This is a genomic window from Acidovorax sp. FG48 (genome assembly GCF_057809085.1).
On the sequence record NZ_JBMDJH010000005.1, the window covers coordinates 114,992 to 170,003 of the forward strand.

A 55,012-nucleotide genomic window follows, 5' to 3' on the forward strand; every position below is an offset into this window, starting at 1 on the left:
CCTGTTGGCTACCCAGCCGCAATCATCCAGTTGCGCTGCGGTAGGCTTGACTAAGTGAGGCAGGTCCGGGTCGCGTACCTGGAGAGTGTTTAAGACCTGCGCCAATGCCGTTGACGCCTTTTTGAGATCCTCTGGGACCGGCACAGTCAGATCCCGTTCAATATGGCCTACGTCTGCCGTCCACAAACCGTGTGGCAAGTGGCGGCGCTGGGTGATCCGAAAACGCTGGCTACCACGGCATAGCACAGTGATCAGTCCAGGCTGTGGCGTTTCCAGTTGCTCGATGACGGCGAGGGTGCCGATGTCGTTGAAGCGTTCCTCCGGTGCGCCAGCTTGGCGTACCTCCTGTCCCTGGGTGAGAGAGACGACGCCAAATGGTGCGCCTGCCTGGTGGCACTTGCGCACCATGTCAAGGTAGCGCACCTCAAACACCCGCAGCGCCAGCACCCCGTCCGGGAACAGGACGGAGCCCAGGGGGAAAAGCGGCAGGGACGACAAGGTGAGGGGTGGGGTCATGGGCGCGCGGGTGCCTTGGCCCGCTATCATCCCATGACACTGTCGGCTTTTGCTGCGCACCACTGCTTTTGTCTCATCCATGCTCTATCAGATCGCCTCTTTCCTGCTTGATGTTATTGGCGGCTTGCTGACCGGGGCCTGCCTCTTGCGGCTGTACATGCAGTGGCAGCGGGTGTCGTTTTCCAACCCCGTTGGTGGGTTGGTGTTTGCATTGACCGATTGGCTGATCATGCCGCTGCGCCGGGTGATACCACCGGTGGGGCGTTGGGATGTGTCCAGCCTGGTGGCAGCGATGCTCTTGCAACTGGTGCAGTACGCGTTGTTGACGTTGCTGTTGGGGGCTGGTTCGGCGTGGGCATGGTTGCCCTGGCTTGCCTTGTTCGGTCTGCTGCGCGTGGCGGTCTCGGGGCTGATCGGCCTGCTGATCGTCTATGCGGTCCTGTCCTGGATACAAGGCGGTCGTTCGCCGCTGGCCGATGTGATTGCACGGCTGTGCGAGCCCGTGTTGCGACCATTTCGCCGGGTGATTCCGCTGATGGGCGGCTTTGATCTGTCACCCTTGGTGGCGCTGGTGGTGCTGCAGGTCGCGATGATCGTTTTGGGCCATTTGCAGGCCAGTGTGATGCGTTGAGGCACCAAAACGGCCCGATGCGCGAGGCGCATATGCCTTAATTGCTATTGAAAATATAGCGTTGATGGTGGGAGATAGGCCCGGCCCAGTCCCTTCCTAGGGACTGGGTGTTATTCACATCACCGCGTCGGCGGGCAGTCGTTGCAGCATGGCCAGGCTGCTGGCGACGGTGTTGCGCAGCTCGCGGCGGTCGCAGATGAAGTCCACGGCGCCCTTGGTCTGCAGGAATTCGGCACGCTGAAAGCCCTCGGGCAGGGTGACGCGCACGGTGGATTCGATCACGCGCGGGCCGGCAAAGCCGATCAGCGCCTTGGGCTCGGCGATCACGATGTCGCCCACGAAGGCAAAGCCAGCGCTCACGCCGCCCATGGTCGGGTCGGTCAGCACGCTGATGTAGGGCAGGCCCTTCTTGGCCAAGCGGGTGAGGGCCGCGTTGGTCTTGGCCATCTGCATCAGTGACAGCAGGCCTTCCTGCATGCGCGCGCCGCCGGTGGCGGTGAAGCAGATGAAGGGCACCTTCTGCTCAATGGCGGTTTCCACGCCGCGCACAAAGCGCTCGCCCACCACGGACCCCATGGAGCCGCCCATGAAGTCGAACTCGAAGCAGGCGGCCACCACGTTGATGCTCTTGACCGCGCCGCCCATGACGATGAGGGCGTCGGTCTCGCCGGTGTTCTCCAGCGCTTCCTTCAGGCGCTCGGGGTACTTGCGGCTGTCCTTGAACTTGAGGGCGTCCACAGGTAGCACTTCCTGGCCGATTTCGTAGCGGCCTTCGGCGTCCAGAAAGGCGTCCAGGCGGGCGCGTGCGCCAATGCGGTGGTGGTGGCTGCAATGGGGGCAGACATTCTGGTTGTGTTCCAGATCCGCCTTGTAGAGCACCGTTTCGCAGCTCGGGCACTTGATCCAGAGGCCTTCGGGCACCTGGCGGCGCTCGGTGGGGTCGGTTTGCTGGATTTTGGCGGGCAGAAGTTTTTCGAGCCAGGACATGGTGTTCTCCTCTTCAGTGGCGCGACCTGCTGCAAAGCCCGTAGGCGTTTGCGGGTCAGGTCGGGTGTGAATCTGTCGGCGCACCCCACAGGATGCGCCGGGCTGCATTATGCGACTAGGCGTCCAGGGCCTTGCGGATGCCGCGCAGGAAGTCGATGGTCAGGGGCACCACCTTGGCGTGCTCCTGGTCTTCAATCAACTGGATGATGCGGCTACCGATGACCACGGCATCGGCCACCTTTCCGATAGCCTGGGCGGTGGCCGCGTCGCGGATGCCGAAGCCCACACCCACCGGAATGGTCACATGCTGGCGGATACGGGGCAGCATCTGCTCCACGGCGGCCGTGTCCAGCGCGCCGGAGCCGGTCACGCCCTTGAGCGACACGTAGTACACATAGCCGCTGGCTACGCGCGCCACTTGCGCCATGCGTTCGTCCGTGCTGGTGGGAGCCAGCAGGAAGATCAGGTCCATGCCGTGCGCGCGCAGGCTGGCGGCGAAGGCTTCGCATTCTTCGGGTGGATAGTCCACGATGAGCACGCCATCCACACGCGCTGCCGCAGAGTCGCGCACAAACGCGCCGTCACCGTGCTTCTGGTCGTAGCGTTCCACGGGGTTCGCATAGCCCATCAGCACCACGGGCGTGGTGCTGTTGCGCTTGCGGAACTCACGCACATGGTCGAGCACCTGCACCATGCCAATGCCCAGGCTGAGGGCCTTTTCGCCCGCCTTCTGGATCACTGGGCCATCGGCCATGGGGTCGGAGAAAGGCACTCCCAGCTCAATCACGTCGGCACCTGCCTCGACCATGCCGTGCATGAGTGCGGGGGTGATGTCAGCGAACGGGAAGCCGGCGGTCACATAAGGAATCAGCGCCTTGCGGCCCTGCGCTTGCAGGGCAGAGAAGGTGGATGCGATACGGCTCATTTATTTCACCACCTTGATGGGTTGCTCGCCGCCCTTGACGGACTGCCCCTGGCAGCTGGGTCGGCAGTAAAAGTCGGCACCGCTCAGGTCGGCCACGGTGCCGATGTCCTTGTCGCCCCGGCCTGAGAGGTTGACCAGTATCGACTGGTCTGGGCGCATGGTTTTGGCCAGCTTCATGGCATACGCCACGGCGTGGCTGGATTCGAGCGCGGGGATGATGCCTTCGGTGCGGCACAGGTAGTGGAAGGCGTCCAGCGCTTCCTTATCGGTGATACCGACGTACTCCGCGCGGCCAATCTCCTGCAACCAGGCGTGCTCGGGGCCCACGCCGGGGTAGTCCAGGCCCGCGCTGATGCTGTGGGTTTCGGTGATCTGGCCGTTGTCATCCTGCAAGATGAAGGTGCGGTTGCCGTGCAGCACGCCCGCGCTGCCATTTTGCAGCGATGCGGAGTGCTTGCCCGACTCCAGGCCTTCACCCGCAGCTTCCACGCCAATCAGGCGCGTTTTCTCGAACGGGATATAGGGGTGGAAGATGCCCATGGCATTGCTGCCGCCGCCCACGCAGGCGATGACGGCATCGGGTTGCTGGCCCAGCACCTTTTGCTCGGCCAGCATGGCGGGCATCTGCTCAATGCATTCCTTGCCAATCACGCTCTGGAAGTCGCGCACCATCATGGGGTAGGGGTGTGGGCCCGCCACGGTGCCGATGATGTAGAAGGTGTTGTCCACATTCGCTACCCAGTCGCGCATGGCGTCGTTCAGTGCGTCTTTCAGGGTCTTGCTGCCGGACTCCACGGGCACCACGGTGGCGCCCAGCAGCTTCATGCGGTACACGTTGGGGCTTTGGCGCTTCACGTCTTCGGCACCCATGTACACCACGCATTCCAGGCCGTAGCGGGCGCAGATGGTGGCCGTGGCCACGCCGTGCTGGCCCGCGCCGGTTTCTGCAATCACACGGGGCTTGCCCATGCGCTTGGCCAGCATGGCCTGGCCGATCACGTTGTTGATCTTGTGGGCGCCAGTGTGGTTCAGGTCTTCGCGCTTGAGGTAGATCTGCGCGCCGCCCATTTCACGGCTGGTGCGCGCCGCATGGTAGATCGGAGAGGGACGGCCAACGAAGTGCTTGAGTTCATACTGGAACTCGGCCAGAAACTCCGGGTCGTTCTGGTAGCGGGCGTAAGCCTCGCGCAGTTCCTGGATGGCGTGGGTCAGCGTTTCGCTGACGAAGCTGCCGCCGTAGGGGCCGAAATGGCCGGAAGCATCAGGTTGCTGATAGGAATTCATGGGGGTTCTTTGCAAGTTGTGCATCGGCCGCACGCACGGCGGCAACGAAGCGTTGGATCTTCACGGCGTCCTTGATGCCTTTGATGGGTTTGCCATCGGGGCCATCGGCTTCAACGCCGGAGCTGACATCAACCGCCAGCGAGAGACCCCGCGGGCGGACTTGCAAAATGCCATCGGTCACGTTTGCAGGCGTGAGTCCACCAGACAAAACGAGGTGAGAGCTGACGCTTGGTGGAAGGAGTGACCAATTGAATGCCTTGCCGCCGCCGCCAAAACCTTCGACGTGGGCGTCGAGCAGGATTGCTTGGGCGTGAGAGTAATCGTGCGCGTATTTTACGAGGTCAAACTGCGCCGCTCCATCGCCGAGGGGAATTCGGGCGGCTCGCAGATAGGGGCGGGCCCCCTGGTGGGTGGCGTCCAGGCAGTCCTGCGGCGTCTCATCACCATGAAATTGCACCGTAGCGCCAGCAATCATTGCACTGGCTGCTATCACGTTAGGAGTGGATTCGTTCACAAACAGCAGCACGGGCGTGACAAACGGCGGCAGGCGCCGGGCCAACTGCGCGGCCCGCTGGAGGGTGACCGACCGTGGGCTGGGGGCGTAGAGCACAAAACCCACCGCATCGGTGCCCGCAGCCACAGCTGCATCCACATCTTCCTCGCGGGTCAACCCGCAAATCTTGATGCGGGTGCGTACGTTGGCAGACGCCTGGAAAGGGGCGTGGAAGCGTTGACTGGCGGCGGGGGCCGTTGTGGTCGGTGGGGTGGCCTGGTTCATGGAAGCCAATCATACGCAGCCGTGCGCTGGGGTAGCCCCCAGGCGGCGTCGTAGACGGGCCCTTGAAAGTACAACCCGTCTGGCGAGAATGTCGGCGCAGCCACCTTGCGGGACCGGGCTGCCAGCACCTCGGCCATCCATTCGGGGGGCTGCGTGCCTTGGCCCACGGCAATCAGGCAGCCCATGATGTTACGGATCATGTGGTGCAGAAAGGCGTTGGCTTCAAATTCAAAACGCCAGTAACAGGGGCTCCAGCCCAGCTCAGGGTGCGGTACGCTCGCGCCCCGTCGCACGATGTCGATGCGATGCAAGGTTTTGACGGGGGTCTTGGCCTGGCAGGCGGACGCCCGGAACGAGGTGAAGTCATGCTCGCCGATCAGGTAGTCGGCTGCCTGCCGCATGGCGCCATGGTCCAGCGGGTGAAACACCCAGCCCACCCGACCGGCATCTACGCTGGGCCGTACCGGCGACTGCAGCAACACGTAGGCATACCGCCGTGCCACCGCACTGGCGCGTGCGTGAAATTGGTCAGGCACTGCCTGTGCCCATTGCACCGCAATGTCAGGCGGCAGGAAGGTGTTGGTGCCCCGCACCCAAGATGCGGCAGGGCGGTTGAGGGGAGTATCAAAGTGCACCACCTGCATCAGCCCGTGCACGCCGGCATCCGTGCGGCCTGCGCAGAGCGTGCTGACCGAATGTGTAGCAAAGCGGCCCAGGGCCGCTTCGAGTTTGTCCTGTACGGTGTTGCCAGAAAGCTGGCTTTGCCAGCCGTTGTAGGCCTGGCCGTTGTAGCTGACGCCCAGCGCCACCCGGGTCATGGGGGGGCCTGGGGAAGTGCTGGGTGCTAGATCAGCGGATGGGCCGGCCGGCATTAGCCCAGTTCAGCCAGCATGCGCTGCGCACGGGTCTTGAGGGCACCGCTGGACTCTGCCACCACTTCTTCAATCAGCGTGCGTGCACCATCCGTGTCACCAATGGCGTTGAACTCCTCGGCCAGCGCCAGCTTGGTGGCCAGAGGGTCGTCTTGTGCTGCGGCCGATCCGTCGTCGGCAAATTCTGGCGCTGGGGCGGCAGGTGCTTTGGCGGCAGGCGCTACCATGGGTTTGGAGGGGGCGTTCAGGTCCAGAGACAGGTCGCCCAGGTCAAACTCCATCGGGCCAGAATCCTGGGGCTCGCCGCTCAGAGGCATAGGGCCCGACGGAGCCATGCTCAGGTCGTCACCGCTGGGGAAGTCCAGATTGGCCACGGGCGGGGGCGCCATCATGGGGCTGGGTGCGGTTTCCTGGCTGTTCCACGAGGCGCTGGGTTCTTCGGGGATGCTGGGCAAGTCCAGTTCGGGGCGCAGCGTCTGTGGTTCGCTGGCTTCGCTGCGATTATTGGCTACCGTCGCGGCCGCGGCGGCCGCTGCAAACCCACCGGCTGCTGCTGGCGGCGCATCTGTCAGCGCGTCATCGGGCAGGTCCAGATCCAGGTCGAGGTCCAGGTCCGGTGGCAGGGCAGCGGCAGGGCTGCCTGCGCCCGTGAAGGTGCTGGGGAAGCCGCCCGGTGGCACCGAGGGCGATTCATCTTCGGCCATGCCGGGGCGGCCTCCGGGTTGGTACAGGCGGTTTTCGGGCTCCAGGTCACGTCCGAGTTCGGCAATGCGGTTCCAGTCGGGCCCTTCGCCCTGGGTCAGCTTGAACACTTCGCCCGCGACAGCCTCCAGGGCTTTGCGGTCCTGGCGCTTGGCGTAGATTTCGCCCAGTTTGACGTGCACCGAGACGCGGCCGGGGTTGTGGCGCACGGCCTCTTTCAGGATTTCTTCGGCCTGGAGATCGCGTCCATAGGCCAGATACACATCGGCTTCTGCCACGGGGTCTACGTCACCGCCTGCATCCAGCTGGCTGGGCGAGTAGGCCATGGACGAGCCCGTGGTCATGTCGCTGTTGGCGGTGTCTACGCGCTGGCCGCCGCTGGCGCCAAAGAACGAGTCGGGCTGAATGCGGCTTTCGAGGAAGGAGCTGTCCACCCCGCCATTCTGGCGACGGCGCTGGACCAGCCGGTAGGCGCCAAACCCGAGCAGACCCGCGACCAGGATGCCGCCGCCGATGGGCAGCAGCGGGTCGTCCATGAGGGTGGACAAGAAGCCAGGCTCTTCCACCGGCACGGGGGCAGGCTTGGGAGTAGGCGCTGGCTTGGGGGCAGGTGCGGGGGCGGATGCCTCTGCGGCGGGAGCCGACGCAGCCGCTTCTGCTGCCACTGCGGTGTCTGCCGGCGTGCTGGCTGCCGCCTCGGGGGCAGAAGCGGGGGCTGCAGGTGCAGCGGGCGCGGTCGGTGTGGCCGGCGCAGCCGGGGTCTGCACTGCCACTCCTGCTGGCGCGCTGGCGGCACCTGCGGCGGCCGGCGCGGCACTGCTGCCGGCGGCTGCGGACGCCGCGCTCAGCTTGTTCAGATCGGTAATGTTCTTGGACAACTCCGCCATCCGCGTGGCGGCTTCGCTGGCCTGTTTGTCCTTGGCGACTTGCTCTTCGGCTGCCTTTTGGCCCTTCACGGAGCCTTTGGATAGAGTGAGCTTGTCAGGTGCTGCTGTCGTGGGCTTTTTGTCTTCGACGCGCGTCTGGACGCTGCCGGAGGCAGAGCGCTGGGCCGCTGCCACTTCGGTCGAAGGGGCTGCCCCCGCCAGCTTGCGGCGGAAGTCATTGAAGTCCCGGGCCTGGGCCGCCAGAATCTGTCGTGCTTCGGGGGCTGGGGTGGATTGTGCTGCGGCCTGGTCAGGCATCTGCAGCACGGCGCCAGCCCTCAGGCGGTTGACGTTGCCCTGGATGAATGCATCGGGGTTGGCGCGCATCATGGCGACCAGCATCTGGTCGAGCGACACGCCGGCAGGCTTGTACGCGTTGGCAAGGCGGCCTGCGGTATCCCCTGCTTGCACCGTCACACCGTCTGCCGGTGCGGGGCGGGGCGCAGCCGCGCGCGGCGTGGCCGGAGCTGCCGCCGGCTCGCTGGCGCGGGCCGTTGCTGCTGGGCGGGTTGCTGGCACCTGGGGCGCAGCAGGTGCAGAAATCTGGGGTGCTGCTGTGACCGCAGGCGCTGCGCGGCGCATGCTGGGCGGGTCGAACAGCATGGTGTAGCTGCGAACGATACGGCCCGATCCCCAGTTGGCATCCAGCACCAAGTCCAGGAAGGGCTCATTCACAGGCCGGTCGCTGGACAAGCGCAACACGGCGGTGCCGTCAGCGCGGCGCTGCAGCTGGATCTGCAGGTTGTTCATGGTCTGCGTGTATTCCATGCCCTGGGCACGGAAGACTTCTGGCGCAGCTGTTGTGGCACGCAGCGAGTCGGCTTCTGCGGGGGTGATTTGTGGCAGGTCGATTTCAGCGCGCAGGGGTTCGCCCAGGGCAGACTGCACGGTGATGCGGCCCAGTGCCAGCGCAGACGCGTCGCTGGTGTAGAAGCCAGCGCAAGCCACGGCCGCGGCCGCCAGGACAGAAAATTTCCAACGATGCATGTTTGCCAACAACTGATGAGGATTTTGTGCGGCTCGGACGAGCGGTGCTTTTTTTGTCATGGTCTGGTCCCGCCCCGGCGCGTGAAAATATGTAAAAAGCACCATAGCATCAATGTTTTGCACTGACAAGCTGAGGTGGCTCCGAAGCTTTGAGAGGGGTCCCGGCGCCCCAAATTGGGGCGTGCAGTTGTTGCCAATTGCCAACGCCGCGTAACCGAGTGTGTCGATGGTCCTGGCGCAAAAAAGCGCGCGCAATGGGGGTTGCGCGCGCTTTACACAGGGGGTTATCAGGCGTTGAGCAAGATGCGCAGCATGCGGCGCAGGGGCTCTGCGGCACCCCACAGCAACTGGTCGCCAATGGTGAAGGCACCCACATACTCAGGGCCCATGGCCAGCTTGCGGATGCGGCCCACGGGGATGGTCATGGTGCCGGTCACGGCCACGGGGGTCAGGTCCTTGATGGTTGCTTCGCGGGTATTGGGAACCACCTTCACCCACTCGTTGTCGACGGCGATCATGGCTTCGAGGTCGGCCACGGGCATATCCTTCTTGAGCTTGAAGGTCAGCGCCTGGCTGTGGCAACGCATGGCACCCACGCGCACGCAGAAGCCGTCCACGGGAATGGCTGCAGAGCCAAAGCCCTCGCCCAGGCCCAAAATCTTGTTGGTCTCGGCCATGCCCTTCCATTCTTCCTTGGACTGGCCGTTGCCCAGGTCCTTGTCGATCCAGGGGATCAGCGAGCCGCCCAGGGGCACGCCGAAGTTGGCGGTTTCTGCGCCGGTCAGTGCGCGCTGCTTGGCGATGACCTTGCGGTCGATTTCCAGGATGGCGCTCTTCGGGTCGTCGAGCAGTGCCTTCACTTCGGCGTTGAGCGTGCCATATTGCGTGAGCAGTTCGCGCATGTGCTGCGCGCCGCCGCCCGACGCGGCCTGGTAGGTCTGGGTGCTCATCCACTCGACCAGACCCGCCTTGTACAGGGCGCCCACGCCCATCAGCATGCAGCTCACGGTGCAGTTGCCGCCCACCCAGTTCTTGCCACCGTTGACCAGCGCGTCCTTGATGACGGGCATGTTCACGGGGTCGAGGATGATGACCGCGTCCTTTTCCATGCGCAGGGTGGAGGCGGCGTCGATCCAGTGGCCGTTCCAGCCCGCAGCGCGCAGCTTGGGGAAGACTTCGGTGGTGTAGTCGCCGCCTTGTGCGGTGATGATGATGTCGCAGCGCTTCAGGGCGTCGATGTTGAAGGCGTCTTGCAGGGTGGTTTCGTTCTTGGCCTGCGCAGGGGCCTTGCCACCGGCGTTGGAGGTGGAGAAGAACAATGGCTCAATCAGGTCGAAGTCTTTTTCCTCGACCATGCGGTCCATCAACACCGAGCCGACCATGCCGCGCCAGCCGACCAAACCTACCAACTTGCTCATTTCAACGCCCCTTTCAGATTAAGAAACAGTGCCAGACCAGACTGTTTGCCCCGGCTCGTCTGGCCGGGAGAGGGCGCACGACGGTACCGGAGCTGGATCAGCCCTTAATAATGGTCGTGGTTTTGGTGGTGATTGCGCGCACAGCCACGCCTGCCAGGGCGGCAGTAGCGGTGTTCAGGGCGAACGGGCGGGCGGCAAACATGGGCGTGATTGTAATGGATCGCGGCTTGCACGGGGCTTGCAGCGTTGCGCGAACGCCATGAAGCGTTGTGCAACGCCACCTAGAGGGCTGGGTGGATCTGCGAGCCGGTGCCTGCCCATGAAAAAGGCGACCACTGAGGGTCGCCTGTGATGGATGCCGCTTGCCGCCGCTACGAGCAGCTCGCGTGGCTGTCGCGGTTTACGCTTGCAGTGCCTTCACCACGGCGTCGCCCATCTGTGCTGTGCCGACCTTGGTCGTGCCTTCGCTGTAGATGTCGGGCGTGCGCAGGCCTTGGGCCAGCACTTTTTGCACGGCCGCTTCGATGCTCTGGGCGGCGGCTTCCTGGTTCAGGCTGAAGCGCAGCATCATCGCAGCCGACAGGATGGTGGCCAGCGGGTTGGCCACGCCCTTGCCAGCGATGTCGGGGGCGCTGCCGTGGCTGGGCTCGTACAGGCCCTGGTTGCTGCTGTTCAGGCTGGCCGAGGGCAGCATGCCGATGGAGCCAGTCAACATGGACGCTTCGTCGCTCAAGATGTCGCCGAACATGTTGCCGGTCACCACCACGTCAAACGCCTTGGGGGCCTTGACCAGTTGCATGGCCGCGTTGTCCACGTACATGTGCTGCAGTTCCACGTCGGGATACTGCTGGCCCACTTCGGTCATCACGTCTTTCCAGAACTGGAAGGTTTCCAGCACGTTGGCCTTGTCCACGCTGGTGACCTTCTTGTTGCGCTTGCGGGCAGCCTGGAAGGCGACATGGGCGATGCGCTCGATCTCGGGGCGCGAGTAGCGCATGGTGTCGAACGCTTCTTCGGCGCCGGGGAAGTGCCCGTCCACCGCCGTGCGGCGGCCGCGCGGCTGGCCAAAGTAGATGTCACCGGTCAGTTCACGGATGATGAGAATGTCCAGGCCCGCGATCAGCTCGGGCTTGAGGCTCGATGCGCCCACCAGCTGCTCGTAGCAGATGGCGGGACGGAAGTTCGCAAACAGACCCAGGTTCTTGCGCAGGCCCAGGATGGCTTGCTCGGGACGCAGGGGGCGGTCGAGCTTGTCGTATTTCCAGTCGCCCACGGCGCCAAACAGGATGGCGTCTGCCTCCTTGGCGAGCTTGAGGGTGGACTCGGGCAGCGGGTGGCCGTGGGCCTCGTAGGCGGCGCCGCCGACCAGGGCCGATTCCATCTCGAACTTCAGGTCGAGTGCGTTGAGGACCTTAACGGCCTCGGCCACGATTTCGGTACCGATGCCGTCACCCGGCAGAACTGCGATTTTCATTGGTTTTGCTTTGTTTTTGATAGCTGTCAGCGCATATGGATGTAGCGCTTGCGGCCAATTGGGCTGAATATTTGGGTTACGACACCATGGTGTGTGCCAGCCAGGGCTTGGTAGCCAGGCGCTGGGCTTCAAAGGCCTTGATCTTGTCCGACTGGCGCAGGGTCAGGCCGATGTCGTCAAAACCGTTGAGCAGGCAGTACTTGCGGAAGGCCTGCACCTCGAACGGGATCTCCTCGCCCTGGGGGCGCACGATGACCTGGCGCTCCAGGTCGATGGTGAGCTGGTAGCCGGGGAAGGCCGCCACTTCGTCGAACAGCTGGGCGACGGTGGCCTCAGGCAGCACGATGGGCAGCAGGCCGTTTTTGAAGCAGTTGTTGAAGAAGATATCGGCAAAGCTGGGCGCGATCACGGCGCGAAAGCCGAACTGGTCCAGCGCCCAGGGCGCGTGTTCGCGGCTGGAGCCGCAGCCAAAGTTCTTGCGCGCGATCAGGATGCTCGCGCCTTTGTAACGTGGCTGGTTCAGCACAAAGTCGGGGTTGGGCTTGCGCTGGCTTTCGGGGATGCCCGGCTCGCCCTTGTCCAGGTAGCGCCATTCGTCAAACAGGTTGGGGCCAAAGCCCGTCTTCTTGATCGACTTGAGGAACTGCTTGGGGATGATGGCGTCGGTATCGACGTTCTCGCGGTCCATGGGAGCCACGAGGCCTTTGTGAAGGGTGAATTTCTGCATGTCAGGGGGCCTTATTTGGCTGCGCGCTCGATGGCCGATCCGGCCTTGCCGATGTCCTGGCCCACACCCTTGACGGTATTGCAACCGGCCAGCAGGAACGTGAGGGTCAAAGCGATGAGGGTAGCGGTGGTTTTCATGGCAAAGCTCCTTCAGGCAAATTGGCGGATGTCTACGAAATGCCCATGCACGGCAGCCGCAGCGGCCATGGCGGGGCTCACGAGATGGGTGCGGCCCCCAGCGCCCTGGCGGCCTTCAAAGTTGCGGTTGCTGGTTGATGCACAACGCTCGCCGGGCTCCAGGCGGTCGGCGTTCATGGCCAGGCACATGCTGCAGCCGGGCTCGCGCCACTCAAAGCCTGCGGCCTTGAAGATCTGGTCCAGGCCCTCGCGCTCGGCCTGCTCTTTGACGAGGCCGGAGCCGGGCACCACCATGGCCAGCTTCACATTGCTGGCCACCTTGCGGCCCAGGTTCTTCACCACGGCGGCGGCTTCGCGCATGTCTTCGATGCGGCTGTTGGTGCAGCTGCCGATGAACACCTTGTCGATGGTGATGTCGTTGATCGGCTTGCCCGGCGTGAGGCCCATGTAGGTCAAGGCGCGCTCGATGGCGCCACGCTTGTTGGCGTCTTTCTCCTTGTCGGGGTCCGGCACGCGGGCGTCCACGCCCAGCACCATCTCGGGGCTGGTGCCCCAGGTGACCTGCGGCACGATCTCCGCCGCGTCGAGCTTGACCACGGTGTCGAACTTCGCGTCGGGGTCGGAATGCAGCGTCTTCCAGTACGCCACAGCCTGGTCCCACTCCACGCCCGTGGGAGAGAGCGGGCGGCCCTTGACGTATTCAATGGTCTTGTCATCCACCGCCACCAAGCCGGCGCGGGCACCGGCCTCGATGGCCATGTTGCACACGGTCATGCGGCCTTCCATGCTCATGGCGCGGAAGACAGAGCCTGCAAATTCAATGGTGTAGCCCGTGCCACCGGCGGTGCCGATCTTGCCGATGATGGCCAGCACCACGTCCTTGGGCGTCACGCCCTTAGCCAACGTACCGTCCACCTGCACCAGCATGTTCTTGGCCTTCTTGGCCAGCAGGGTCTGGGTAGCCATCACGTGCTCGACTTCGGAGGTGCCGATGCCGTGCGCCAGTGCGCCAAACGCGCCGTGTGTGCTGGTGTGACTGTCGCCGCAGACCACGGTCATGCCGGGCAGGGTGGCGCCGTTTTCGGGGCCGATCACGTGCACGATGCCTTGGCGCTTGTGCATGAAGGGGAAGAACGCAGCCGGCGTGATCTGCGCGATGTTGTCGTTCAGCGTGGTGATCTGTTCCTTGCTGATCGGGTCGGTGATGCCGTCGTAGCCGTTTTCCCAGCCGGTGGTGGGCGTGTTGTGGTCGGCGGTGGCCACGATGGAGCTCATGCGCCAGACCTTGCGGCCCGCCTCGCGCAGGCCTTCAAACGCCTGGGGGCTGGTGACTTCGTGCACCAGATGGCGGTCGATATAGAGGATGGAGGTGCCGTCCTCTTCGGTGTGGACAACATGCTCGTCCCAGATCTTGTCGTACAGGGTGCGTCCCATGGCGTGGCTTTCTTTCTGCTTTCGGGCTTCAGGTGGGGGATTGGATTTTAGTGTCGGGGGCGGGTTGCGCCGAGTCCGGCTCCGGGCGCGGCGACAGGTGTTCCACCAGCAAACGCGCCGTGACAGGCAGGGCGTCAAAGTCGCGGGCCACCACACGCAGTTCGCGGTGCGCCCAGGCATCGGTCAGCGGGATGGCCTGCAGGTTGCCCACGCCGCGCATCAGTGCAAACGCCCGGTCGGGCAGCAGGCCCACGCCCAGGCCGTTGTCGATCATGCGGCACATGGCATCGAGCCCCGTGACCTGGATGCGCTGGCGCAGAGGGCGCCCGGCCGCGGCAGCAGCAGCGCGCATGGCCAGGCTGATGCTGCTGTTGGCGTGCAGGCCCACGATGTCCCAGTCCAGGACTTCTTCAAAATTGATAGCATCCAGCGCAGACAATTCATGCGCTCGGGGCACAACCAGCACCAGATTGTCAGCGCGGTAGGGGCGGGATTGCAGCGCCAGGGCGCCCCCGCCGTTCGCCATGCCGACGTTGCAGATGCCCAGGTCGGCGGCGCCTTCTTGCACCGCGTGCAGCACGTCGCTGGAGAGGTGCTCCTGCAGATCGATTTTGATCTGGCTGTGCTCGCGCGCAAAGGCGCCCAGGTCTTCGGGCAGAAACTGGAAGATCGCCGAAATGTTGGCGTGCATGCGCACATGGCCGCGCACGCCGTCGGCGTATTCACTCAGTTCGCCCTGCATGCGCTCCAGGCCGAACAGCACGGTGCGCGCATGGTGCAGCAGGCTCTCGCCAGCGGGCGTAAGCGTTACGCCCCGGCTGTGGCGGTAGAGCAGGGCCGTGTCCACGGCCGTTTCCAGGTCCGAGAGACGCTTGCTCACGGCCGACGCCGCGATGAACTCGCGCTCGGCCGCGCGGCCGATGCTGCCAAGCTCGCACACCGCCACAAACAATTGCAGCGAGGTCAGGTCAATACGGCGCGCAAAACTGCGCTCGGAGCTTTTCATGGGGGTTTTGACTTCTCAAAAAGAGAAGGTTTCTTATTTTCTCCCCATTATTGGCGGTTTGCCATCGCGATATGCGATGGCTGAGATGCTCTTCTGCGCGAGAACTGCTTTGCTGGAATGCAGAATGAAACCGGGCTCAGGCCGCGCAGGTGCTGCCGTGTTCTGGCACCGAGGCCCGCCAGCGCAACTCGTGCTCAATACGTTGGCGCAGCCGGTCGGCGGCGTCCATTTCGCCATGCACCACATACACCTGGTCGGGCGCGTGACCCATGCTGCGCAGCCAGGCGATGAGCTGGTTGCCGTCCGCATGGGCCGATGCAGAAGACAGCTTGACCACTTCGGCCCGAACGGCCACGTCCTGGCCGTGGATGCGGATGTTTTTCTCGCCCTCGGCCAAGCGGGCGCCGCGCGTGCCCGGCGCCTGGTGCCCGGTCAGGATGATCATGTTGCGGTGGTCGCCCGCGTGCAGCGCCAGGTGGTGCAGCACGCGGCCCCCGGTGGCCATGCCGCTGGCCGACAGGATGACCATGGGGCCATGCAGCCGGGCCAGGCCTTTGGACTGTTCCGTCGTCTGGACCATGGTGGCGCCATGTTCCAGCGCCTGCACTTCGCGCCCGCTCAGGCGGTGTTCCTGCATGTGGTGCTGGAACAGCCCCGTGGTGCTCACAGCCATGGGGCTGTCCAGGAACACCTTGAGCGATGCGGGTACCACGCCCTGCGCCTTCAGCAACCCGATGGCGTGCAGCACGACCTGTGCACGGCCCACGGCGAACACAGGCACCACGGCGATGCCCCCGCGCGCAGCCAGCCGCTGCAGGGCGGGGCCCAGTTCGTCGAGCAGACCCTCAGGCGGGTGCTCGCGGTCGCCGTAGGTGGATTCGATGAGCACCGTGTCCGCTTGGGGCGGCGCGTCCGGTGGGTTCATCAGCAAGTCGTCTGGCCGGCCCAGGTCACCGGAGAACAGGATGCGCCTGCCTCCCACCTCCAGCAGCACGCTGGCCGCCCCCAGGATGTGGCCCGCAGGCGAAAAGGTCACGCGCCAGCCGGGCAAGGGCTCGAAGGCTTTGTGGAACGGATGGATCTGGAACTGCTTGAGGCAGTGCAGTGCATCCAGCCGCGTATACAGGGGCAGGGCTGGGCTGTGGCTGCTTAGCTGGTGGCGGTTGAGGAAGGCGGCGTCTTCTTCCTGCAGGTGTCCGCTGTCGGGCAGCAGGATGGTGCACAGGTCGCGCGTGCCCGGCGTGCAATGGATGGCGCGGGTGTAGCCGTCGCGCGCCAGCATGGGCAGGTAGCCGCTGTGGTCCAGGTGGGCGTGGGTCAGCACCACGGCGTCGATCTGGTGCGGCGTGACGGGCAGGGGCTGCCAGTTGCGCAGGCGCAGCTGCTTGTAGCCCTGGAACAGACCGCAATCGACCAGCAGGCTTTTGCCGTTGTAGCGCACCAGGTATTTGGAGCCGGTGACGGTGCCGGAGCCGCCCAGGAAGGTGATGTTGACGTTCATGTGTCCAGGCTCCTGACTGATCATCGATGGTGCCCATCCTACTGATCGGATCGCGCCCGTGGACATTGCCAGGGAGTTTCTTGCCTTGCATCAAGAAAAAACCGCCTGCAGCCTTGGGGCTGCAGGCGGTTTGGGGCGAGGAAACCCGTGCGTGAGGGGTCAGCTGAAGAAGTTCTTCAAGCGGTCCGTCCAGCTCTCGCCACTGGGAGAATGGCGCGCGCCGCCCTTCTTGAGGGAGTCTTCCAGCTCGCGCAGCAGTTTGCGCTGGTGCTCGGTGAGCTTCACGGGCGTCTCGACCGCGATGTGGCAGTACAGGTCGCCGGGGTAGCTGGCGCGCACACCCTTGATGCCCTTGCCGCGCAGGCGGAACTGCTTGCCGGCCTGGGTGCCTTCGGGGATGTCGATGGCTGCCTTGCCCGCCAGCGTGGGCACTTCGATCTCGCCGCCGAGGGCGGCCGTGATGAAGCTCACGGGCACCTGGCAGTGCAGGTCGTCACCGTCGCGCTCGAAGATGTCGTGTTTCTTCAGGCGGATCTCGATGTACAGGTCGCCCGGTGGGCCGCCGTTGGTGCCCGGTTCGCCGTTGCCCGTGCTGCGGATGCGCATGCCGTCGTCGATGCCCGCAGGGATCTTCACTTCCAGCGTCTTTTGCTTCTTGAGCTTGCCCTGGCCGTGGCAGGTGGTGCAGGGCTCAGGAATGATCTTGCCCGTGCCGCGGCAGTGGGGGCAGGTCTGCTGCACGCTGAAGAAGCCCTGGCGCATCTGCACCGTGCCTGCGCCCTGGCAGGTTCCGCAGGTCTTGGCGCTGGTGCCAGGCTTGGCGCCGCTGCCATGGCAGGTGTCGCAGGTGTCCCACGAGGGGATGCGGATCTGCGCATCCTTGCCGCGCGCGGCTTCTTCCAGCGTGATCTCCATGGCATAGCTGAGGTCGGAGCCTCGGTACACCTGGCGCCCGCCGGCGCCCCGGCCACGGCCTTGCTGGCCGAACATGTCGCCAAAGATGTCGCCAAACGCCTCGGCAAAACCGCCAAACCCTTCGGTACCTGCACCGCCGGGGCCGCGCATGTTTGGGTCCACGCCGGCGTGGCCGTACTGGTCGTAGGCGGCCCGCTTTTGCGGGTCGGAGAGCATTTCGTAAGCCTCTTTGGCTTCCTTGAATTTCTCTTCGGCAGGCTTGGCGGCATCACCCTGGTTGCGGTCAGGGTGGTGCTTCATCGCCAGCTTGCGATAGGCCTTCTTGATTTCTTCGTCCGAGGCGTTTTTCGGAACGCCCAGGATTTCATAAAAGTCTCGTTTGGACATAGTGATTCAGAACCCAGTTGGAACAGGAACGCCGCGCAGCCCCTCAGAGCAATGCGCGGCGGCTCGGGTCAACGGGGGCTCGTTCAGCCCTTCTTGACTTCCTTCACCTCGGCATCGACGACGTTATCGTCATCGGTGGGCTTGTTGGCTGCACCGGCCGAGGCGCCTGCGGCGTCTGCACCACCGGCCGCCTGGGCGGCTTGCGCTGCCTGCGATTCGGCGTACATCTTCTCGCCCAGCTTCTGGCTGGCGGCCATCAGCGCGGTCGTCTTTTCGTCGATGGCAGCCTTGTCTTCACCCTTCAGGGCTTCTTCCAGGGCCTTCACGGCGGCGGTGATGGCGTCCTTTTCGCCGGCTTCGAGCTTGTCGCCATGCTCGGCGAGGCTCTTGTTCACGCTGTGTACGGCAGCTTCACCCTGGTTGCGGGCCTGCACCAGCTCCAGCTTCTTCTTGTCGTCGGCGGCGTTCAGCTCGGCGTCCTTCACCATCTTCTGGATTTCTTCTTCCGACAGGCCCGAGTTGGCCTTGATGGTGATCTTGTTTTCCTTGCCGGTGCCCTTGTCCTTGGCGCCCACGTGCAAGATGCCGTTGGCGTCGATGTCGAACGACACTTCGATCTGTGGAACACCACGGGCTGCTGGTGGAATGCCTTCCAGATTGAATTCGCCCAGCAGCTTGTTGCCCGAAGCCATTTCGCGTTCGCCCTGGTAGACCTTGATGGTCACGGCAGGCTGGTTGTCATCGGCCGTCGAGAAGGTCTGCGCGAACTTCGTCGGGATGGTCGTGTTCTTGGTGATCATCTTGGTCATCACACCGCCCAGGGTTTCGATACCCAGGGACAGGGGAGTCACGTCCAGCAGCAGCACGTCCTTGCGGTCGCCCGACAGCACCTGGCCCTGAATGGCGGCGCCCACGGCCACGGCTTCGTCAGGGTTCACGTCCTTGCGGGGGTCCTTGCCGAAGAACTCCTTGACCTTCTCCTGCACCTTGGGCATGCGGGTCATGCCGCCGACCAGGATCACGTCATGGATGTCGGACACGGACACGCCAGCATCCTTGATGGCCATGCGGCAGGGAGCGATGGTGCGCTCGATCAGCTCTTCCACCAGGGCTTCCAGCTTGGCGCGGGTCAGCTTGATGTTCAGGTGCTTGGGGCCCGAAGCGTCGGCCGTGATGTAGGGCAGGTTGATGTCGGTGGAGGCGGAGTTGGACAGCTCGATCTTGGCCTTTTCAGCGGCTTCCTTCAGGCGTTGCAGGGCCAGGACGTCCTTGGACAGGTCCACGCCTTGCTCTTTCTTGAACTCGCTGATGATGTAGTCAATGATGCGCTGGTCGAAGTCTTCGCCGCCCAGGAAGGTGTCGCCGTTGGTCGACAGCACTTCGAACTGCTTTTCGCCGTCCACGTCGGCGATTTCGATGATGGACACGTCGAACGTGCCGCCACCCAGGTCATACACGGCGATCTTGCGGTCGCCCTTTTCCTGCTTGTCCAGGCCGAAGGCCAGGGCCGCAGCCGTGGGTTCGTTGATGATGCGCTTGACGTCCAGGCCTGCGATGCGGCCAGCGTCCTTGGTGGCCTGGCGCTGCGCGTCGTTGAAGTACGCGGGCACGGTGATCACGGCCTCGGTCACGGGCTCGCCCAGGTAGTCCTCGGCGGTCTTCTTCATCTTGCGCAGAATGTCGGCCGACACTTGCTGGGCCGACAGCTTCTTGCCGCGCACTTCCACCCAGGCGTCACCGTTGTCGGCGGCCACGATGGAGTAGGGCATCAGGTCGATGTCCTTTTGCACTTCCTTTTCGGTGAACTTGCGGCCGATCAGGCGCTTGATCGCGAACAGCGTGTTCTTGGGGTTGGTCACGGCCTGGCGCTTGGCGGATGCGCCGACGAGGATCTCGCCGTCTTCCTGGTAAGCCACGATGGACGGCGTGGTGCGCGCGCCTTCGCTGTTTTCGATCACGCGGGTGGTGTTGCCCTCCATGATGGAGACGCAGCTGTTGGTGGTGCCCAGGTCAATGCCGATGATTTTTCCCATGATTTTTCTCCGAATGCTTGAATGGTTTAGATGGCTAGTAACTTGTGGATAACTTGGTGGGGTTCAAGTCTTCCGGGGCGATTTTTTGCGGCTTTTATTTGGGGGCCGCCACGGTGACCAGGGCGGGGCGCAGCACGCGCTCGGCGATCACATAGCCCTTTTGCAGCACGGCGACCACCGTGTTGGCTTCTTGTTCAGCGGGTACCACGCTGATGGCCTGGTGCTGGTGGGGGTCGAACTTGGCGCCTGCAGCGGGGTTGATGGCCACCACCTTGTTGCGCTCGAGGGCCGAGGTCAGCTGGCGCAGCGTAGCGTCGGCGCCCTCGCGCAGCTGCTGGGGGGTGGCTTCCTTGATGGCCAGGGCGGCATCCAGGCTGTCGGCCACGGGCAACAGGCTCTCGGCAAAACTCTCGATGCCGAACTTGCGGGCCTTGGACACTTCCTCTTCAGCGCGGCGGCGGGCGTTCTCCGCCTCCGCCTTGGCACGCAGGAACTGGTCGGCCAGATCGGCGCTCTTGGCCTTCAGCTCGGCCAGCTCGCCCTGCAGGCGAGCCAGCTCATCGGAGGCGTGGGCAGCCATGGCAGCTTCGACTTCTTCGGGGGCGGGGGCGCTCTGGGCGGGGTTGGTTTGGCTGTGGTCTGACATGTCAGTAAGTGAAGAGGTAAAAAAGCGGTACGCGCGGCATCTGGGGGCTCGCCGGGCAATATCAAGGTCTGCGCCAGGGATTTGTCGTTGTGACGGCCCGGACTGGCGCAAGTGGTTGTAAGGCATGTCGGCCCAACCGCCGTTTTTGCAAGGGCCGGATCTCCCAGGGCTGAACAAATGGGACGTGGGCGATGCGGTGGCGGAGGTGCTGAGTGTACAAGCGCGAGCGGTCGGGTTACAATCGCAGGCTTTCCCTTGCCACACCACTTCTAGACGCGGTGGGTGGTCTCACCCAAAAGGAGTCTGCATGCGTCATTACGAAATCATTTTGTTGATCCATCCGGATCAAAGCGAACAAGTGCCAGCCATGCTGGAGCGCTACAAGGGCATGATCACCGCTGGCGGTGGCAAGGTGCACCGCGTGGAAGACTGGGGCCGTCGTCAACTGGCGTACCTGATCAACAAGCTGGCCAAGGCCCACTACCTGTGCGTGAACATTGAAGCCGACCAGGCTGTGATGGCTGAACTGGAGCACGCCTTCAAGTTCAACGACGCCGTGCTGCGCCACCTGACCGTGCAAAAGAAGAAGGCTGAAACCGGTCCTTCCTCCATGATGAAGACCGTGGAGCGCGAAGAAGCCCGCAAGGCCAGCCAAGCTGAATACGCAGCGGCCGGCGAGCGCTGATCCTCTTCTCTCTTTGGAGTGGAGAACCGCGTCGTCTTGACCGCCTGTATCGCAGAGGCTGAACCCCTGCGCTACACGCCTGCCGGATTGCCTGCCATCTCGCTGCGCCTCGAACACGAGTCCCAGCAAACCGAGGCAGGCCACCCCCGCGAAGTCAAGGCCGCCATGAAGGCCACCGCGTTTGGAGCGATGGCCGAGCGACTGGCAAGGCAAAACATCGGAAGTCTCTGGACTTTCTCTGGATTTCTGGCCACGCCGCGCAACGGCAAGACCGCAGTGCTGCACATCCAGGATATTCAACAAAATTAATTTTCAAGGGGTCCGCAATGGCCACGTTCAAGAAGTTCAACAAAGACAAGCGCCCAAAGCGCAACACACAGTCCCTGCTGTTCAAGCGCAAGCGCTTCTGCCGCTTCACGGTGACCGGTGTTGAAGAAATCGACTACAAGGATGTCGACACGCTGCGCGATTTCATCGCCGAAAACGGCAAGATCATCCCCGCACGCCTGACCGGCACGCGCGCCATCTTCCAGCGTCAGCTGAACACTGCCATCAAGCGCGCCCGCTTCCTGGCCCTGGTGCCTTACAGCGACCAGCACAAGATCTAAGGAGCACAACCCATGCAAATCATTCTGCTCGACAAGGTTGTGAACCTCGGCAACCTCGGTGAAATCGTCAAGGTCAAAGACGGCTACGCCCGCAACTTTCTGATTCCTGCTGGCCGCGCCCGCCGCGCCACCGAAGCCGCCAAGGCAGAGTTCGAAGCCAAGCGCGCTGAACTCGAAAAGGCTGCTGCTGTCAAGCTGGCAGAAGCCCAAGCCCAAGGCGAAAAGCTGGCCGGTACCACCGTCAAGCTGACCCAAAAGGCTGGCGTGGATGGCCGTCTGTTTGGTTCCGTGACCAACCACGACATCGCCGAAGAGCTGAACAAGCAAGGCTACAAGGTTGCCAAGTCGCAAATCCGCCTGCCCAACGGCCCGATCAAGGTCGTGAGCGACAGCGCTGTGAGCGTGGCTCTGCACACCGATGTGGTGGTGGAAGTCAACGTGTCGGTCTACGGCGAAACCGCCTGATCGTCCGTTCGGACTTTTCGACAAAGCCGCCCTCGGGCGGCTTTTGTCTTTGTGTGACCGTGGTTTGTACACGGTTGCCCACGGGTTACCCCCGCCTTATCCACAGACTTGTGCCATGACGACGCGCCGTGCGGGCGATAGCATGCCGGGTTGACTCCGAGGATTCCATGTCTGCCGTTTTCCCACCCCTTGATGATGGATTCACGCCCGTGCCGGACCGTGAGATTGCCCAGTTGCGTGTGCCACCGCACTCCATCGAGGCGGAGTCCAGCGTGCTGGGGGGGCTGCTGCTGGACAACAACGCCTGGGACCGCGTGGGTGACTTGCTGGTGGAGAGCCATTTCTATCGCCATGAACACCAGATGATCTACACCGCCATCGGCGCGCTGATCAATGCCAGCAAGCCAGCCGATGTGATCACGGTGTTCGAGCACCTGCAGAACCAGGGCAAGGCACAGGAGATGGGGGGGCTCGCCTACCTCAACAACCTGGCGCAATACGTGCCCAGCGCCAGCAACATCCGGCGCTATGCCGAGATCGTTCGCGAGCGTGCCATCCTGCGCAAACTGGTCACGGCAAGCGATGAAATCTCCACCAATGCCTTCAACCCGCAAGGCAAGACCGTGGAGCGCATTCTGGACGAGGCCGAGGCCAAGATCTTTGCCATTGGCGAAGAGGGATCGCGGACCAAACAGGGCTTCCAGTCGCTCGACACACTGGTGATCGACCTGCTCGACAAGGTGCAGGAGATGGCCGACAACCCGGTGGACGTGACCGGCATTCCCACCGGCTTTGCCGACCTGGACCGCATGACCTCGGGGCTGCAGGCGGGGGACATGATCGTGCTGGCGGCGCGCCCCTCCATGGGCAAGACCTCGTTTGCGGTGAACATTGCCGAGCACGTCGCGCTGAACGAAGGCCTTCCCGTCGCCATCTTCTCCATGGAAATGGGCGCCGCCCAGCTCGCGGTGCGTATCGTGGGCTCCATCGGCCGCGTGAACCAAGGGCATTTGCGTACCGGCCAGCTCACCGACGACGAGTGGCCACGCCTGACTGAGGCCATCGAAAAGCTGCGCACGGTGTCGCTGCACATCGACGAAACCCCGGGGCTCACGCCCAGCGAGCTGCGCGCCAATGCACGGCGCCTGGCGCGCCAGTGTGGCAAGCTGGGCTTGATCGTAGTGGACTATTTGCAGCTCATGAGCGGCTCGGGCGCAGGCAGTGCCGACAACCGGGCGACAGAGCTGGGCGAAATCTCCCGGGGCCTCAAGATGCTGGCCAAGGAGCTGCAGTGCCCGGTGATTGCGCTGTCGCAGCTCAACCGTTCGGTAGAGCAGCGCACCGACAAGCGCCCCATGATGTCCGACCTGCGCGAATCCGGCGCCATCGAGCAGGACGCGGACATCATCATGTTCATCTACCGCGACGACTACTACAACAAGGACTCCAAGGAGCCCAACGTGGCCGAGGTCATCATCGGCAAACAGCGTAATGGCCCTACGGGTACGGTAAAGCTGTTCTTCCAGAAGAACCAGACGCGCTTTGAGAACCTGGCGATGGGTTCGGGCGACGATTTCTAGCAAAATAGCTGCTAGCGCATGATTCATATGCGCTAGCAGCTATTGAATTTATAGCGACTGAGGGCGGACGCTATGTAGTCCAGCGTCTGTGGCTCCAGTCGCGCAGTATGCACATTGGCACTACTGCCGCAGCACCCACACCAGCAACCCCGTGCATGCCGCGGCCAGGATGCCTGTGGCTACTGTGAGCCGTTGCTGGCGCTGCCGTAGCACCTCCACCGCTCGCACTACCTGGGCATTCTGTTCGGCCAGCGACTGGATCAGCACGGCCGACTCTTGCTGCTCCAACTCCAACTGCGCCACCCGGTCGCGCAGATGCTGGAGCTGCAAGGCGACCGGCATGGCGGGTTCGCCACCAGCCCCGCCTTCCAGTGCTTCCGCTGCAGCGTCGGCATTCCCTTTCTGCGTAGTGCCCAGCAGCTTTTTGGCGGCCTGCAGGATCTGGGGCGTCGCCTCGATGACGTCGCCCCAGGGCACCAGCTTCAGTGCGGCAACCCAGCCTGCCGCCAACTCAGAGCACCTCGCTGGCGAAGTCCGCCAGGCGTGAGCGTTCGCCCCGCGCCAGCGTGATGTGGCCGCTGTGTGGCCAGCCCTTGAAGCGGTCTACCGCGTAGGTCAGGCCGGACGAGCCTTCGGTCAGATACGGTGTATCGATCTGCGCCAGGTTGCCCATGCAGATGATCTTGGTACCAGGGCCTGCGCGGGTGATCAGCGTCTTCATCTGCTTGGGCGTCAGGTTCTGCGCCTCATCGATGATCACGTACTTGTTCAGGAAGGTGCGCCCGCGCATGAAGTTCATGCTCTTGATCTTGATGCGGCTGCGGATCAGCTCGTTGGTGGCCGCACGGCCCCACTCGCCGGCGTTGCCGCCGTCGCCCTTGGCCAGGAACTCCAGGTTGTCGTCCAGCGCGCCCATCCAGGGGCCCATCTTTTCTTCCTCGGTGCCGGGCAAAAAGCCGATGTCCTCGCCCACGCTCACGGTGGCTCGGGTCATGATGATCTCGGTATAGCGGCGGTCGTCCAGCACCTGGGTGAGGCCCGCAGCCAGGGCCAGCAGGGTCTTGCCGGTGCCCGCCGTGCCGGTCAGCGTCACGAAGTCAATTTCCGGGTCCATGAGCAAGTTCATGGCGTAGTTCTGCTCGCGGTTGCGGGTGGTCACACCCCACACCGCGTTCTTGGCAGAGCCATAGTCCTTGAGCGTCTGCAGCACGGCTGTCTTTTCGCGGATTTCGCTCACCCGTGCGAACAGGCTGGGCTCGCCGGGCGCCTCGAAGTACACGAACTGATTGATCATCAGCTGCGGCACGATCGGTCCACCAATGCGGTAGTAGGTGTGGGCGCCGCTCTGCCAGCTTTCCACGTTCTTGCCGCTCTTGGTCCAGAAGTCCGGTGGCAGGGCCAGCACGCCAGCGTACAGCAGGTCGCCGTCTTCCAGCGTCTTGTCGTTCTGGTAGTCCTCGGCGTTCAGGCCCAGGGCGCGCGCCTTGACGCGCATGTTGATGTCCTTGGACACCAGCACGACCTCGCGCGGGGCATGCAGTTTGCGGAGCGCTTCCACCACGCCCAGGATCTGGTTGTCGGCCTTGCCGGGGGGCAGGCTAGTGGGCAGGCTGTAGTCCAGCGGTACGGTCTGGAAGAACAGGTGGCCGCCTGCGGCGCGCTGGCCGGTGGAGTCGAGCTTGAGGCCCTTGTCCATGTCGGCGCCCTGGGCGGCCGCCAGCGCGTCCAGCGTGCGGCTGGCCTGGCGCCCATTGCGGGCGACTTCGGTCATGCCCTTCTTGTGGCCATCCAGTTCCTCCAGCACGATCATCGGCAGGAAGATGTCGTGCTCTTCAAAGCGGAACAGGCTAGTCGGGTCGTGCAGCAGTACATTCGTGTCCAGCACGAAGAGCTTGGTCGGGCCTTGTGACGCGGATTTGCGGGCTCGGGTGGTGGTTGCGGTGGCTGGTGCGGTGCTGGCGGTAACGGTCGGCGCAGCGCTGGTGCTCCGTGCCTTGCGAGTCCCGGTGCTGCGAGCCGCGGGGGCGATGACGGGTTCGGTTGTGCGGGCGCGGGTCTCGACCTGGACCAGCGGAGCGGCTTCGGGTGCTGCCAGCGCAGAGGCCACACTGTCTGCCTTGCGGCCGGCGCGGGCCGGGGCTGCTGCAGTGCGCAGGGGCGCGGCCACCGGTTCGTTGGCGGAGGTGGTCGCTACGCGAGGGCGGGCCGTGACTTCAAAGGCTTCTGGCGCGAGGAGTGCAGCGCGCCGGCTGGGGGCGGGGGGCAGGGGCATGGTGGCAGGGCCTCGGTCGGTAAAGGGGTAACGGATGGGTCAGAAAGCAAAAAGCCGCCTGGAGGCCAAGGCGGCTTTTTGGGTGGGTGCTAGCGGTGCAGTAACCAGGGGCATTGATCCATTATGCCCACTCCATGTGTCTTGCCGAGGCAAAACGGGCGGTGTGTCGCGTGGATGCTCCAATGACCCCTGATGGACTGAAATAGCGCAATCGAACCCTTTGCAATCCGTGCTGGGCTCAGGCGGCCTTCTTCAGGGCCTTGAGGGATTTGACGGTCTTGAGGACTTCGTCCACATGGCCGGGCACCTTGAGGCCGCGCCATTCTTGCACCAGCAGGCCGTCAGGGCCGATCAGGAAGGTGCTGCGCTCGATGCCCTTGACCTTCTTGCCGTACATGATTTTGTTCTTGACCACGCCGAACATGTGGCACATCTTCTCTTCGGTGTCGGCGATCAGCTCGAAGGGCAGTTCCAGCTTTTCCTTGAAGTCGTCGTGCGACTTCATGTTGTCGCGCGAGACGCCGAACACGGCGGCACCTGCCTTCACGAAATCCTTGTACTTGTCGCGAAACTGCATGGCCTCCGTGGTGCAGCCCGGCGTGTTGTCCTTGGGATAGAAGTAGAGAACCAGAATTTGGCCAAGGTGGGAGGTGTTGGAGACCTTGATACCACCGGTTGCGTTGGCTTCAAATTCAGGGAGGGGTTTGTTGACAACGATCGCCATATCACTTCAATCTCTCAGGATGTAGTCGTTGGTAAGCCGGGGGAGTGGGTGTGTTATTGCTCTTGGTGGTGCCCCCGACCGCAACCCGTAATTTTACCCTGAAATCGGTTCCCGGCCAAATGTAAGACAGTGTGTCCGGCGCGGGTGGGCGGGTACTTTGGTATGCCTGTGCATAGGTCGCCATGCCGCCCGCTGCAGGCCCTGGGGCGGTAGCTCGCCTTGCGCTCAGACTTCGAGAATCAGCGCGGCGACCACATTGCGCCCTTCGCTCGCCAGGATGTTGTAGGTGCGGCAGGCTGCCTGGGTGTCCATGGTCTCCAGCCCGAGTCGCCGCGCGATCAGGGGGGCGAGCCAGGCGGGAGGTGGAAAGCGGTTGCGCAGGCCGCTGCCAAGTATGACTAGCTCTGTCTCTAGTCCGGCCAGCTGGGCGAAATGCTCCGGGGTCAGGTCCTCAAAGCGGGCGCAGGGCCAGGGCTGGCGCAGGCCCCCAGAGCCGATGATGACGCTGTGGGTGATCTTGTCGGCGTCGATGCCGATCCAGCCGGGGCCGTAGCCGCTGATAGTCTGTGCGTTGGAGCGGTCGGGCTGGAATTTCATGTCGGGAATGGGTGAGCCCGGGGACTGCGGGGCATGGCAGCGGCGTCTGCCGCCGGGGGATGGCAACGGTTCTGTGGTCAAATTATAGGTTTCGCCTGAGGGCGCCGGCCCCGGCGGCCTCCTGACCCCACCGCACTACTGTCAGCGCATGAAAACCGTCCAAAAATCCGCCAAGCTCGCCAATGTTTGCTACGACATCCGGGGCCCGATCATGGACGCGGCCAAGCAGATGGAGGAAGACGGGCACAAGATCATCAAGCTCAACATCGGCAATCTGGCCGTGTTCGGTTTTGATGCCCCCGAGGAAATCCAGCAGGACATGATCCGCAACCTGCCCAACTCGGCGGGCTATTCGGACAGCAAGGGCATCTTCGCAGCCCGCAAGGCCGTGATGCATGAAACCCAGAAGCAGGGCATCAAGGGCGTGGCGCTGGACGACATCTACCTAGGCAACGGCGCCAGCGAACTGATCGTGATGGCCACCAATGCGCTGCTGGACACGGGCGACGAATTGCTGCTGCCGTCGCCGGATTACCCGTTGTGGACCGCTGCGGCGAGCCTGTCGGGCGGCACCCCGGTGCACTACCTGTGTGACGAAGCCAATGGATGGATGCCCGACTTGGACGACATCCGCTCCAAGATCACGCCGCGCACCAAAGGCATCGTGGTCATCAACCCCAACAACCCCACAGGGGCGCTGTACTCGGTCGAGTTGCTCAAGGGCATCGTGGCTATCGCCCGCGAACATGGCCTGGTGATCTTTGCGGACGAGGTGTACGACAAGGTGCTGTACGACGGCGCCAAGCACACGGCCATTGGCTCGCTGAGCGAGGATGTGCTCACACTCACCTTCAACTCGCTGTCCAAGAGCTACCGGTCCTGCGGTTACCGCGCTGGCTGGCTGGTGGTGTCGGGTGACAAGAAGCCTGCCAAGGACTACATCGAGGGCCTGAACATGCTCTCGAACATGCGCCTGTGTGCCAACGTGCCCGGCCAGTGGGCCGTGCAGACGGCGCTGGGCGGCTACCAGAGCATCAACGAACTGGTGTGCGAAGGCGGCCGCCTGCGCAAGCAGCGTGACCTGGCGTATGAACTGATCACCGCCATTCCGGGTGTGACCTGTGTGAAGCCTCAGGCTGCGCTCTACATGTTCCCGCGCCTGGATCCGGCCGTGTATCCCATTGAGGACGACCAGCAGTTTTTCCTGGAGCTGCTGCAGGAAACCAAGGTCATGCTGGTGCAGGGCACGGGGTTCAACTGGCCTGCGCCCGACCATTTCCGCATCGTGTTCCTGCCCCATGAAGACGACTTGCGCGATGCCATTGGCCGCGTGGCGCGCTTCCTGGAGCAATACCGAAAGCGCAAGCAGACCACTGCGGCAGCGGTCGCGGCCTGATCCGTCGCGTTGCCCAGACAACAAGGCGATACGCTCCATGCGCAGCCCCTCCGCTCTAGACCTTGCCCGGCATGTTGCCGCGTGCGTGCTGGTGGCGGCGGGCTTGCTCGGTGCCGTGCACGCTGCCGACAAGGGCAAGGAGCCCGTAAGCTTCCAGCACAAGGACTGGGCCTTGCAGTGCGACAACACCCGCACCTGCAGGGCCGTGGGGTATCAGTCGGAGAGTGGCGAGTCGGAGCCGGTCTCCATGCGCCTGACCCGCGCGGCAGGGCCTGACACTCCAGTGTTGGTGGATCTGCAGGTGTCCACCGAGAAGGCTTCTCCAGCGTCGCTGCACCTCAAGGTAGGTGCACTCTCGTTGCCGGGGCTCAAGGGCGACACCCCCAACGTGCCTGCGGCCCAGGTGCCCCGCCTGCTGCAGGAGTTGCTCAAGAATGAAGAGGCCATGGTGGCCGCTGGCAAGGACCGTTGGGTACTGTCGCTGGCGGGTGTCACCGCAGTTCTGCTCAAGATGGACGAGGCCCAGGGCCGGGTGGGCACACCGGGCGCCCTAGTGCGCAAGGGCACGAAGCCAGAGGCTTCCGTGTTGCCCCCTTTGCCAGCTCCCGTGATCAAGGCGGTGACCCCGCTGCCTGCGCGCAAGGGCGATGCCGCGCTGGCCAAGCCGCTGGTGGCTGCGCTGGATCGCGCCAGCACCGAGGGCCAGTGCAATGGCGACGATGCGTTCAACCCCGCCAACGTGCAGGTCTACCGGCTCACGGATCGCAAGGTGCTGCTGTCCGTGCCTTGCGGCATGGGGGCCTACAACTTCAGCAGCCTGCTGTGGGTCGCCAACGACCGCCCGCCCTACAAGCCAGAGCCTTTGCAGGACGTGGACGGCGATTTCGATCCCGCCTCGGGCATGGTGCATTCGGCGATGAAGGGCCGTGGCATTGGCGACTGCTGGTGGGTGCGTGAGTGGCAGTTCGACGGCCAGGGTTTTGTGCTGAGCAGCGAGTCTGGCGACGGCATGTGCCGTGGCTTTGCGGGCGGCGCCTGGCAGTTGCCGACCTATGTCACCCGTTGACGGATCTGCTGCTCGACCCCTCGCCCCATACATCCTTCCCGAATCATTGTTTTTCTTTCTCTCTCCATTGCTATGAAACCCATCCAAGTAGGCCTTCTGGGCATCGGCACCGTCGGCAGCGGCGTGTTCAACGTGCTCGCACGCAACCAGGACGAAATCAGCCGCCGTGCTGGCCGTGGCATCGAGATCACCATGGTGGCAGACCTGGACGTAGCGCGCGCCAAGGCCGTGGTGGGTGACGGCATCCAGGTCGTCAACGACGCCCGCGCCATCATCGCCAACCCCGACATCGACATCGTGATCGAACTGATTGGGGGCTACGGCATCGCTCGCGCCCTGGTGCTCGAAGCTATCGCGGCGGGCAAGCATGTGGTCACTGCCAACAAGGCGCTACTGGCCGTGCACGGCACCGAGATTTTTGCGGCCGCATCTGCCAAGGGCGTGATGGTGGCCTTCGAGGCCGCCGTGGCCGGGGGCATCCCCATCATCAAGGCGCTGCGCGAAGGCCTCACGGCCAACCGCATCCAGTGGATCGCCGGCATCATCAACGGCACCACCAACTTCATCCTGTCCGAGATGCGCAGCAAGGGCCTGGACTTTGATGTGGTGCTCAAGGAAGCGCAACGCCTGGGCTACGCCGAGGCCGACCCGACCTTTGACATCGAAGGCGTGGACGCCGCGCACAAGGCCACCATCATGTCGGCCATCGCCTTCGGCATCCCCGTGCAGTTCGACAAGGCCTATGTGGAAGGCATCACCAAGCTCTCCGCGGCTGACATCAAGTACGCCGAGCAGCTGGGTTATCGCATCAAGCTGCTGGGTATCACCAAGCGCGCCGAAAAGGGTATCGAGCTGCGCGTGCACCCGAGCCTCGTGCCCTCCAAGCGCCTGATCGCCAATGTGGAAGGTGCCATGAACGCCGTGGTGGTGCAGGGCGATGCCGTGGGCACCACGCTGTACTACGGCAAGGGCGCGGGCTCCGAGCCCACCGCCAGCGCCGTGATTGCCGACCTGGTGGACATTGCCCGCCTGCACACGGCCGACCCCGAACACCGCGTGCCCCACCTGGCCTTCCAGGCCAACACGCTGCAAGGTGCCATGGACCAGCTGCCCGTGCTGCCGATGAGCGAAGTGGTCACCAGCTACTACCTGCGCCTGCGCGTGGCCGACCAGGCTGGCGTGCTCGCCAAGGTCACAGGCCTGCTGGCCGAGGCCGGTGTGAGCATCGACGCCGTGCTGCAGCGCGAGGCGGACGAAGTGGGCGGCGAGGGCTCGACCCAGACCGACCTGATCATCCTGACCCACGACACCCGCGAAGGCACGATGGATGCCGTCATTGCACAAATGCAGGCTCTGCCTACCGTGCTGGCGCCCATCACGCGCATTCGCAAGGAAGAGCTCAAATGATGATGGACCACGCCGCGCCATGATGCTGCCCCGCCATGCCCACGCTGGTTGCCGCCCTCACGCTGTCGGCGCTGCTCAAGATGGCGCATGTCGATCTGCCGCGCTGGCATCTGGCGTTCTGGTTCGGCCTGCTGGTCGCACTGGCCCTGTTCGGGTCCATGCCGCGCACGCAGGCCGTCCTCAACGGGGCGGGCAGCTTTCTGGCCGCGTGGCTCTACTTTGTGCTGCTGGAGCGCACCGACAACCGCCAGGACCGGGCACTGCACTGGCTCATCCTGATCGGCGGGTTCTTCCTGCTGATCGCCTCGCGTCTCTACATTGACATCCGTGTGTACGGCATCAGCTTTTAGCCAGTTCACCCCATTCACCGATACCGACGGGAACCCCTCATGAAGTACCTCAGCACCCGCGGCCATGCAGACCGCAAGCAGTTTTGCGACATCCTCCTCGAAGGCCTCGCGCCCGATGGTGGCCTGTACCTGCCCGAGCATTACCCGCAGGTGGATGACGCCATGCTCGCGCGCTTGCGCAAGGCCTACCACGAGCAAGGTTATGCCGAGCTGGCGTTCCAGATCCTGTCGCTCTATATCGACGACATCCCCGCTGCCGACCTGAAGGCCCTGTGCGCCAAGACGTACACCGCTGAAGTGTTCGGCACGGGCGAGATCGTGCCCCTGCGCCACCTCGAAAACAGCCTCTGGCTCGAAGCCCTGTCCAACGGCCCCACGCTGGCCTTCAAGGACATGGCCATGCAGTTGCTGGGCAACCTGTTCGAGTACGAACTGGGCCGTCGTGGCGAGCAGCTCAACATCCTGGGCGCCACCAGTGGCGACACTGGCAGCGCGGCCGAATACGCCATGCGCGGCAAGGCGGGTGTGCGTGTGTTCATGACCAGCCCGCACGGTCGCATGAGCGCTTTCCAGCAGGCGCAAATGTTCAGCCTGCAGGACGAGAACATCCACAACATCGCCATCGAAGGCGTGTTCGACGACTGCCAGGACATCGTCAAGGCCGTCTCCAACGACCACACCTTCAAGCACAAGTACAAGATTGGCACGGTCAACTCCATCAACTGGGCGCGCCTGCTGGCGCAGGTGGTGTACTACTTTGCGGGCTATATCCAGGCCACCGAGACCAACGACCAGAAGGTCAGCTTCACGGTGCCCTCGGGCAACTTCGGCAACGTGTGCGCGGGCCATGTGGCGCGCATGATGGGCCTGCCCATTGCCAAGCTGGTGGTGGCCACCAACGAGAACGACGTGCTCGACGAGTTCTTCCGCACCGGCGTGTACCGCGTGCGCGGCAGTGCGGACACGCACGAAACCTCCAGCCCGTCCATGGACATCAGCAAGGCCAGCAATTTCGAGCGCTTTGTGTTCGACCTGCTGGGCCGCGACGGCGCGCGCACCAAGGCTCTGTTTGGCGATGCCCTGTCCAGGGACGGTCGGTTTGATCTGAGCCAGGACCCATGTTTTGCCGATGCCGCTGCCAAGTACGGCTTTGAAAGCGGCAAGAGCACCCATGCCGACCGCCTGGCCACCATCCGCGACAACTACCAGCGCCATGGAGTGACCATTGACACCCACACCGCCGACGGGGTGAAGGTGGCCCTGGAGCACCATCAGGACCCCAACGTGCCGATGATCGTGCTGGAGACGGCGCTGCCCATCAAGTTTGCCGAGACCATCGTCGAAGCCCTGGGCCATGCGCCCGAGCGGCCTGCCAAGTTCGCCGGCATCGAAGACCTGCCCAAGCGGGTGCAGGTCATGCCTGCCGACGTGGACTTGGTCAAGGCCTACATCGAGCGCCATTGCGCCTGAACTGGGCGGGGTGCAGGCTCAGGCCGGGCGGTTCGGCGGCAGGTGCCGGTAGGCGCTTTGCGGGTCGGGATAACCCGGGTTTCTGATCAAAATCGCCCCAAGCGCTAGTCAGATATGCGCTGCAAGCTATAAATAGCATAGCTAATCAAGGAGCAGTGGATGAAGGTTGTCGGTTTTGCCGGGTTCTCCGGCAGTGGCAAGACCACGCTGGTCGAGCAGTTGATCCCCGCACTGCGGCTGCGGGGGCTGCGCGTATCGGTGGTCAAGCATGCCCACCACAGTTTTGATGTGGACCACCCGGGCAAGGACACCTACCGCCACCGTGAGGCGGGGGCTTTCGAAGTGGTCGCCGCATCGGACAAGCGCCTGATGCTGGTGCGCGAGTTCGAGCAGCCCGCCACGCTCAGCGTGCATCACCTGCTGGCCGAGCTTTATCAAGGCGTGGACTGGGTGCTGGTGGAGGGCTTCAAGGACAGCGACCTGCTCAAGATCGAGGTCTGGCGCGCGCCCGAGCCCGGGCAACTGGCCAAGCCCGTGCGCTACCCAGAGGATGACTTTGTGGTGGCCGTGGCCACCGATGCGCCCGAGAGCCTGCCGGTGCCCACGCAACTGCCGCTGCTGGATCTCAACGCGCCCGACAAGGTGGTGGACTGGCTTATCCGGTACGAACACCGCTTTGAATACAACTGGGAACTGCACGGGGGGCTGCTGCCATGCGCCCCGCAATGAAGCCCCTCAAGCCGCTGGACGAGGCGCTGGCGGATCTGTTGGCACAAGCCCAGCCGCTGCCTGCCACCGACACGGTCACCACCTTTGACGCGGACGGCCGCGTGCTGGCGCAGAGCTGCGTGTCGGCCTTGCAAGTGCCCCCGCAGGACAACAGCTCGATGGACGGCTATGCCGTGCGTTGCGCCGATGTGGCGGCGGCCGGTGTGGTGTTGCCCGTGTCGCAGCGCATTCCTGCGGGCAGTGCGGGCGACCCGCTGCTGCCTGGCACGGCGGCGCGCATCTTCACCGGCGCGCCGGTGCCTGCAGGCGCCGATGCCATCCTGATGCAGGAGGACTGCGAGGCCCTGGCGGCGGCCGATGGCCTGGGTTCGGTGCGGATCAACGCTGTGCCCCAAGCGCGTCAGTGGATTCGCAGTGCGGGCGAGGACATCACCCAGGGTGCGGTGGTGCTGTCAGCGGGCACGCGCCTCACTCCGGCCGAACTGGGGCTGGCGGCCAGCATTGGCCTGCACCAGCTGCAGGTGGCGCGCCGTCCGCGCGTGGCACTGTTCTCCACGGGCGATGAACTGGTCATGCCCGGCGAGGTGCCGCCCGAGCAGATGCGCCCCGGCGCCATCTACAACAGCAACCGCTTTTTTCTGCGCGCCATGCTGCTGCGCCTGGGCTGCGAGGTCACCGACTTTGGCATCGTGCCTGACCGGCGCGACGCCACCATCGACGCCCTGCGCCAGGCCAGCAGCGCACACGACCTGATCCTGACCAGCGGCGGCGTGAGCGTGGGAGAGGAAGACCACATCAAGCCGGCTGTAGAGACTCTGGGCACGCTGGACCTGTGGCAGATCGCCATGAAGCCCGGCAAGCCGTTTGCCTACGGCCAGATCCCGCGAGAAGGCGGTGCGGCCCACTTCATGGGCCTGCCCGGCAACCCGGTGTCGAGCTTTCTCACCTTTGCGCTGCTGGTGCGGCCCTTTGTGCTGCGGCTGCAGGGCGTGCAGGACGTGGCGCCGCAAGCCGTGGCAGTCCGTGCCGATTTCCACTGGCCCAAGGCCGACAAACGCCGCGAGTTTCTGCGCGTGCGGCTCAACGCGGCGGGCGGGCTGGACCTGTTCAGCAACCAGAGCTCGGGCGTGCTTACCTCGGCGGCCTGGGGCGACGGCGTGGTGGACAACCCGGCGGGCCAGACGATTGCGCCGGGCGACACGGTGCAATTCATCGCGTTTTCGGAGTTGCTGGGATGAAGATCACTGTGCGCTACTTCGCATCGATCCGCGAAGCCATTGGGCAAGGCAGTGAAGCGGTCGAAACCGCCGCCACCACGCTGGGCGCCCTGCGCGACGAACTCATCGCTCGCGGCGGTGCCCACGCCAGCAGCCTGGCGCGGGGCCGCGCCGTGCGCATGGCGCTTAACCAGACCTTGAGCGACGAATCCGCCACCCTGGCCGATGGGGCCGAGGTGGCTTTCTTCCCCCCGGTTACCGGGGGCTGAGCCCGGGCAGGGCCTGCAGGCGCTGCTCCAGCGCGGCGGAGGCCGCTGTCATTGGAGCGCGCAGTTCATTGCGCATCCAGCCCGCGTGGGCCAGCACGGCCTTCAGCGGCGCCGGGTTGGGTTCTGCAAAGCACACCTCTACCCAAGGCAACAAGGCCTGCCACACCCTGCGGGCCTCCGGCAGGTCACCCGCGCGCAGCAACTCCATCAAGGCCACAAAACGCGGTGCCTGCCAGTGCGCGCTGGCGGCGATCGCGCCGTGGCCGCCCAGGGCCAGGGTGGTGAACATCTGCGCATCTTCGCCCGCCAGCACGGCCAGGCGCCCGTCCGCGATCAGTGCCTGGGTCTTGGCAGCATTGCCGCCGCAGTCCTTGATGGCGCAGATGCGCGGGTGTTCGGCCAGTGCCAGCAGGGTGTCGGTGGCCAGCGTGGCGCCTGTGCGGTAGGGGATGTCGTAGATGACCAGCGGCGCGGCGCTGGCGTCGGCCAGGGCGCGGAACCACAGCAGCAACCCGTCTTGCGACGGGCGGATGTAGTGCGGTGACGGTACCAGCAGTCCGGCCAGGGGGTACCGCGCCAGGGCCTGCACCCATTCCTGCGTCTGGCCCAGGTGGTAGCCCGACAGTCCCATCACCACGGGCAGGCCTTGTGAGGCGTCCAGCACCGTCTCCAGCACGGCCAACTGCTCCGCCTTGTCGAGCGCTGCGGCTTCGCCGGTGGACCCGCAGGCAACAAAGCCCGCAATGCCCTGGCCGGCCAGCTTCTTTGTCATACGGGCGAGGGAGGGGTGGTCCACAGCGCCGTCATGGAACGGGGTGACCAGGGGAATCCAGAGACCCTGGAGCGGGGTGGGGGAGGCAGAGACTGCAGGCATGCGAAGCGTCCTTTCAAGGTTCGACCAAGGGAAGAACCGTCACAGGTGCGCGAGTCGCCAGGAGCCAAAAAAAGGGAGATTTTTGCCAACAGGTTCCGTCGCTCATCCGGGACGGAACCACACAGCTCCGGTCAGATGAGCTGGGGTTTTTTGGCTTTGACCACGCACTGCAACGCCACCGCGGGTGCGGAGGTCATGGCAAAGAGTGCGTGCGTGGGCATGGGGCGCAGTATAGCCAGGCCTTTGCAAGGGGGCATGGACCCGGACCCATCAGTGTGAGGGTAGTCCCGGCGGCGCGTCGTCCACCGGCGTGGGTGGAGGGGCTTGCAGCATCGGGCATTGCCACACCAGCAGCTCGGCCAGCCGGGTGACGATCCACGTTGCCTCGGGCACCGACACGCCAGATTCCGCCGTGCACAGTCCTGCATGAATGCGCTGCAGGATCTCGGTCTCTGACGGCGCCTGCACGTGGTACAGCGTCTGTGCGTGCTCCACCAGGTGGCCCGCCAGGTCTTCGCACAGCTCGTAGCGGGTGCGCACGGCGTCCGCCTTTTCGGTCAGGCGACCCCGTGCGTCGGTGTACACCGCCATGAAGGACGGGGGCACGTGGATCTGGTTGTCGTCGTCCATGGGCTCAGTCGGGAGTAAAAAGCCGCTCGAACTTGGCCTGGTCGGATGCCAGCTCGAAAGTCACGACCTGGCCCATTTTCATGTCCGACAGGCGGCACGCGCCGAACAGCGTGGTTTTGCCCGCCAGTTCCATCACATCGAGGTCAATGATGGCGTAAGGGTGGGGCACGAAGACCTGGTGCTCGAACACATCGCGGACGGCATTGCGCGGGGACGGATAGAGCTTGTAGAGGTCGGTCTCAATCGTTTGTGTGGCCATGGGCGGGGGAGGGCTAGAAGATCGCGCACCCGATCGCATGCGGGTACAGTGCGGGCGAATCGTACAGACAATTGTTTTTTCCAAGTTATGGCACGCAACAAAAGTGAATGGCCCGCCAAGGTACTGGCGCTGGTCCGGGGCGGCAACCTGCCTGCCGCCGTCGCACAGATCAAGGTGGCGCCCAGCGTGGGCGACATCACGCGCCTGCAAGCATTGCTGGCCCAGTTGCCCTCGTCGCCCGCACTGGTGCAGCTGAACAAGGTGGTGGAAGAAGAGCGCGCACTGCTGGCTGCACCACGGCTGCATCGCTCGCCTTGATGCGCCTTTCTGGCCGAACTTCCTACGCCTCCCCCGCTGAGAGCCATTGCCATGATCTTGCCCCGTGTTTCCATCCAGACCGAGGACTTTGACCTGTCCGTTGAAATCGCAAACCTGCGCCGCGAAAACAAGGGGGTGGGCGCTGTGTGCAGCTTTGTGGGCACCGTACGTGACCGCAACGATGGCGACCCGGTGTCGTCCATGGAGCTGGAGCACTACCCCGGCATGACCGAAAAATCCATCGAAGCCATGGTGGACGAGGCCTTTCGGCGCTTCGATATTTTTGGTGCCCGCGTGATACATCGCGTCGGTCTGCTGCAGCCCCTGGACCAGATCGTGCTGGTCGCGGTGACCAGCGCCCACCGGGGCCAGAGTTTTCAGGCCTGCGAGTTTTTGATGGACTACCTCAAGACCCAGGCGCCTTTCTGGAAAAAGGAACAAACCCCACAGGGCGCCCGCTGGGTGGATGCGCGGGTGAGTGACGATGCTGCGCTCGCGCGCTGGGGCATCACGGCGGCCAACGCCTGAACCAGCAGCGGCCGGTGCGCAGCGCCTGCGCCGTGCCAGGGCGTCTCAGCGATGCGGTGGGCCTGTGCCTCTGCTGGCGTGGTGCGTGGAGTCAGGGTTTGCTGGTGTATCCCAGGCAGGCACCTGCATTGGCGCGCCCCTTGCATTCCCGGTACAGCCGGCGGTCACGGTCCGAGCGGCTTTCCTCTGATGAGCTTCGCTCCTGTTTCACCTTGGTGGACTTCTTTTTCTTGCTCACTTCGCCATGGGCGCCTTGGGCCGCGTTCTTGGTCGTGGCGTGGCTGGCCTCGGGATGCAGCCCGAGGCACAGGGCCAGCATGCACAAAAGCAGGAGAGCGGTCGCCTTGTGCAGTGCCAGGTGGGTCGATGGGTGGAGAGCCGGGGTGGGTGGCATGTTGAATCGTCCGGGAGTGAAGTGTTGAAATGCCGGGGCTTAGCTGACCCACGAGTGATCTTAAGCGTGGCTTGGGCTGGAATTCGCCGGGGTGGCCCTATGCCACCGGCGCCGGAGCTGCGGCGTATCCTCGGCACTACACAGGCGGCCCCAGGCGGCAACAGGCCTTTGGTTCTGATCGGGTGACATCGGCCTGGGCGTGTGCCGAGAGACCGGCCAGAGGTGAATTCAGGGCCTCGGGTTATAATCCACGAGTTTTGCATGGTGCAAGACGCACGCCCGCGGCCGTTCCAGCTGCTGGCGCAAGTAAAAACCATGGCTTTCCGCTTGCGGCAGGCCACATTCAAGGAAAAAACATGATTGCATCCTCCATCAAGGCCGAAGTCGTCAAGGCGAACGCCCGTGCTGCCAACGACACTGGTAGTCCAGAAGTGCAAGTGGCCCTGCTGACCGCTCGCATCAACGAACTGACCCCTCACTTCAAGACACACGCCAAGGACCACCATGGTCGCCGTGGCCTGCTGCGCATGGTGAGCCGTCGTCGCAAGCTGCTGGACTACCTGAAGGCCAAGGACGCTGACCGTTACACCGCGCTGATCGCCAAGTTGGGTCTGCGCAAGTAATTTTCATTGCATGCCAAAACGCCTGGGTTAGTCCGCTAGCTCAGGCGTTTTTTACTTCGGAGTCGCAAAACAGAGCGAAGCTGTGTCATTCCAATGAAGTTGTTGCCGCTGCATTGTGTAGCACTTCACTGGAATGGCATCGTGTTCTGAATTGCTCTCCAAGCCAATCTGGTAGGGCACTACCAGCTATTAAAACAGGAGCTGAACATGAGCATTTTCAACAAAGTCACCAAGACCTTCCAATGGGGCGACAAGACCGTCATCATGGAAACGGGCGAGATCGCCCGCCAGGCCTCCGGCGCCGTGCTGGTGAACATTGACGACACCGTGGTGCTGGCCACTGTGGTGGCTTCCAAGTCCGCCAAGCCCGGCCAGGACTTTTTCCCGCTGACGGTGGATTACATCGAGAAGACGTACGCCGCAGGCAAGATCCCCGGCAGCTTTTTCAAGCGCGAAGCCAAGCCCAGCGAACACGAAACCCTGACCAGCCGCCTGATCGACCGTCCGATCCGCCCGCTGTTCCCTGAAGGTTTCTTCAATGAAGTGCATGTGGTGGTCCACACGATCTCGTTGAACCCCGAAGTGGACGCTGACATTGCAGCCCTGATTGCCACCAGCGCAGCCCTGGCCATCTCTGGTATCCCGTTCAACGGCCCCATCGGTGCCGCCCGCGTGGGTTACATCAACGGCGAATACGTGCTGAACCCCGGCCAGACTGCGCGCAAGAACTCGCAGATGGACTTGGTGGTGGCGGGCACTGAAGCTGCTGTGCTGATGGTGGAGTCCGAAGCCCAGCAACTGTCCGAAGAAATCATGCTGGGCGCCGTGGTGTTCGGTCACGAGCAAGGCAACGTGGCCATCAACGCCATCCACGAACTGGTGCGCGACGCGGGCAAGCCCGTGTGGCAATGGGAAGCGCCTGCCAAGGACGAAGCCTTGATCGCCAAAGTGGTGGCTCTGGCTGACGACAAGCTGCGCGCTGCCTACCAGATCCGCAACAAGCAAGCCCGTACCCAAGCCTGCCGTGAAGCCTACGCTGCTGTGATGGCTGGCCTGAAGGCCGATGGCGTGGAGTTCGACTCCGTCAAGGTCGAAGGCATGCTGTTCGACATTGAAGCAGGCATCGTGCGCAGCCAGATCCTGGCGGGCGAACCCCGCATCGACGGCCGCGACACCCGCACCGTGCGCCCCATCGAAATCCGCAACAGCGTGCTGCCCCGTGCCCACGGCTCGGCCCTGTTCACGCGTGGTGAAACCCAGGCGCTGGTGGTGACCACGCTGGGCACCGAGCGCGATGCACAGCGCATCGACGCGCTGGCCGGCGAGTACGAAGACCGCTTCATGATGCACTACAACATGCCTCCCTTCGCCACCGGCGAAGTGGGCCGCATGGGCTCGACCAAGCGCCGCGAAATCGGCCACGGCCGTCTGGCCAAGCGTGCTCTGGTGGCTGTGCTGCCGACCAAGGAAGAATTCCCCTACACCATGCGTGTGGTGTCGGAAATCACCGAGTCCAACGGCTCCTCGTCCATGGCTTCGGTGTGCGGCGGCTGCCTGTCGCTGATGGACGCCGGCGTGCCCATGAAGGCGCACGTGGCGGGTATCGCCATGGGCCTGATCAAGGATGCCAACCGTTTCGCCGTGCTGACCGACATCCTGGGTGATGAAGATCACCTGGGCGATATGGACTTCAAGGTGGCGGGTACCACGGGTGGTATCACGGCCCTGCAGATGGACATCAAGATTCAGGGCATCACCAAGGAAATCATGCAGGTGGCACTGGCCCAGGCCAAGGAAGCGCGCATGCACATCCTGGGCAAGATGCAAGAAGCCATGGGTGAGGCCAAGACCGAAGTGTCAAACTTCGCGCCCAAGCTGTACACCATGAAGATCAACCCCGAGAAGATCCGTGACGTGATCGGCAAGGGCGGCGCCGTGATCCGTGCGCTGACCGAAGAAACCGACTGCCAGATCAACATCGAGGAAGACGGCACCATCACCATCGCCGCCACCGACGCTGCCAAGGCTGACGAAGCCAAGCGCCGCATCGAGCAGATCACGGCCGAGGTCGAGATCGGCAAGATCTACGAAGGCCCTGTGACCAAGATCCTGGACTTCGGCGCACTGATCAACCTGCTGCCCGGCAAGGACGGTCTGCTGCATATCAGCCAGATCGCCCACGAACGCGTCGAGAAGGTGTCCGACTACCTGACCGAAGGCCAGATCGTGAAGGTCAAGGTCATGGAAACTGACGAAAAGGGCCGCATCAAGCTGTCCATGAAGGTGCTGGCCGACCGTCCCGCGGGCGGCAGCGACCGTCCTGCGCCCGCAGAGCGTGGCGACCGCGAACCCCGCCGCGACCACGGCCGTGACGGTGGACGCCATCCCGCTGAGCAGCAACAGCAGCAGTCCCTGCCTGCAGATGGTGCCTCTGCCCAGGTGAACGGCTAAATTGCTGATGTGCTATTGATTTGGTAGCTGCCAGGGCATGTAAGTCATGCGCTAGCGGCCCAAATCATTCCAATCCATATCCGGTAAACCCCGTTATGCAAGCTGTCGAGATCACATCCTTTGGTGGGCCTGAGGTGCTGCGTCTGGGTGAGCGTCCTGCTCCCGTGGCGGGTGCGGGTGAGCTGCTGATCCGCGTGGCGGCCAGCGGCATCAACCGCCCCGACGTGTTGCAGCGACTGGGCCACTATGCGCCGCCTCCTGGCACCTCGGACCTTCCGGGGCTGGAGGTCGCGGGGGTGGTCGAGTCGGGCGATGCTTCGGCGATGGCGGAGGCGGGCATTCGTGTGGGTGACCGCGTTTGCGCCTTGGTGGCAGGTGGTGGTTATGCCCAGTGGTGCGTCGCACCGGTGGTGCAGTGCCTGCCGGTGCCTGAGGGCTTCAGTGACGTAGAGGCTGCCTCACTTCCGGAGACGTTCTTTACGGTGTGGAGCAATATCTTTGACCGTGCGCGTTTGCAAGCGGGGGAAACCTTGCTGGTGCAGGGCGGCACGAGCGGCATTGGCGTGACCGCCATTCAGCTCGCCCGTGCGTTCGGTGCCACCGTGATCGCCACGGCGGGCAGCGATGACAAGTGTGCGGCTTGCCTTTCACTGGGTGCACACCACGCTATCAACTACAAGTCCCAGGACTTTGTGGCCGAGGCGAGGCGAATCACCGAAGCGCGTGGTGTTGACGTGGTGCTCGATATGGTGGCGGGTGACTATGTCGCCCGCGAAGTCGAATGCCTGGCCGAGGATGGCCGGATCGTCATCATCGCCGTGCAAGGGGGCGTGCAGAGTGGCTTCAATGCGGGACTGGTGCTGCGCAAGCGTCTCACCATCACGGGGTCTACATTGCGTCCGCGTCCCGTGGCGTTCAAGGGTGCAATTGCACGCTCGCTGCGCGAGCATGCCTGGCCTTTGCTGGCAGCGGGCAAGGTCCGTCCGGTCATCCATAGCACGTTTGCCGCGGCGGACGCCGCACAAGCCCATGCGCTGATGGAGTCCAACCAGCACATCGGCAAGATTGTTTTGACGTGGAAATCATGAACAACAAGAAAAAACTCATCGCCGGTAACTGGAAGATGAATGGCGGCCTGGCCGCCAACGAGGCTTTGTTGAAGGCCTTGATTGCGGGCACCGCAGAGGTGGCTTGTGATATCGCTGTCGCAGTGCCTTCGCCCTATCTGGCGCAGGTGCAGGCATTGACGGCTGGCACCACCATTGCGGTGGCGGCGCAGGATGTGTCTGCGCACGAGTCGGGTGCCTACACCGGTGAGGTATCGGTAGCCATGCTGAAGGATTTTGGTGTGCGCTATGCGCTGGTGGGGCACTCTGAGCGTCGCCAGTACCATGGTGAAACCGATGCAATCGTGGCGGAGAAAGCCCAGCGCGCACTGGCGGCGGGTGTGACTCCAGTCGTCTGCGTGGGTGAAACTCTGCAAGAGCGTGAAGCGGGCATGACCGAGGCGGTGGTCAAGCGCCAGCTCGCCGCAGTGATCCATCTGAACGGTCATTGCATCAGCGAGATCGTGGTGGCTTACGAACCCGTATGGGCCATCGGTACGGGTCGCACTGCGTCGCCGGAGCAGGCGCAGGCTGTGCATGCGGTGCTGCGCACCCAGCTGGCGGCTGCGAGCGAGCATGCGGACCGCATCCGCTTGCTGTACGGCGGCAGCATGAACGCGGCCAATGCGGCCCAGCTGCTGGCCCAGCCCGATATCGACGGCGGCCTGGTCGGCGGTGCTTCGTTGAAGGCGCCCGACTTTCTGCAAATCATTGCGGCGGCCCGTTGAGGCGGCTGCGAGGCAAACAATTCAATCAGGAGTGAACAGAGAATGAACGTGATCGTGAATGTGATTCTGGCGGTGCAGATGTTGGCGGCCTTGGCCATGATTGGCCTGATCCTGATCCAGCATGGGAAGGGGGCTGACATGGGTGCCGCCTTTGGTAGTGGCAGCTCGGGCAGCCTCTTCGGTGCCAGCGGCAGCGCCAACTTCCTGTCCCGCACGACGGCTGTGCTGGCGGCCGTGTTCTTTGTCTCGACGCTGGCATTGGCCTACTTTGGCAATGCGCGTCCTGCCAGTTCGGGCAGCGTTCTGGAAACGCCTGCGGCTGCCGTGCCCGCCAGCGCACCGGCTTCTGAGGCGCCTGCGGCGCCTGCGACTCCCGCCTCTGGCGCAGCGCAGATCCCGACCAAATAATTGAACTGAATTTCGGCCCTCTGGGCCGAAGCAGGGTTTTTCCGGAGTAGAATTCTGGATTGTCTGGAAAGCCAAAAGCCGCAAGGTTCCTCATGCCATCCAGATGCAAAAATCAGCCGTCGTGGTGAAATTGGTAGACACGCTATCTTGAGGGGGTAGTGGCGAAAGCTGTGCGAGTTCGAGTCTCGCCGACGGCACCAAAACAAAGGCCTGCCTGCATGACCCGGCTTGGGTCCTGACGGGCAAGGCCACAGCGGTGAGCACATCCTCAAGATGAACCTCGATCAGTACCTCCCCGTCCTTTTGTTCATCTTGGTCGGCATCGCCGTAGGCGTTGTCCCCCTTGTACTCGGCTACATACTGGGCCCCAACCGCCCAGATGCCGCAAAGAACTCCCCCTACGAATGTGGCTTTGAAGCCTTCGAGGATGCGCGCATGAAATTCGATGTGCGTTACTACCTCGTGGCCATTCTCTTCATTCTGTTCGACCTGGAAATCGCATTCCTTTTCCCTTGGGCGGTCACGCTGCACGAGGTGGGTGTTGCTGGTTTCGTGGCGGTCGTCATTTTCCTGGCCATCCTGGTCGTGGGCTTTGCCTACGAGTGGAAAAAGGGTGCCCTCGATTGGGAATGAGCGGACTTCAACAAGGACAATGCAATGATTGAAGGCGTGATGAAGGAAGGCTTCATCACCACGAGTTACGACTCCGTGGTGAACTGGGCCAAGACCGGTTCCCTGTGGCCGATGACGTTTGGTCTGGCCTGCTGTGCTGTCGAGATGATGCACGCGGCAGCGGCCCGGTATGACATCGGCCGTTTTGGTGCGGAAGTGTTCCGTGCCAGCCCCCGCCAGTCCGATCTGATGATCGTGGCAGGCACGCTGTGCAACAAGATGGCTCCGGCTTTGCGCAAGGTCTACGACCAGATGTCCGAGCCCCGTTGGGTTCTGTCGATGGGTTCGTGTGCCAACGGTGGTGGCTACTACCACTACAGCTACTCGGTGGTGCGCGGTTGTGACCGCATCGTGCCCGTGGATGTTTATGTGCCCGGCTGCCCTCCGACAGCAGAAGCGCTGATTTACGGGATCATTCAGTTGCAGCAGAAGATCCGCCGCACCAACACCATTGCTCGCGTCTGAAGGGTTGATGATGACAGCTGTTGCCATTCGGCCTGAGAAGCTCAAGGACAATATCGCTGCGGCTCTGGGTGCCAAAGTGCGCCAGATTTCGGTGGCCCTGGATGAGGTGACCGTGGTGGTCGCCGCTGCAGACTATCTGGACGCCATGCGCCTGCTGCGCGACTCCGAAGGTTGCCGTTTTGAGCAGCTGATCGATTTGTGCGGTGTGGACTATTCCGCGTACGGGGATGCTGTTCATGAAGGCGCCCGCTACTGTGTGGTGTCGCACCTGTTGTCGGTCAGCCTCAACCAGCGCGTGCGCGTGAAGGTGTTCTGCCAGGACGATGACTTCCCGGTCGTTCCCTCGGTGGCTGAGTTGTGGAACTCCGCCAATTGGTACGAACGCGAAGCGTTTGACCTGTTTGGTATCGTTTTCGACGGCCATAACGACCTGCGCCGCATCCTCACGGACTACGGCTTTATCGGGCACCCCTTCCGCAAGGATTTCCCGTTGTCTGGTCATGTCGAAATGCGCTACGACGCCGACCAGCGCCGGGTGGTGTACGAACCCGTGTCCATCGAACCGCGCGAAATCACGCCACGCATCATCCGCGAAGACAAGTACGGAGGCCTGCACTGAGCCGCCCCGCGCCTCATGTGATCCATCATGGCTGAAATCAAGAACTATTCCCTGAACTTTGGTCCGCAGCACCCTGCGGCGCACGGTGTGTTGCGCCTGGTGCTGGAGCTGGACGGCGAGGTCGTGCAACGCGCTGACCCGCACATCGGTCTGCTGCACCGCGCCACCGAAAAGCTGGCCGAGCACAAGACCTACATCCAGTCGCTGCCTTACATGGACCGGCTGGACTACGTGTCGATGATGTGCAACGAGCACGCCTACTGTCTGGCGATTGAAAAATTGCTGGGCCTGGAAGTGCCGGTGCGCGCGCAGTACATCCGCGTGATGTTCTCCGAAATCACGCGCCTGCTGAACCACCTGATGTGGCTCGGTTCGCACGGTAACGACTGCGGCAGCTCCACGATCCTGATCTACACCTTCCGTGAGCGTGAAGACCTGTTCGACATGTACGAGGCGGTTTCTGGTGCGCGCATGCATGCGGCCTATTTCCGTCCCGGCGGGGTATACCGCGATCTGCCCGACAGCATGCCGCAGTACAAGGTCAGCAAGATCAAGAACGCCAAGGCGCTGGAGGCTCTGAACCAGAATCGTCAGGGTTCTTTGCTGGACTTCATCGACGATTTCACGCAGCGGTTCCCCGGCTGCGTGGACGAGTACGAAACGCTGCTCACCGACAACCGCATCTGGAAGCAGCGCACCGTGGGCATCGGCGTGGTGCCGCCCGAGCGGGCGTTGAATCTGGGCATGACCGGCCCCATGCTCCGCGGCTCTGGCATCGCTTGGGACCTGCGCAAGACTCAGCCGTACGATGCATACGACCGTGTCGATTTCGATGTGCCAGTGGGCAAGACCGGCGACTGCTACGACCGCTACCTGGTGCGTGTGCAAGAGATGCGCGAGTCCAATCGCATCATCAAGCAATGCGTGGACTGGCTCAAGGCCAACCCCGGCCCGGTGATTACCGACAACCACAAGGTTGCCGCGCCCGCGCGTGAATCCATGAAGTCGAACATGGAAGAGCTGATCCACCATTTCAAGCTCTTCACGGAAGGCTTCCACGTCCCCGAAGGAGAGGCTTATGCGGCTGTGGAGCACCCCAAGGGCGAGTTCGGTATCTATTTGGTGAGCGATGGTGCCAACAAGCCTTATCGCCTCAAGATCCGGGCACCGGGTTTTGCACATCTGGCCACGCTCGACGAAATGGCGCGTGGTCACATGATCGCGGATGCCGTCGCCATCATTGGCACCATGGATATCGTGTTCGGAGAGATTGACCGATGATTACCGAAGCGACCAAGGCGCGGTTTGCGCGCGAAGTGGCCAAGTACCCCGCAGACCAGAAGCAGTCTGCGGTGATGGCGTGCTTGTCCATCGTTCAGCAGGAGCAAGGCTACGTCAGCGCCGAGAGTGAGGCGGTGATTGCCGACTATCTGGGCATGGCACAAATTGCCGTGCACGAAGTCACGACCTTTTACAACATGTACAACCAGCAACCGGTGGGCAAGTACAAGCTCAACGTGTGCACCAATCTGCCTTGCCAGTTGCGCGACGGGCAGAAGGCGCTGCATCACCTGGAAAAGAAGCTGGGTGTTTCGATGGGCGAAACCACGCCTGACGGCCTGTTCACCCTGCAGCAATGCGAATGCCTGGGTGCTTGCGCTGACGCGCCGGTGATGCTGGTGAACGATCGCACGATGTGCAGCTTCATGGACAACGACAAGCTCGACCAGCTCGTGGACGGCTTGCGTGCCGCGGAGGGCCAGTGATGACCACGGCAGCCCAAATACTCTCCCAGTTCCAGGCCACAGGTGTTCAGACCTGTTTCCACGACCGCCACATCAACCCCCAGATCTATGCGGGACTCAATGGCAGCAACTGGAGCATCAAGGACTACGAAGCGCGTGGCGGCTATCAGGCACTGCGTCGCATCCTGGGCAAAGACGGTAACGAGGGCCTGACGCAAGATCAGGTCATTGCCACTGTCAAGGAATCCGGCCTGCGTGGCCGCGGCGGCGCGGGCTTTCCTACGGGCCTGAAGTGGAGCTTCATGCCCCGCTCGTTCCCTGGCCAGAAGTATCTGGTGTGCAACTCCGACGAGGGCGAGCCTGGTACCTGCAAGGACCGTGACATCCTGCAGTTCAACCCGCACATCGTCATCGAAGGCATGATCATCGCTGCCTATGCGATGGGCATCTCTGTCGGCTACAACTACATCCACGGCGAGATCTTCCAAACCTACGAACGGTTTGAAGCCGCGCTGGAAGAAGCCCGGGCAGCGGGTTACCTGGGGGACAACATCCTGGGCAGCAGTTTCAGTTTTCAGCTGCACGCAGCCCATGGTTTTGGTGCCTACATTTGCGGTGAAGAAACTGCATTGCTCGAATCGCTGGAAGGCAAAAAAGGGCAACCCCGTTTCAAGCCGCCTTTCCCTGCCAGCTTTGGCCTGTATGGCAAGCCCACCACGATCAACAACACGGAAACCTTTGCGGCCGTGCCATGGATCATCCGCAACGGCGGAGCGGCTTACCTGGAGTGCGGCAAGCCCAACAACGGTGGCACCAAGATTTTCTCGGTGTCCGGAGACGTTGAAAAGCCCGGCAACTACGAGGTGCCCCTGGGTACCCCGTTTGCCAAGCTGCTGGAACTGGCCGGTGGTGTGCGCAAAGGTCGTCAGCTCAAGGCGGTGATTCCTGGCGGTTCGTCGGCTCCTGTCCTGCCGGCATCCGTCATCATGGAATGCACGATGGACTATGACTCCATCGCCAAGGCTGGCTCCATGCTGGGCTCGGGTGCCGTGATCGTCATGGACGACTCCCGGAGCATGGTCGAGAGCCTGCTGCGTCTGTCGTATTTCTATTCGCACGAATCCTGCGGCCAATGCACGCCTTGCCGTGAAGGCACTGGCTGGATGTGGCGCGTGATCGATCGCATCCAGCATGGTCAGGGCCGCGAGGGCGACCTGGATCTGCTCAATTCCGTGGCAGACAACATCCAGGGCCGCACCATCTGTGCGCTGGGTGATGCCGCAGCCATGCCTGTGCGCGCCATGATCAAACACTTCCGTCCCGAGTTTGAGGCACTGATCCGGAACAAGGCTCCACAAGCCGCGACTTCCGTCTGATCGCGAGAGAACATATGGTTGAAATTGAACTGGACGGTCAGAAAGTGGAAGTCGCCGAAGGCTGCATGGTGATGCATGCGGCTGAAAAGGCAGGCACTTACATTCCGCATTTCTGCTACCACAAGAAGCTTTCGATCGCCGCCAATTGCCGCATGTGCCTGGTGGACGTGGAAAAAGCGCCCAAGCCCATGCCTGCCTGCGCCACGCCGGTCACGCAGGGCATGATCGTGCGCACCAAGAGCGACAAAGCCATCAAGGCCCAGCAGTCGGTCATGGAGTTTTTGCTCATCAACCACCCCCTGGACTGCCCTATCTGCGACCAGGGTGGTGAGTGCCAGTTGCAGGATTTGGCGGTGGGCTATGGTGGTTCTTCCTCGCGTTACGAGGAAGAAAAGCGTGTGGTGTTCCACAAGGACGTGGGTCCGCTGATCTCCATGGAAGAGATGAGCCGCTGCATCCACTGCACCCGCTGCGTGCGCTTCGGCCAGGAAGTGGCGGGCGTGATGGAGCTCGGCATGATCCATCGTGGCGAACACTCTGAAATCACCACGGTCACCGGCGACACGGTGGACTCCGAGCTGTCGGGCAACATGATTGACATCTGTCCCGTGGGTGCATTGACCAGCAAGCCCTTCCGCTACAGTGCCCGCACCTGGGAGCTGTCGCGCCGCCGCTCGGTGAGTCCACATGATTCCACCGGCGCCAACCTGATTGTTCAGGTCAAGAACCACAAGGTCATGCGTGTGGTCCCGTTTGAAAACGAGGCAGTCAACGAATGCTGGATTGCCGACCGCGACCGCTTCTCTTACGAAGCGCTCAACGGTGACGACCGCCTGACCCAGCCCATGCTCAAGCAGGGCGGGGTGTGGAAGGAAGTGGACTGGCAGACTGCGTTGGAATACGTGGCCAACGGTCTCAAGAACATCAAGAACGATCACGGCGCCGCCAGCATTGGTGCGCTGGTGAGCCCTCACAGCACGGTGGAAGAGCTGTATCTGGCCAGCGCCCTGGTGCGTGGCCTTGGCAGCGACAACATCGACTATCGCCTGCGCAACGCAGAGTTCGCTGCTCCCGAAGGTATTCGCTGGCTCGGTATGTCCATCGCTTCGTTGTCCACACTGCAGCGCGTGCTGGTGGTGGGCTCCAACCTGCGCAAGGACCATCCGCTGTTTGCACAGCGCATCCGTCAGGCGGCCCGCCATGGCTGTCAAGTCAATGCCATCGCTTCGGCCGCCCATGACTGGGCCATGCCGGTGCAGACATTTGTGGAACAGGGTGCTGGCCAATGGGTAGAGATGCTCGGAGGCATTGCTTCCGCCATCGCCCAGGAAAAAGGTATTGCTGCTCCGCAAGGTGCCAGTGCAGCCAACGAGGCTGCCCAGGCCATCGCCCGCTCGCTGCTGGGTGGCGAGCGCAAGGCTGTGCTGCTGGGCAATGCGGCGGCGCACCATGCGCAAGCCACCCAATTGTTGGCATGGGCCAACTGGATTGCCGAGAACACCGGCGCGACAGTGGGTTACCTGACAGAAGCCGCCAATACCGTAGGCGCGCAGTTTGCGGGCGCTCACCCTGTCAACGGTGGTCTGAATGCGGCTCAAATGCTCTCCAGTGGTTTGAAGGCTGCGGTGTTGCTGAACACTGAGCCCGTCCATGATTCTGCGGCGGGTGCTCAGGCTGCAACTGCCTTGGTTGGTGCAGAAATGGTGGTCACGTTGAGCCCCTTCAAGGCCAACATGGAGTTCAGTGACGTTTTGTTGCCAATTGCTCCGTTCACCGAGACCTCGGGCAGCTTTGTCAACGCTGAAGGGCGCATACAGAGTTTCCATGCCGTGGTTCGCCCGCTGGGCGATACCCGTCCGGCATGGAAGGTTCTGCGTGTGCTGGCCAATCTGCTGGGCGTTCCAGGTTTCGACTTCGAAACCTCCCAGGATGTGCTGGCCCGTGCCACGAATGCCCCTGCAGGTACCGTCATGCAAGTCCCCGCTGAACAGCTGTCGAACGCTGTGAAGGCGGTTCCCGCTGCGACGGCTGCAGCTGGTGAGCCGGTCGTGGCTTCCATCTATCAACTGGACGGCCTGGTGCGCCGTTCCACGTCGCTGCAGCTGACAGCCGACGCACGCATGGCACGTGAAGGAGTGGCCGCATGATCGACGCGATCTACAACGCGGGCCTGAACCTGCTCTCCTTTGGGTGGTGGACCGGCATTGTCTGGCCAGTGCTCTGGATCCTGATCAAGATCGTCTGCATCCTGGCACCGCTCATGGGTGCCGTGGCTTACCTCACGTTGTGGGAGCGTAAGCTGCTGGGCTTCATGCAGGTGCGCCATGGCCCCAACCGCGTGGGGCCCATGGGGTTGCTGCAGCCCATCGCCGATGCGCTGAAGCTGCTGACCAAGGAAATCATCCAGCCCACGGCGGCCAGCAAGGGCCTGTTCGTCTTGGGGCCTGTCATGGCCATCATGCCAGCCTTGGCTGCCTGGGTGGCGATTCCCTTCGGTCCCGATGTGGCCTTGGCGAATGTGAATGCCGGCCTGCTGTTGGTGATGGCCATCACGTCCATCGAAGTCTACGGCGTGATCATTGCGGGCTGGGCCTCCAACTCCAAGTACGCCTTCTTGGGTGCACTGCGGGCTTCGGCGCAGATGGTGAGCTACGAAATCGCGATGGGCTTCTGTTTCCTGGTCGTGATCATGGTCTCGGGCAGCATGAACCTGACGGAAATCGTGCTGGGGCAGGGCAGAGGCATGGCTGCAGACAAGGGCCTGACGTTCCTGTCCTGGAATTGGCTGCCCTTGCTGCCGATCTTCCTCGTGTACCTGATCTCTGGCGTGGCAGAAACCAATCGCCACCCCTTTGACGTCGTGGAAGGCGAGGCAGAGATCGTGGCCGGCCACATGGTCGAGTACTCGGGTATGGGTTTCGCGATCTTCTTCCTGGCCGAATACGCCAGCATGTGGCTCGTGTCCATTCTGGCGGCGCTGATGTTCCTGGGTGGCTGGTTGCCTCCGATCGACAGCGCTCTGTTCAACTGGGTTCCGGGCTGGATCTGGCTGGGTCTCAAGACCTTCCTTGTGGTGTCCATGTTCATCTGGATCCGGGCCACCTTCCCACGGTTCCGGTATGACCAGATCATGCGTCTGGGCTGGAAGATTTTCATTCCGGTCACGCTGGTGTACTTGTTGATTGTTGGCGGGTGGTTGCTCTCGCCTTGGAATATCTGGAAATAAGCGGGGACACAAATGACTGCTGTTGCTGCTGCACCTTTTTCGTTCAAGGATTTCTTCAAGAGCTTCATGCTCGTGGAGTTGCTCAAGGGGATGGCCCTGACTGGCCGCTATGCATTTCGCCGCAAGGTGACCGTGCAGTTCCCAGAAGAAAAGACGCCTTTGTCGCCACGTTTTCGTGGACTGCATGCGCTGCGCCGTTATGACAATGGCGAGGAGCGTTGCATCGCTTGCAAGCTGTGCGAAGCCGTATGCCCAGCGATGGCCATCACCATCGAATCGGATGTGCGTGCTGATGGTTCGCGCCGCACCACGCGCTATGACATCGATCTGACGAAGTGCATTTTCTGCGGCTTCTGCGAAGAGAGCTGCCCGGTCGATTCGATCGTCGAAACACACATCTTTGAGTACCACGGCGAAAAGCGTGGTGACCTGTATTTCACGAAGGACATGCTCTTGGCCGTGGGCGACCGGTACGAAGGTGAAATTGCGGCAGCCAAGGCTGCAGACGCCAAGTACCGCTGAGCGGTGCGGGGTTCAGCCTCTTTGCCAGACTTTCTATAAAGACCCGATTCATGGACGCCAAGACTGGTTTCTTCTATCTCTTCTCGGTGGTGCTGCTGTTCGCGGCCTTCCGGGTGATCACTGCGCGCAACCCTGTGCACGCGGTGCTGTATCTCATCCTTGCGTTTTCGCAGGCGGCGGCTGTCTGGCTGTTGCTCAAGGCGGAGTTCCTGGCGATTGCACTGGTGCTGGTGTACCTCGGCGCGGTCATGGTGCTCTTCCTGTTCGTGGTGATGATGCTGGACATTCACATCGATACCGTGCGCAAGGGGTTCTGGAAGCACTTCCCATTGGCGGCTCTCATCGGGGCGGTCATCGCCCTGGAAATGGCGGCGGTGCTGATGGGTGGATTCCGGGGCATGGAAGAGCCCAAGGCGATCGCTGCCGTGGTCGATGCGGCCGGCCATGTCGTCCCTTACTCAAACACCAAGGCGCTGGGCAAGCTGCTGTACACCCAGTATCTGTACCCCGTTGAGATAGCGGCAGTTATTCTGCTGGTGGCCATGGTTGCAGCCATCGCTCTGACCCTGCGTCAGCGCAAGGACAGCAAGGCCATCAATCCTTCCACGCAGATTCGTGTGCGTGCGGCCGATCGTCTGGCTGTGATCAAGGTGGCCGCCACCCAAAAGCCTGCGGCGCAAGAGCCTGCACAAGCTGCTGCCGAGGAGAAAAAAGCATGACATTGACTCTGGGCCACTTTTTGTCGCTGGGCGCCATGCTGTTTGCGCTCGCTGTGATTGGCATCTTCCTGAATCGCAAGAACCTGATCGTGCTGCTGATGGCGATTGAGCTCATGCTGCTGGCCGTGAACATGAACTTCGTGGCGTTCTCCCACTACCTGGGAGACATGCACGGCCAGGTGTTCGTGTTCTTTATCCTGACCGTGGCAGCCGCCGAATCGGCGATCGGCCTGGCCATCCTGGTGCTGCTGTTCCGCAACAAATCCAGTATCAACGCGGAAGACCTCAACACCCTCAAGGGTTGATGGGTCGCGAGTATTCCCAAGGTTCTCAAGAATGAGTCAAACCCTCTCTGCTTCAACGCTCCTGGCTGTGCCTTTGGCACCGCTGGCGGGCGCCGTGCTGGCCGGCATCTTCGGTACGACCTTCGGTGGTAACTGGATCGGTCGTCGTCTGAGCCACACCCTGACCATCCTCGGCGTACTGGTTGCGTTCATCCTGTCGGCCATGACGCTCAAGAGCGTAGCGCTCGACGGTGCCCGCTTCAATGAAACCCTGTACACCTGGATGGTGGTGGGTGGCTTGAAGATGGAAGTGGGCTTCCTGATCGACAGCCTCACCGCGATGATGATGGTGGTCGTGACTTTCGTGTCCTTGATGGTGCACATCTACACCATCGGCTACATGGAAGAGGACGAGGGCTACAACCGCTTCTTTGCCTACATCTCGCTGTTCACGTTCTCCATGCTCATGCTGGTCATGAGCAACAACCTGCTGCAGCTGTTCTTCGGCTGGGAGGCCGTGGGCCTGGTGTCCTATCTGCTGATTGGCTTCTGGTTCAACAAGCCTACTGCCATCTTCGCCAACATGAAGGCGTTTCTGGTTAACCGCGTGGGTGACTTCGGCTTCATTCTGGGCATTGGCCTGATCGCCGCCTACACCGGCACCCTGAACTATGGCGAGATCTTCGCCAAGGCCGGCGATCTGGGAGCGCTGTCTTTCCCCGGCACCAGCTGGATGCTCGTCACCGTGATCTGCATCTGCCTGTTCATCGGTGCGATGGGCAAATCAGCCCAGTTCCCGCTGCACGTCTGGCTGCCCGATTCGATGGAAGGCCCCACCCCCATTTCGGCACTGATTCACGCGGCCACCATGGTGACGGCCGGTATCTTCATGGTGTCGCGCATGTCACCGCTGTTCGAGTTGTCGGACACCGCGCTGAACTTCATCCTGGTGATCGGTGCCATCACGGCATTGTTCATGGGTTTCCTGGGCATCATCCAGAACGACATCAAGCGTGTGGTGGCCTACTCCACGCTGTCCCAGCTGGGTTACATGACGGTGGCCCTGGGCGCATCAGCCTACTCGGTGGCTGTGTTCCACCTCATGACCCACGCGTTCTTCAAGGCGTTGCTGTTCCTCGGGGCTGGCTCGGTCATCATGGGCATGCACCACAACCAAGACATTCGCTGGATGGGCGGCGTGCGCAAGTACATGCCCATTACCTGGATCACCTCGCTGCTCGGCTCGCTGGCCCTGATCGGGACCCCGCTGTTCTCGGGTTTCTACTCCAAGGACAGCATCATTGAAGCTGTGCACTTCAGTCATCTGCCAGGTGCGGGCTTCGCGCACTTCGCTGTGCTGGCAGGCGTGTTCATCACAGCGTTTTACTCGTTCCGGATGTACTTCCTGGTCTTCCATGGCAAGGAGCGTTACGACCAGAACCCGGATGCTCACCACGACGATCACCATGGTCATGATGACCACCACGGTCATGATGCCAAGCCGCACGAGTCGCCCTGGGTGGTGACAGTCCCCTTGGTGCTGCTGGCGATCCCGTCGGTGGTGGTGGGTTTCCTGTTCATCCAGCCCATGCTGTTCGGTGATTTCTTCAAGGATGTCATTTTTGTGGATGCGGCCAAGCACCCGTCCATGGCACACATTGCTGAGCATTTCCACAGCGCATGGGAGATGGCTCTGCACGGTTCGAAGACGGCTCCGTTCTGGCTTGCCGCCGCGGGTGTGGCGACCTCGTACTACATGTACATGGTCAACCCTGCGGTGCCTGCGGCACTCAAGCGCTTCTTCGAGTCGATCAAGGTCTACCAGCTGCTGGAAAACAAATACGGCATGGACTGGATCAACGAGAACATCCTGGCCCGTGGTGCCCGTGCACTGGGCGTGGGTCTCTGGAAGGGCGGAGATCAGGCGGTGATCGATGGCGCCTT

58 protein-coding genes and 1 tRNA gene (2 of these 59 cut by a window edge) are annotated in these 55,012 nt (G+C 62.9%); 34 read left to right on the forward strand and 25 right to left on the reverse strand.

All coding sequences use genetic code 11. From position 1 onward, the window contains the following. Window positions 1–516 carry the 5' portion of an LON peptidase substrate-binding domain-containing protein gene (locus tag ACODSU_RS09335; protein WP_488841910.1) on the reverse strand. It extends 123 nt beyond the left edge of the window, so 516 of the gene's 639 nt are visible here — the first part of the coding sequence; it begins with the start codon at window positions 514–516; its stop codon lies off the left edge, out of view. A 79-nt stretch (window positions 517–595) separates the two neighbouring features. Here ACODSU_RS09335 and ACODSU_RS09340 point away from each other — a divergent pair, with 79 nt between their 5' ends. Beyond that, on the forward strand, window positions 596–1,147 hold the full coding sequence (locus ACODSU_RS09340; protein ID WP_488841912.1) for a YggT family protein: 552 nt from the start codon (window positions 596–598) through the stop codon (window positions 1,145–1,147). A 114-nt stretch (window positions 1,148–1,261) separates the two neighbouring features. Here the strand turns inward: ACODSU_RS09340 and accD are convergent, their stop codons facing one another. The 16 genes from accD to grpE all read right to left on the reverse strand — a co-directional run bounded on the left by accD (window position 1,262) and on the right by grpE (window position 20,286). Further along, window positions 1,262–2,134 (reverse strand): acetyl-CoA carboxylase, carboxyltransferase subunit beta, encoded by an 873-nt coding sequence (accD, locus tag ACODSU_RS09345; protein WP_015013229.1) that lies wholly within the window; start codon window positions 2,132–2,134, stop codon window positions 1,262–1,264. Window positions 2,135–2,249: 115 nt separating this feature from the next. After that, a complete protein-coding gene (gene trpA, locus ACODSU_RS09350) occupies window positions 2,250–3,059 on the reverse strand; it encodes a tryptophan synthase subunit alpha (RefSeq protein ID WP_488841914.1) in 810 nt (269 codons plus the stop codon). Further along, window positions 3,060–4,343 (reverse strand): tryptophan synthase subunit beta, encoded by a 1,284-nt coding sequence (gene trpB, locus ACODSU_RS09355; RefSeq protein WP_488841916.1) that lies wholly within the window; start codon window positions 4,341–4,343, stop codon window positions 3,060–3,062. Next, the gene (locus ACODSU_RS09360; RefSeq protein WP_488841918.1) at window positions 4,321–5,121 is read right to left on the reverse strand and encodes a phosphoribosylanthranilate isomerase; all 801 of its coding nucleotides are present in this window, start codon (window positions 5,119–5,121) and stop codon (window positions 4,321–4,323) included. The genes trpB and ACODSU_RS09360 overlap by 23 nt, the downstream gene beginning before the upstream one ends. After that, window positions 5,118–5,939 carry a tRNA pseudouridine(38-40) synthase TruA gene (gene truA / locus ACODSU_RS09365; RefSeq protein ID WP_488841920.1) on the reverse strand — a complete coding sequence of 274 codons (822 nt, stop codon included), beginning with the start codon at window positions 5,937–5,939 and terminating at the stop codon, window positions 5,118–5,120. Before truA ends, ACODSU_RS09360 begins: the two co-directional genes overlap by 4 nt. Window positions 5,940–5,992: 53 nt before the next feature. Beyond that, window positions 5,993–8,608 (reverse strand): motility hub landmark protein FimV, encoded by a 2,616-nt coding sequence (locus tag ACODSU_RS09370; RefSeq protein ID WP_488841922.1) that lies wholly within the window; start codon window positions 8,606–8,608, stop codon window positions 5,993–5,995. A gap of 287 nt (window positions 8,609–8,895) precedes the next feature. Beyond that, window positions 8,896–10,026: an aspartate-semialdehyde dehydrogenase gene (asd, locus tag ACODSU_RS09375; protein ID WP_488841924.1), complete on the reverse strand. Its 1,131-nt coding sequence runs from the start codon at window positions 10,024–10,026 to the stop codon at window positions 8,896–8,898. A gap of 400 nt (window positions 10,027–10,426) precedes the next feature. Continuing rightward, complete coding sequence (leuB, locus tag ACODSU_RS09380; RefSeq protein ID WP_488841926.1) at window positions 10,427–11,500, reverse strand: 3-isopropylmalate dehydrogenase; 1,074 nt, start codon at window positions 11,498–11,500, stop codon at window positions 10,427–10,429. Between the two features lie 76 nt (window positions 11,501–11,576). Further along, a complete protein-coding gene (gene leuD / locus ACODSU_RS09385; protein ID WP_015013237.1) occupies window positions 11,577–12,227 on the reverse strand; it encodes a 3-isopropylmalate dehydratase small subunit in 651 nt (216 codons plus the stop codon). Window positions 12,228–12,238: 11 nt separating this feature from the next. After that, window positions 12,239–12,364, reverse strand: coding sequence for an entericidin A/B family lipoprotein (locus tag ACODSU_RS09390; RefSeq protein ID WP_015013238.1), 126 nt, complete (start codon window positions 12,362–12,364; stop codon window positions 12,239–12,241). Between the two features lie 12 nt (window positions 12,365–12,376). Beyond that, the gene (gene leuC, locus ACODSU_RS09395) at window positions 12,377–13,798 is read right to left on the reverse strand and encodes a 3-isopropylmalate dehydratase large subunit (RefSeq protein WP_015013239.1); all 1,422 of its coding nucleotides are present in this window, start codon (window positions 13,796–13,798) and stop codon (window positions 12,377–12,379) included. Between the two features lie 28 nt (window positions 13,799–13,826). Further along, a complete protein-coding gene (locus ACODSU_RS09400) occupies window positions 13,827–14,804 on the reverse strand; it encodes a LysR family transcriptional regulator (RefSeq protein WP_488841928.1) in 978 nt (325 codons plus the stop codon). Between the two features lie 136 nt (window positions 14,805–14,940). Further along, window positions 14,941–16,305, reverse strand: a complete 1,365-nt coding sequence (locus tag ACODSU_RS09405) for an MBL fold metallo-hydrolase (RefSeq protein WP_488841930.1) — start codon at window positions 16,303–16,305, stop codon at window positions 14,941–14,943. Window positions 16,306–16,464: 159 nt separating this feature from the next. Then, entirely contained in the window at window positions 16,465–17,607 is a 1,143-nt protein-coding gene (gene dnaJ / locus ACODSU_RS09410; RefSeq protein ID WP_295940558.1) for a molecular chaperone DnaJ, read from the reverse strand. Between the two features lie 83 nt (window positions 17,608–17,690). Beyond that, entirely contained in the window at window positions 17,691–19,640 is a 1,950-nt protein-coding gene (gene dnaK, locus ACODSU_RS09415) for a molecular chaperone DnaK (protein ID WP_488841933.1), read from the reverse strand. Between the two features lie 94 nt (window positions 19,641–19,734). Then, complete coding sequence (gene grpE, locus ACODSU_RS09420; protein WP_015013244.1) at window positions 19,735–20,286, reverse strand: nucleotide exchange factor GrpE; 552 nt, start codon at window positions 20,284–20,286, stop codon at window positions 19,735–19,737. A 307-nt stretch (window positions 20,287–20,593) separates the two neighbouring features. Between grpE and rpsF the strand changes: the two genes are divergently transcribed. From rpsF to dnaB, 5 genes are all read left to right on the forward strand, one after another. After that, entirely contained in the window at window positions 20,594–20,971 is a 378-nt protein-coding gene (gene rpsF / locus ACODSU_RS09425) for a 30S ribosomal protein S6 (RefSeq protein WP_015013245.1), read from the forward strand. Window positions 20,972–20,989: 18 nt separating this feature from the next. Next, window positions 20,990–21,280 carry a primosomal replication protein N gene (gene priB, locus ACODSU_RS09430; RefSeq protein ID WP_060987052.1) on the forward strand — a complete coding sequence of 97 codons (291 nt, stop codon included), beginning with the start codon at window positions 20,990–20,992 and terminating at the stop codon, window positions 21,278–21,280. Window positions 21,281–21,297: 17 nt separating this feature from the next. Further along, entirely contained in the window at window positions 21,298–21,579 is a 282-nt protein-coding gene (rpsR, locus tag ACODSU_RS09435; protein WP_005795932.1) for a 30S ribosomal protein S18, read from the forward strand. A gap of 12 nt (window positions 21,580–21,591) precedes the next feature. Continuing rightward, window positions 21,592–22,044 (forward strand): 50S ribosomal protein L9, encoded by a 453-nt coding sequence (gene rplI / locus ACODSU_RS09440; protein WP_488841936.1) that lies wholly within the window; start codon window positions 21,592–21,594, stop codon window positions 22,042–22,044. 167 nt (window positions 22,045–22,211) lie between these two features. Next, complete coding sequence (dnaB, locus tag ACODSU_RS09445; protein ID WP_043565250.1) at window positions 22,212–23,624, forward strand: replicative DNA helicase; 1,413 nt, start codon at window positions 22,212–22,214, stop codon at window positions 23,622–23,624. Between the two features lie 120 nt (window positions 23,625–23,744). Here the strand turns inward: dnaB and ACODSU_RS09450 are convergent, their stop codons facing one another. From ACODSU_RS09450 to ACODSU_RS09465, 4 genes are all read right to left on the reverse strand, one after another. After that, a complete protein-coding gene (locus ACODSU_RS09450) occupies window positions 23,745–24,134 on the reverse strand; it encodes a hypothetical protein (RefSeq protein WP_488841938.1) in 390 nt (129 codons plus the stop codon). Window position 24,135: 1 nt separating this feature from the next. Beyond that, window positions 24,136–25,896 (reverse strand): PhoH family protein, encoded by a 1,761-nt coding sequence (locus tag ACODSU_RS09455; protein ID WP_488841940.1) that lies wholly within the window; start codon window positions 25,894–25,896, stop codon window positions 24,136–24,138. A 238-nt stretch (window positions 25,897–26,134) separates the two neighbouring features. Continuing rightward, a complete protein-coding gene (locus ACODSU_RS09460; protein WP_015013251.1) occupies window positions 26,135–26,620 on the reverse strand; it encodes a peroxiredoxin in 486 nt (161 codons plus the stop codon). 225 nt (window positions 26,621–26,845) lie between these two features. Beyond that, complete coding sequence (locus ACODSU_RS09465) at window positions 26,846–27,217, reverse strand: Mth938-like domain-containing protein (protein WP_488841942.1); 372 nt, start codon at window positions 27,215–27,217, stop codon at window positions 26,846–26,848. A 148-nt stretch (window positions 27,218–27,365) separates the two neighbouring features. Here ACODSU_RS09465 and ACODSU_RS09470 point away from each other — a divergent pair, with 148 nt between their 5' ends. From ACODSU_RS09470 to moaD, 8 genes are all read left to right on the forward strand, one after another. Continuing rightward, window positions 27,366–28,613, forward strand: coding sequence for a pyridoxal phosphate-dependent aminotransferase (locus tag ACODSU_RS09470; RefSeq protein WP_015013253.1), 1,248 nt, complete (start codon window positions 27,366–27,368; stop codon window positions 28,611–28,613). 37 nt (window positions 28,614–28,650) lie between these two features. After that, a complete protein-coding gene (locus tag ACODSU_RS09475) occupies window positions 28,651–29,679 on the forward strand; it encodes a DUF1176 domain-containing protein (protein WP_488841944.1) in 1,029 nt (342 codons plus the stop codon). A gap of 72 nt (window positions 29,680–29,751) precedes the next feature. Continuing rightward, on the forward strand, window positions 29,752–31,086 hold the full coding sequence (locus tag ACODSU_RS09480; protein WP_488841946.1) for a homoserine dehydrogenase: 1,335 nt from the start codon (window positions 29,752–29,754) through the stop codon (window positions 31,084–31,086). 35 nt (window positions 31,087–31,121) lie between these two features. Then, a complete protein-coding gene (locus ACODSU_RS09485) occupies window positions 31,122–31,436 on the forward strand; it encodes a response regulator (RefSeq protein ID WP_309825412.1) in 315 nt (104 codons plus the stop codon). A gap of 39 nt (window positions 31,437–31,475) precedes the next feature. Continuing rightward, window positions 31,476–32,906 carry a threonine synthase gene (gene thrC, locus ACODSU_RS09490; protein WP_488841949.1) on the forward strand — a complete coding sequence of 477 codons (1,431 nt, stop codon included), beginning with the start codon at window positions 31,476–31,478 and terminating at the stop codon, window positions 32,904–32,906. A gap of 159 nt (window positions 32,907–33,065) precedes the next feature. Further along, window positions 33,066–33,635 carry a molybdopterin-guanine dinucleotide biosynthesis protein B gene (mobB, locus tag ACODSU_RS09495; protein WP_309825407.1) on the forward strand — a complete coding sequence of 190 codons (570 nt, stop codon included), beginning with the start codon at window positions 33,066–33,068 and terminating at the stop codon, window positions 33,633–33,635. After that, the gene (locus tag ACODSU_RS09500; RefSeq protein WP_488841952.1) at window positions 33,620–34,873 is read left to right on the forward strand and encodes a molybdopterin molybdotransferase MoeA; all 1,254 of its coding nucleotides are present in this window, start codon (window positions 33,620–33,622) and stop codon (window positions 34,871–34,873) included. Before mobB ends, ACODSU_RS09500 begins: the two co-directional genes overlap by 16 nt. Further along, a complete protein-coding gene (gene moaD, locus ACODSU_RS09505; protein WP_015013260.1) occupies window positions 34,870–35,121 on the forward strand; it encodes a molybdopterin converting factor subunit 1 in 252 nt (83 codons plus the stop codon). Before ACODSU_RS09500 ends, moaD begins: the two co-directional genes overlap by 4 nt. On the opposite strand, the gene dapA is transcribed toward moaD, so the two are convergent. The 3 genes from dapA to ACODSU_RS09520 all read right to left on the reverse strand — a co-directional run bounded on the left by dapA (window position 35,108) and on the right by ACODSU_RS09520 (window position 36,884). Then, window positions 35,108–35,995: a 4-hydroxy-tetrahydrodipicolinate synthase gene (gene dapA / locus ACODSU_RS09510; RefSeq protein ID WP_488841953.1), complete on the reverse strand. Its 888-nt coding sequence runs from the start codon at window positions 35,993–35,995 to the stop codon at window positions 35,108–35,110. The two genes, moaD and dapA, sit on opposite strands and share 14 nt — an antisense overlap. Before the next feature lie 270 nt (window positions 35,996–36,265). After that, window positions 36,266–36,625: a hypothetical protein gene (locus ACODSU_RS09515; protein ID WP_488841954.1), complete on the reverse strand. Its 360-nt coding sequence runs from the start codon at window positions 36,623–36,625 to the stop codon at window positions 36,266–36,268. A gap of 4 nt (window positions 36,626–36,629) precedes the next feature. After that, window positions 36,630–36,884 (reverse strand): hypothetical protein, encoded by a 255-nt coding sequence (locus ACODSU_RS09520; protein ID WP_015013263.1) that lies wholly within the window; start codon window positions 36,882–36,884, stop codon window positions 36,630–36,632. A gap of 87 nt (window positions 36,885–36,971) precedes the next feature. On the opposite strand from ACODSU_RS09520, the gene ACODSU_RS09525 reads away from it, so the two are divergent. Together ACODSU_RS09525 and ACODSU_RS09530 are read left to right on the forward strand one after the other, a co-directional pair. Then, entirely contained in the window at window positions 36,972–37,202 is a 231-nt protein-coding gene (locus ACODSU_RS09525) for a hypothetical protein (RefSeq protein WP_015013264.1), read from the forward strand. Window positions 37,203–37,253: 51 nt separating this feature from the next. Beyond that, window positions 37,254–37,730 carry a molybdenum cofactor biosynthesis protein MoaE gene (locus tag ACODSU_RS09530; protein ID WP_488841956.1) on the forward strand — a complete coding sequence of 159 codons (477 nt, stop codon included), beginning with the start codon at window positions 37,254–37,256 and terminating at the stop codon, window positions 37,728–37,730. A 91-nt stretch (window positions 37,731–37,821) separates the two neighbouring features. Here the strand turns inward: ACODSU_RS09530 and ACODSU_RS09535 are convergent, their stop codons facing one another. Continuing rightward, window positions 37,822–38,124: a hypothetical protein gene (locus ACODSU_RS09535; protein WP_488841958.1), complete on the reverse strand. Its 303-nt coding sequence runs from the start codon at window positions 38,122–38,124 to the stop codon at window positions 37,822–37,824. A 356-nt stretch (window positions 38,125–38,480) separates the two neighbouring features. Here ACODSU_RS09535 and rpsO point away from each other — a divergent pair, with 356 nt between their 5' ends. The 18 genes from rpsO to nuoL all read left to right on the forward strand — a co-directional run. Further along, the gene (gene rpsO / locus ACODSU_RS09540; protein ID WP_005793232.1) at window positions 38,481–38,747 is read left to right on the forward strand and encodes a 30S ribosomal protein S15; all 267 of its coding nucleotides are present in this window, start codon (window positions 38,481–38,483) and stop codon (window positions 38,745–38,747) included. Window positions 38,748–38,954: 207 nt separating this feature from the next. Continuing rightward, window positions 38,955–41,198: a polyribonucleotide nucleotidyltransferase gene (gene pnp / locus ACODSU_RS09545; protein WP_488841960.1), complete on the forward strand. Its 2,244-nt coding sequence runs from the start codon at window positions 38,955–38,957 to the stop codon at window positions 41,196–41,198. A gap of 95 nt (window positions 41,199–41,293) precedes the next feature. Then, window positions 41,294–42,286: an NAD(P)H-quinone oxidoreductase gene (locus ACODSU_RS09550; RefSeq protein ID WP_488841962.1), complete on the forward strand. Its 993-nt coding sequence runs from the start codon at window positions 41,294–41,296 to the stop codon at window positions 42,284–42,286. Beyond that, complete coding sequence (gene tpiA / locus ACODSU_RS09555; RefSeq protein WP_488841964.1) at window positions 42,283–43,032, forward strand: triose-phosphate isomerase; 750 nt, start codon at window positions 42,283–42,285, stop codon at window positions 43,030–43,032. Before ACODSU_RS09550 ends, tpiA begins: the two co-directional genes overlap by 4 nt. 42 nt (window positions 43,033–43,074) lie before the next feature. Beyond that, window positions 43,075–43,440: a preprotein translocase subunit SecG gene (gene secG, locus ACODSU_RS09560; protein WP_015013270.1), complete on the forward strand. Its 366-nt coding sequence runs from the start codon at window positions 43,075–43,077 to the stop codon at window positions 43,438–43,440. Window positions 43,441–43,555: 115 nt separating this feature from the next. After that, a tRNA-Leu gene (locus ACODSU_RS09565) sits at window positions 43,556–43,640 on the forward strand. A 73-nt stretch (window positions 43,641–43,713) separates the two neighbouring features. Further along, window positions 43,714–44,073 (forward strand): NADH-quinone oxidoreductase subunit A, encoded by a 360-nt coding sequence (locus ACODSU_RS09570; protein ID WP_056061547.1) that lies wholly within the window; start codon window positions 43,714–43,716, stop codon window positions 44,071–44,073. Window positions 44,074–44,097: 24 nt separating this feature from the next. Further along, window positions 44,098–44,577: a NuoB/complex I 20 kDa subunit family protein gene (locus ACODSU_RS09575; protein WP_007849129.1), complete on the forward strand. Its 480-nt coding sequence runs from the start codon at window positions 44,098–44,100 to the stop codon at window positions 44,575–44,577. 10 nt (window positions 44,578–44,587) lie between these two features. Beyond that, entirely contained in the window at window positions 44,588–45,196 is a 609-nt protein-coding gene (locus ACODSU_RS09580) for an NADH-quinone oxidoreductase subunit C (protein ID WP_060987079.1), read from the forward strand. Window positions 45,197–45,223: 27 nt separating this feature from the next. Continuing rightward, window positions 45,224–46,477, forward strand: a complete 1,254-nt coding sequence (locus ACODSU_RS09585) for an NADH-quinone oxidoreductase subunit D (protein WP_015013273.1) — start codon at window positions 45,224–45,226, stop codon at window positions 46,475–46,477. Then, window positions 46,474–46,962: an NADH-quinone oxidoreductase subunit NuoE gene (gene nuoE / locus ACODSU_RS09590; protein ID WP_056061558.1), complete on the forward strand. Its 489-nt coding sequence runs from the start codon at window positions 46,474–46,476 to the stop codon at window positions 46,960–46,962. Before ACODSU_RS09585 ends, nuoE begins: the two co-directional genes overlap by 4 nt. Beyond that, a complete protein-coding gene (nuoF, locus tag ACODSU_RS09595) occupies window positions 46,962–48,317 on the forward strand; it encodes an NADH-quinone oxidoreductase subunit NuoF (protein WP_110959324.1) in 1,356 nt (451 codons plus the stop codon). Before nuoE ends, nuoF begins: the two co-directional genes overlap by 1 nt. Before the next feature lie 14 nt (window positions 48,318–48,331). Then, window positions 48,332–50,464, forward strand: a complete 2,133-nt coding sequence (gene nuoG / locus ACODSU_RS09600) for an NADH-quinone oxidoreductase subunit NuoG (protein ID WP_488841967.1) — start codon at window positions 48,332–48,334, stop codon at window positions 50,462–50,464. Continuing rightward, entirely contained in the window at window positions 50,461–51,543 is a 1,083-nt protein-coding gene (gene nuoH, locus ACODSU_RS09605) for an NADH-quinone oxidoreductase subunit NuoH (protein ID WP_015013277.1), read from the forward strand. The genes nuoG and nuoH overlap by 4 nt, the downstream gene beginning before the upstream one ends. Window positions 51,544–51,555: 12 nt before the next feature. Next, window positions 51,556–52,065, forward strand: coding sequence for an NADH-quinone oxidoreductase subunit NuoI (gene nuoI / locus ACODSU_RS09610; RefSeq protein ID WP_488841969.1), 510 nt, complete (start codon window positions 51,556–51,558; stop codon window positions 52,063–52,065). A gap of 50 nt (window positions 52,066–52,115) precedes the next feature. Next, a complete protein-coding gene (locus tag ACODSU_RS09615) occupies window positions 52,116–52,784 on the forward strand; it encodes an NADH-quinone oxidoreductase subunit J (protein ID WP_488841970.1) in 669 nt (222 codons plus the stop codon). Beyond that, window positions 52,781–53,089: an NADH-quinone oxidoreductase subunit NuoK gene (nuoK, locus tag ACODSU_RS09620; protein WP_005793248.1), complete on the forward strand. Its 309-nt coding sequence runs from the start codon at window positions 52,781–52,783 to the stop codon at window positions 53,087–53,089. The genes ACODSU_RS09615 and nuoK overlap by 4 nt, the downstream gene beginning before the upstream one ends. A 31-nt stretch (window positions 53,090–53,120) precedes the next feature. After that, a protein-coding gene (gene nuoL, locus ACODSU_RS09625; RefSeq protein ID WP_488841972.1) for an NADH-quinone oxidoreductase subunit L crosses the window boundary here: on the forward strand, window positions 53,121–55,012 show its 5' portion. The gene runs 142 nt beyond the window's last position; only the first 1,892 of its 2,034 coding nucleotides appear in the window; the start codon lies at window positions 53,121–53,123; the stop codon falls past the right edge of the window.

Excerpts from the sequence above, each read along its gene's own strand:
- ACODSU_RS09340 (WP_488841912.1), top strand. The coding sequence starts at position 596 with ATGCTCTATCAGATCGCCTCTTTCCTGCTTGATGTTATTGGCGGCTTG.
- accD (WP_015013229.1), bottom strand. The coding sequence starts at position 2,134 with ATGTCCTGGCTCGAAAAACTTCTGCCCGCCAAAATCCAGCAAACCGAC.
- trpA (WP_488841914.1), bottom strand. The coding sequence starts at position 3,059 with ATGAGCCGTATCGCATCCACCTTCTCTGCCCTGCAAGCGCAGGGCCGC.
- trpB (WP_488841916.1), bottom strand. The coding sequence starts at position 4,343 with ATGAATTCCTATCAGCAACCTGATGCTTCCGGCCATTTCGGCCCCTAC.
- ACODSU_RS09360 (WP_488841918.1), bottom strand. The coding sequence starts at position 5,121 with ATGAACCAGGCCACCCCACCGACCACAACGGCCCCCGCCGCCAGTCAA.
- truA (WP_488841920.1), bottom strand. The coding sequence starts at position 5,939 with ATGACCCGGGTGGCGCTGGGCGTCAGCTACAACGGCCAGGCCTACAAC.
- ACODSU_RS09370 (WP_488841922.1), bottom strand. The coding sequence starts at position 8,608 with ATGCATCGTTGGAAATTTTCTGTCCTGGCGGCCGCGGCCGTGGCTTGC.
- asd (WP_488841924.1), bottom strand. The coding sequence starts at position 10,026 with ATGAGCAAGTTGGTAGGTTTGGTCGGCTGGCGCGGCATGGTCGGCTCG.
- leuB (WP_488841926.1), bottom strand. The coding sequence starts at position 11,500 with ATGAAAATCGCAGTTCTGCCGGGTGACGGCATCGGTACCGAAATCGTG.
- leuD (WP_015013237.1), bottom strand. The coding sequence starts at position 12,227 with ATGCAGAAATTCACCCTTCACAAAGGCCTCGTGGCTCCCATGGACCGC.
- ACODSU_RS09390 (WP_015013238.1), bottom strand. The coding sequence starts at position 12,364 with ATGAAAACCACCGCTACCCTCATCGCTTTGACCCTCACGTTCCTGCTG.
- leuC (WP_015013239.1), bottom strand. The coding sequence starts at position 13,798 with ATGGGACGCACCCTGTACGACAAGATCTGGGACGAGCATGTTGTCCAC.
- ACODSU_RS09400 (WP_488841928.1), bottom strand. The coding sequence starts at position 14,804 with ATGAAAAGCTCCGAGCGCAGTTTTGCGCGCCGTATTGACCTGACCTCG.
- ACODSU_RS09405 (WP_488841930.1), bottom strand. The coding sequence starts at position 16,305 with ATGAACGTCAACATCACCTTCCTGGGCGGCTCCGGCACCGTCACCGGC.
- dnaJ (WP_295940558.1), bottom strand. The coding sequence starts at position 17,607 with ATGTCCAAACGAGACTTTTATGAAATCCTGGGCGTTCCGAAAAACGCC.
- dnaK (WP_488841933.1), bottom strand. The coding sequence starts at position 19,640 with ATGGGAAAAATCATCGGCATTGACCTGGGCACCACCAACAGCTGCGTC.
- grpE (WP_015013244.1), bottom strand. The coding sequence starts at position 20,286 with ATGTCAGACCACAGCCAAACCAACCCCGCCCAGAGCGCCCCCGCCCCC.
- rpsF (WP_015013245.1), top strand. The coding sequence starts at position 20,594 with ATGCGTCATTACGAAATCATTTTGTTGATCCATCCGGATCAAAGCGAA.
- rpsR (WP_005795932.1), top strand. The coding sequence starts at position 21,298 with ATGGCCACGTTCAAGAAGTTCAACAAAGACAAGCGCCCAAAGCGCAAC.
- rplI (WP_488841936.1), top strand. The coding sequence starts at position 21,592 with ATGCAAATCATTCTGCTCGACAAGGTTGTGAACCTCGGCAACCTCGGT.
- dnaB (WP_043565250.1), top strand. The coding sequence starts at position 22,212 with ATGTCTGCCGTTTTCCCACCCCTTGATGATGGATTCACGCCCGTGCCG.
- ACODSU_RS09455 (WP_488841940.1), bottom strand. The coding sequence starts at position 25,896 with ATGCCCCTGCCCCCCGCCCCCAGCCGGCGCGCTGCACTCCTCGCGCCA.
- ACODSU_RS09460 (WP_015013251.1), bottom strand. The coding sequence starts at position 26,620 with ATGGCGATCGTTGTCAACAAACCCCTCCCTGAATTTGAAGCCAACGCA.
- ACODSU_RS09465 (WP_488841942.1), bottom strand. The coding sequence starts at position 27,217 with ATGAAATTCCAGCCCGACCGCTCCAACGCACAGACTATCAGCGGCTAC.
- ACODSU_RS09470 (WP_015013253.1), top strand. The coding sequence starts at position 27,366 with ATGAAAACCGTCCAAAAATCCGCCAAGCTCGCCAATGTTTGCTACGAC.
- ACODSU_RS09475 (WP_488841944.1), top strand. The coding sequence starts at position 28,651 with ATGCGCAGCCCCTCCGCTCTAGACCTTGCCCGGCATGTTGCCGCGTGC.
- ACODSU_RS09480 (WP_488841946.1), top strand. The coding sequence starts at position 29,752 with ATGAAACCCATCCAAGTAGGCCTTCTGGGCATCGGCACCGTCGGCAGC.
- ACODSU_RS09485 (WP_309825412.1), top strand. The coding sequence starts at position 31,122 with ATGCCCACGCTGGTTGCCGCCCTCACGCTGTCGGCGCTGCTCAAGATG.
- thrC (WP_488841949.1), top strand. The coding sequence starts at position 31,476 with ATGAAGTACCTCAGCACCCGCGGCCATGCAGACCGCAAGCAGTTTTGC.
- mobB (WP_309825407.1), top strand. The coding sequence starts at position 33,066 with ATGAAGGTTGTCGGTTTTGCCGGGTTCTCCGGCAGTGGCAAGACCACG.
- ACODSU_RS09500 (WP_488841952.1), top strand. The coding sequence starts at position 33,620 with ATGCGCCCCGCAATGAAGCCCCTCAAGCCGCTGGACGAGGCGCTGGCG.
- moaD (WP_015013260.1), top strand. The coding sequence starts at position 34,870 with ATGAAGATCACTGTGCGCTACTTCGCATCGATCCGCGAAGCCATTGGG.
- dapA (WP_488841953.1), bottom strand. The coding sequence starts at position 35,995 with ATGCCTGCAGTCTCTGCCTCCCCCACCCCGCTCCAGGGTCTCTGGATT.
- ACODSU_RS09515 (WP_488841954.1), bottom strand. The coding sequence starts at position 36,625 with ATGGACGACGACAACCAGATCCACGTGCCCCCGTCCTTCATGGCGGTG.
- ACODSU_RS09520 (WP_015013263.1), bottom strand. The coding sequence starts at position 36,884 with ATGGCCACACAAACGATTGAGACCGACCTCTACAAGCTCTATCCGTCC.
- ACODSU_RS09525 (WP_015013264.1), top strand. The coding sequence starts at position 36,972 with ATGGCACGCAACAAAAGTGAATGGCCCGCCAAGGTACTGGCGCTGGTC.
- ACODSU_RS09530 (WP_488841956.1), top strand. The coding sequence starts at position 37,254 with ATGATCTTGCCCCGTGTTTCCATCCAGACCGAGGACTTTGACCTGTCC.
- ACODSU_RS09535 (WP_488841958.1), bottom strand. The coding sequence starts at position 38,124 with ATGCCACCCACCCCGGCTCTCCACCCATCGACCCACCTGGCACTGCAC.
- rpsO (WP_005793232.1), top strand. The coding sequence starts at position 38,481 with ATGATTGCATCCTCCATCAAGGCCGAAGTCGTCAAGGCGAACGCCCGT.
- pnp (WP_488841960.1), top strand. The coding sequence starts at position 38,955 with ATGAGCATTTTCAACAAAGTCACCAAGACCTTCCAATGGGGCGACAAG.
- ACODSU_RS09550 (WP_488841962.1), top strand. The coding sequence starts at position 41,294 with ATGCAAGCTGTCGAGATCACATCCTTTGGTGGGCCTGAGGTGCTGCGT.
- tpiA (WP_488841964.1), top strand. The coding sequence starts at position 42,283 with ATGAACAACAAGAAAAAACTCATCGCCGGTAACTGGAAGATGAATGGC.
- secG (WP_015013270.1), top strand. The coding sequence starts at position 43,075 with ATGAACGTGATCGTGAATGTGATTCTGGCGGTGCAGATGTTGGCGGCC.
- ACODSU_RS09570 (WP_056061547.1), top strand. The coding sequence starts at position 43,714 with ATGAACCTCGATCAGTACCTCCCCGTCCTTTTGTTCATCTTGGTCGGC.
- ACODSU_RS09575 (WP_007849129.1), top strand. The coding sequence starts at position 44,098 with ATGATTGAAGGCGTGATGAAGGAAGGCTTCATCACCACGAGTTACGAC.
- ACODSU_RS09580 (WP_060987079.1), top strand. The coding sequence starts at position 44,588 with ATGACAGCTGTTGCCATTCGGCCTGAGAAGCTCAAGGACAATATCGCT.
- ACODSU_RS09585 (WP_015013273.1), top strand. The coding sequence starts at position 45,224 with ATGGCTGAAATCAAGAACTATTCCCTGAACTTTGGTCCGCAGCACCCT.
- nuoE (WP_056061558.1), top strand. The coding sequence starts at position 46,474 with ATGATTACCGAAGCGACCAAGGCGCGGTTTGCGCGCGAAGTGGCCAAG.
- nuoF (WP_110959324.1), top strand. The coding sequence starts at position 46,962 with ATGACCACGGCAGCCCAAATACTCTCCCAGTTCCAGGCCACAGGTGTT.
- nuoG (WP_488841967.1), top strand. The coding sequence starts at position 48,332 with ATGGTTGAAATTGAACTGGACGGTCAGAAAGTGGAAGTCGCCGAAGGC.
- nuoH (WP_015013277.1), top strand. The coding sequence starts at position 50,461 with ATGATCGACGCGATCTACAACGCGGGCCTGAACCTGCTCTCCTTTGGG.
- nuoI (WP_488841969.1), top strand. The coding sequence starts at position 51,556 with ATGACTGCTGTTGCTGCTGCACCTTTTTCGTTCAAGGATTTCTTCAAG.
- ACODSU_RS09615 (WP_488841970.1), top strand. The coding sequence starts at position 52,116 with ATGGACGCCAAGACTGGTTTCTTCTATCTCTTCTCGGTGGTGCTGCTG.
- nuoK (WP_005793248.1), top strand. The coding sequence starts at position 52,781 with ATGACATTGACTCTGGGCCACTTTTTGTCGCTGGGCGCCATGCTGTTT.